This is a genomic window from Massilia luteola (genome assembly GCF_034420155.1).
Lineage (GTDB): Bacteria > Pseudomonadota > Gammaproteobacteria > Burkholderiales > Burkholderiaceae_D > Telluria > Telluria luteola.
The window spans coordinates 56,360-111,021 of the sequence record NZ_JAXOFN010000023.1 but is presented as its reverse complement, the minus strand read 5'-3'; the positions used below and the strand labels follow the sequence as shown (position 1 = coordinate 111,021).

The 54,662-nt window shown below is 69.1% G+C and carries 43 protein-coding genes and 2 pseudogenes (1 of these 45 cut by a window edge); 22 read left to right on the top strand and 23 right to left on the bottom strand.

Annotated features, from left to right (window positions below):
* The 3 genes and pseudogenes from U9J41_RS21390 to U9J41_RS21380 form a co-directional block, all read left to right on the top strand.
* Nucleotides 1-276: pseudogene (locus U9J41_RS21390) on the top strand (IS4 family transposase); the annotation flags it as partial.
* Between the two features lie 317 nt (nt 277-593).
* Nucleotides 594-2,936 (top strand): glycoside hydrolase family 31 protein, encoded by a 2,343-nt coding sequence (locus U9J41_RS21385; RefSeq protein WP_322404180.1) that lies wholly within the window; start codon nt 594-596, stop codon nt 2,934-2,936.
* An 814-nt stretch (nt 2,937-3,750) separates the two neighbouring features.
* Entirely contained in the window at nt 3,751-6,957 is a 3,207-nt protein-coding gene (locus U9J41_RS21380; protein ID WP_322404179.1) for a TonB-dependent receptor, read from the top strand.
* A 78-nt stretch (nt 6,958-7,035) separates the two neighbouring features.
* Here U9J41_RS21380 and U9J41_RS21375 read toward each other — a convergent pair whose 3' ends face one another.
* From U9J41_RS21375 to U9J41_RS21360, 4 genes and pseudogenes are all read right to left on the bottom strand, one after another.
* Entirely contained in the window at nt 7,036-9,120 is a 2,085-nt protein-coding gene (locus tag U9J41_RS21375) for a glycoside hydrolase family 43 protein (protein WP_322404178.1), read from the bottom strand.
* A 274-nt stretch (nt 9,121-9,394) separates the two neighbouring features.
* Nucleotides 9,395-9,526: pseudogene (locus U9J41_RS21370) on the bottom strand (carboxymuconolactone decarboxylase family protein); the annotation flags it as partial.
* Between the two features lie 146 nt (nt 9,527-9,672).
* Entirely contained in the window at nt 9,673-10,497 is an 825-nt protein-coding gene (locus tag U9J41_RS21365) for a DMT family transporter (RefSeq protein WP_322404177.1), read from the bottom strand.
* Nucleotides 10,494-10,868 (bottom strand): type 2 periplasmic-binding domain-containing protein, encoded by a 375-nt coding sequence (locus U9J41_RS21360; RefSeq protein WP_425260864.1) that lies wholly within the window; start codon nt 10,866-10,868, stop codon nt 10,494-10,496. Before U9J41_RS21360 ends, U9J41_RS21365 begins: the two co-directional genes overlap by 4 nt.
* Before the next feature lie 196 nt (nt 10,869-11,064).
* On the opposite strand from U9J41_RS21360, the gene U9J41_RS21355 reads away from it, so the two are divergent.
* Nucleotides 11,065-12,672, top strand: a complete 1,608-nt coding sequence (locus U9J41_RS21355) for an MFS transporter (protein ID WP_322404176.1) — start codon at nt 11,065-11,067, stop codon at nt 12,670-12,672.
* Nucleotides 12,673-12,862: 190 nt separating this feature from the next.
* On the top strand, nt 12,863-14,860 hold the full coding sequence (locus U9J41_RS21350) for a methyl-accepting chemotaxis protein (RefSeq protein WP_322404175.1): 1,998 nt from the start codon (nt 12,863-12,865) through the stop codon (nt 14,858-14,860).
* 44 nt (nt 14,861-14,904) lie between these two features.
* Here the strand turns inward: U9J41_RS21350 and U9J41_RS21345 are convergent, their stop codons facing one another.
* The 3 genes from U9J41_RS21345 to U9J41_RS21335 are packed head-to-tail and all read right to left on the bottom strand — an operon-like array spanning nt 14,905 to nt 18,688.
* Nucleotides 14,905-16,272, bottom strand: coding sequence for an MFS transporter (locus tag U9J41_RS21345; protein ID WP_322404174.1), 1,368 nt, complete (start codon nt 16,270-16,272; stop codon nt 14,905-14,907).
* Nucleotides 16,259-17,299, bottom strand: coding sequence for a glucokinase (locus U9J41_RS21340; RefSeq protein ID WP_322404173.1), 1,041 nt, complete (start codon nt 17,297-17,299; stop codon nt 16,259-16,261). Before U9J41_RS21340 ends, U9J41_RS21345 begins: the two co-directional genes overlap by 14 nt.
* A gap of 51 nt (nt 17,300-17,350) precedes the next feature.
* Nucleotides 17,351-18,688, bottom strand: coding sequence for a GH1 family beta-glucosidase (locus tag U9J41_RS21335; RefSeq protein ID WP_322404172.1), 1,338 nt, complete (start codon nt 18,686-18,688; stop codon nt 17,351-17,353).
* 186 nt (nt 18,689-18,874) lie between these two features.
* On the opposite strand from U9J41_RS21335, the gene U9J41_RS21330 reads away from it, so the two are divergent.
* Nucleotides 18,875-19,894 carry a LacI family DNA-binding transcriptional regulator gene (locus U9J41_RS21330; RefSeq protein ID WP_322404171.1) on the top strand — a complete coding sequence of 340 codons (1,020 nt, stop codon included), beginning with the start codon at nt 18,875-18,877 and terminating at the stop codon, nt 19,892-19,894.
* Between the two features lie 28 nt (nt 19,895-19,922).
* Here the strand turns inward: U9J41_RS21330 and U9J41_RS21325 are convergent, their stop codons facing one another.
* Nucleotides 19,923-20,669: an SDR family oxidoreductase gene (locus U9J41_RS21325; RefSeq protein ID WP_322404170.1), complete on the bottom strand. Its 747-nt coding sequence runs from the start codon at nt 20,667-20,669 to the stop codon at nt 19,923-19,925.
* Between the two features lie 112 nt (nt 20,670-20,781).
* Between U9J41_RS21325 and U9J41_RS21320 the strand changes: the two genes are divergently transcribed.
* The 5 genes from U9J41_RS21320 (at nt 20,782) to U9J41_RS21300 (ending at nt 26,613) form a co-directional block, all read left to right on the top strand.
* Nucleotides 20,782-21,705, top strand: coding sequence for a LysR family transcriptional regulator (locus U9J41_RS21320; RefSeq protein WP_322404169.1), 924 nt, complete (start codon nt 20,782-20,784; stop codon nt 21,703-21,705).
* A gap of 269 nt (nt 21,706-21,974) precedes the next feature.
* Nucleotides 21,975-23,654 (top strand): alkaline phosphatase family protein, encoded by a 1,680-nt coding sequence (locus U9J41_RS21315; protein ID WP_322404168.1) that lies wholly within the window; start codon nt 21,975-21,977, stop codon nt 23,652-23,654.
* A gap of 74 nt (nt 23,655-23,728) precedes the next feature.
* Nucleotides 23,729-25,180 carry a Ppx/GppA phosphatase family protein gene (locus U9J41_RS21310; RefSeq protein WP_322404167.1) on the top strand — a complete coding sequence of 484 codons (1,452 nt, stop codon included), beginning with the start codon at nt 23,729-23,731 and terminating at the stop codon, nt 25,178-25,180.
* A 268-nt stretch (nt 25,181-25,448) separates the two neighbouring features.
* Nucleotides 25,449-25,907 carry a nuclear transport factor 2 family protein gene (locus tag U9J41_RS21305; protein ID WP_322404166.1) on the top strand — a complete coding sequence of 153 codons (459 nt, stop codon included), beginning with the start codon at nt 25,449-25,451 and terminating at the stop codon, nt 25,905-25,907.
* A 97-nt stretch (nt 25,908-26,004) separates the two neighbouring features.
* On the top strand, nt 26,005-26,613 hold the full coding sequence (locus U9J41_RS21300; protein ID WP_322404165.1) for a GNAT family N-acetyltransferase: 609 nt from the start codon (nt 26,005-26,007) through the stop codon (nt 26,611-26,613).
* 1 nt (nt 26,614) lies between these two features.
* Here the strand turns inward: U9J41_RS21300 and U9J41_RS21295 are convergent, their stop codons facing one another.
* On the bottom strand, nt 26,615-27,406 hold the full coding sequence (locus U9J41_RS21295; protein ID WP_322404164.1) for a helix-turn-helix transcriptional regulator: 792 nt from the start codon (nt 27,404-27,406) through the stop codon (nt 26,615-26,617).
* A gap of 89 nt (nt 27,407-27,495) precedes the next feature.
* Here U9J41_RS21295 and U9J41_RS21290 point away from each other — a divergent pair, with 89 nt between their 5' ends.
* From U9J41_RS21290 to U9J41_RS21280, 3 genes are read left to right on the top strand one after another with little or no spacing between them, the layout of a single operon-like run.
* Complete coding sequence (locus U9J41_RS21290) at nt 27,496-28,731, top strand: MFS transporter (protein ID WP_322404163.1); 1,236 nt, start codon at nt 27,496-27,498, stop codon at nt 28,729-28,731.
* A 44-nt stretch (nt 28,732-28,775) separates the two neighbouring features.
* Complete coding sequence (locus U9J41_RS21285; protein WP_322404162.1) at nt 28,776-29,267, top strand: MarR family winged helix-turn-helix transcriptional regulator; 492 nt, start codon at nt 28,776-28,778, stop codon at nt 29,265-29,267.
* Nucleotides 29,257-30,015 (top strand): class I SAM-dependent methyltransferase, encoded by a 759-nt coding sequence (locus U9J41_RS21280; RefSeq protein ID WP_322404161.1) that lies wholly within the window; start codon nt 29,257-29,259, stop codon nt 30,013-30,015. The genes U9J41_RS21285 and U9J41_RS21280 overlap by 11 nt, the downstream gene beginning before the upstream one ends.
* A gap of 202 nt (nt 30,016-30,217) precedes the next feature.
* On the opposite strand, the gene U9J41_RS21275 is transcribed toward U9J41_RS21280, so the two are convergent.
* The 4 genes from U9J41_RS21275 to U9J41_RS21260 all read right to left on the bottom strand — a co-directional run bounded on the left by U9J41_RS21275 (nt 30,218) and on the right by U9J41_RS21260 (nt 36,997).
* Entirely contained in the window at nt 30,218-30,691 is a 474-nt protein-coding gene (locus U9J41_RS21275) for a SixA phosphatase family protein (protein WP_322404160.1), read from the bottom strand.
* Nucleotides 30,657-32,816, bottom strand: coding sequence for a polyphosphate kinase 1 (ppk1, locus tag U9J41_RS21270; RefSeq protein WP_322404159.1), 2,160 nt, complete (start codon nt 32,814-32,816; stop codon nt 30,657-30,659). Before ppk1 ends, U9J41_RS21275 begins: the two co-directional genes overlap by 35 nt.
* A 182-nt stretch (nt 32,817-32,998) precedes the next feature.
* The gene (locus U9J41_RS21265) at nt 32,999-33,871 is read right to left on the bottom strand and encodes an AraC family transcriptional regulator (protein ID WP_322404158.1); all 873 of its coding nucleotides are present in this window, start codon (nt 33,869-33,871) and stop codon (nt 32,999-33,001) included.
* 87 nt (nt 33,872-33,958) lie between these two features.
* Nucleotides 33,959-36,997: a sensor histidine kinase gene (locus U9J41_RS21260; RefSeq protein WP_322404157.1), complete on the bottom strand. Its 3,039-nt coding sequence runs from the start codon at nt 36,995-36,997 to the stop codon at nt 33,959-33,961.
* A 148-nt stretch (nt 36,998-37,145) separates the two neighbouring features.
* On the opposite strand from U9J41_RS21260, the gene U9J41_RS21255 reads away from it, so the two are divergent.
* From U9J41_RS21255 to U9J41_RS21235, 5 genes are all read left to right on the top strand, one after another.
* A complete protein-coding gene (locus U9J41_RS21255; protein WP_322404156.1) occupies nt 37,146-37,832 on the top strand; it encodes a hydrolase in 687 nt (228 codons plus the stop codon).
* Nucleotides 37,833-37,921: 89 nt separating this feature from the next.
* The gene (locus tag U9J41_RS21250) at nt 37,922-38,206 is read left to right on the top strand and encodes a XapX domain-containing protein (protein WP_322404155.1); all 285 of its coding nucleotides are present in this window, start codon (nt 37,922-37,924) and stop codon (nt 38,204-38,206) included.
* A complete protein-coding gene (locus U9J41_RS21245; protein ID WP_322404154.1) occupies nt 38,196-38,585 on the top strand; it encodes a response regulator in 390 nt (129 codons plus the stop codon). Before U9J41_RS21250 ends, U9J41_RS21245 begins: the two co-directional genes overlap by 11 nt.
* 68 nt (nt 38,586-38,653) lie before the next feature.
* Nucleotides 38,654-39,277 carry a response regulator transcription factor gene (locus U9J41_RS21240; protein ID WP_322404153.1) on the top strand — a complete coding sequence of 208 codons (624 nt, stop codon included), beginning with the start codon at nt 38,654-38,656 and terminating at the stop codon, nt 39,275-39,277.
* A gap of 44 nt (nt 39,278-39,321) precedes the next feature.
* On the top strand, nt 39,322-41,610 hold the full coding sequence (locus U9J41_RS21235; RefSeq protein ID WP_322404152.1) for an FdhF/YdeP family oxidoreductase: 2,289 nt from the start codon (nt 39,322-39,324) through the stop codon (nt 41,608-41,610).
* Here the strand turns inward: U9J41_RS21235 and U9J41_RS21230 are convergent.
* From U9J41_RS21230 to U9J41_RS21195, 8 genes are all read right to left on the bottom strand, one after another.
* A complete protein-coding gene (locus U9J41_RS21230) occupies nt 41,600-42,430 on the bottom strand; it encodes an alpha/beta fold hydrolase (RefSeq protein ID WP_322404183.1) in 831 nt (276 codons plus the stop codon). The genes U9J41_RS21235 and U9J41_RS21230 overlap by 11 nt on opposite strands.
* Before the next feature lie 246 nt (nt 42,431-42,676).
* Nucleotides 42,677-43,378: a YoaK family protein gene (locus U9J41_RS21225; protein ID WP_322404151.1), complete on the bottom strand. Its 702-nt coding sequence runs from the start codon at nt 43,376-43,378 to the stop codon at nt 42,677-42,679.
* A gap of 10 nt (nt 43,379-43,388) precedes the next feature.
* A complete protein-coding gene (locus tag U9J41_RS21220) occupies nt 43,389-45,251 on the bottom strand; it encodes an amidohydrolase (protein ID WP_322404150.1) in 1,863 nt (620 codons plus the stop codon).
* Nucleotides 45,252-45,314: 63 nt separating this feature from the next.
* On the bottom strand, nt 45,315-47,327 hold the full coding sequence (locus U9J41_RS21215; RefSeq protein ID WP_322404149.1) for a sensor histidine kinase: 2,013 nt from the start codon (nt 47,325-47,327) through the stop codon (nt 45,315-45,317).
* 411 nt (nt 47,328-47,738) lie between these two features.
* Nucleotides 47,739-48,578 (bottom strand): alpha/beta fold hydrolase, encoded by an 840-nt coding sequence (locus tag U9J41_RS21210; RefSeq protein ID WP_322404148.1) that lies wholly within the window; start codon nt 48,576-48,578, stop codon nt 47,739-47,741.
* 119 nt (nt 48,579-48,697) lie between these two features.
* Nucleotides 48,698-49,645, bottom strand: coding sequence for a LysR substrate-binding domain-containing protein (locus U9J41_RS21205; protein ID WP_322404147.1), 948 nt, complete (start codon nt 49,643-49,645; stop codon nt 48,698-48,700).
* Nucleotides 49,646-49,693: 48 nt separating this feature from the next.
* A complete protein-coding gene (locus U9J41_RS21200; protein ID WP_322404146.1) occupies nt 49,694-50,287 on the bottom strand; it encodes an NAD(P)H-dependent oxidoreductase in 594 nt (197 codons plus the stop codon).
* Nucleotides 50,284-51,978 carry an AMP-binding protein gene (locus U9J41_RS21195; protein ID WP_322404145.1) on the bottom strand — a complete coding sequence of 565 codons (1,695 nt, stop codon included), beginning with the start codon at nt 51,976-51,978 and terminating at the stop codon, nt 50,284-50,286. The genes U9J41_RS21200 and U9J41_RS21195 overlap by 4 nt, the downstream gene beginning before the upstream one ends.
* Nucleotides 51,979-52,211: 233 nt before the next feature.
* Between U9J41_RS21195 and U9J41_RS21190 the strand changes: the two genes are divergently transcribed.
* The 3 genes from U9J41_RS21190 (at nt 52,212) to U9J41_RS21180 (ending at nt 54,310) form a co-directional block, all read left to right on the top strand.
* Nucleotides 52,212-52,913, top strand: a complete 702-nt coding sequence (locus tag U9J41_RS21190; RefSeq protein ID WP_322404144.1) for a pirin family protein — start codon at nt 52,212-52,214, stop codon at nt 52,911-52,913.
* A 79-nt stretch (nt 52,914-52,992) separates the two neighbouring features.
* Nucleotides 52,993-53,376 carry an OsmC family protein gene (locus tag U9J41_RS21185; protein WP_322404143.1) on the top strand — a complete coding sequence of 128 codons (384 nt, stop codon included), beginning with the start codon at nt 52,993-52,995 and terminating at the stop codon, nt 53,374-53,376.
* A gap of 1 nt (nt 53,377) precedes the next feature.
* Nucleotides 53,378-54,310 carry a pirin family protein gene (locus tag U9J41_RS21180; protein ID WP_322404142.1) on the top strand — a complete coding sequence of 311 codons (933 nt, stop codon included), beginning with the start codon at nt 53,378-53,380 and terminating at the stop codon, nt 54,308-54,310.
* 36 nt (nt 54,311-54,346) lie between these two features.
* Here the strand turns inward: U9J41_RS21180 and U9J41_RS21175 are convergent, their stop codons facing one another.
* Nucleotides 54,347-54,544 carry a hypothetical protein gene (locus tag U9J41_RS21175; RefSeq protein ID WP_322404141.1) on the bottom strand — a complete coding sequence of 66 codons (198 nt, stop codon included), beginning with the start codon at nt 54,542-54,544 and terminating at the stop codon, nt 54,347-54,349.
* Between the two features lie 9 nt (nt 54,545-54,553).
* Nucleotides 54,554-54,662, bottom strand: partial view of a LysR family transcriptional regulator gene (locus U9J41_RS21170; protein ID WP_322404140.1) — the 3' portion only. 833 nt of this gene lie beyond the right edge of the window; the window shows 109 of its 942 coding nt (coding positions 834-942); its start codon lies beyond the right edge, outside the window; it ends in the stop codon at nt 54,554-54,556.

The window sequence follows — 54,662 nt, the reverse complement described above, 5'->3', positions numbered from 1 at the left end:
AACCTGGTACGCCTGGAAATGGCGCGCACCGCTGAACAAGCCAAGTGCGCCCCTAGTGATATCAGCTTTGTGTTCGCCTTGTCAGCATTTCAATTCGAGATGCAGCATGTCGCGGCCTTGCAGGCCCAAGGAAACATACCTGGCGTCTTGAAACGTATGCGTGAAAGGATGCTACTCGAACTGAATGTCTACCGACCCGGCCGAAAGTTCGACCGGGTCACTAAAGCCAAGCCCCAGCGTTATCCCGAGCGCCGCCTTCGAAGAACCTTAACTTAACGGCATTAGGCTCTGACCCCGAATTCACGGTGTGGCCTGTCTTTTTTGTCGATGCGGCGATGGTAGCGTGTAGCAACGCATTATTATTCCCGGATCGGCGGTTTTAGCGATTGCGTATGTGACCGCTAACAGCGACAATGACGTTTCAACTATAATGCGCACGCCGCCGCCATCGGCCGGCACCGTGCCGCGGAGACGATCCTACTTGTCCGCCATGCGCGGCCGCGGGCCATACGGCCCGTCATGACAGTCTTCCCGGCCCTTTGCCGCCTTCGCTTCCGGCCTCGCCCGATTCACCCCCTGCGATAGAGGACTGAATGAGACTTACCCTGCACCGCACGCTGATTGCGCTAACATCCGCGCTCGCCATCGTACCCTCGGCCTTCGCCGCCCCGCTGACCACCCTGGACCGGAACGGCGCCTGGGTGACGGTGGAAGCGTATGGCCCGAACGTCGTCCACGTGACGATCGCCGTCGACAAGGACGAAGTCCTCAAGGGGCCGGGCTACGGCATCCTGGCCAAGCACGCCGACAACGGCGCCTTCCGCCACGCGGCGGGCAATGACGGCGACACCTTCACGTCGAACGGCATGACCCTGCATGTGAACGCCGCCCCGCCGGCGCGCACGCCGAGCCAGCCGGAGAAATACTTCGCGCCGTCGCTGGCCCCGGTCGGCCTGCAGGTGAAGAACGCCCAGGGCGAGCAGATCCTCGACATGCAGGGCTGGGAGATGTCGCCGCAGACCGTCTCCGGCGAAAAGACCTACCAGGTCGGTGCCACGTTCGCGGCCGCCCGCGACGAGCATTACTACGGCATGGGCCAGAACCAGGAATCCACGGGCGCCCTCGACCTGCGCGGCCGCACGCTCGACTGCAAGCACTGGTACGACGCGCCGGCCGGCGAGACCGTGTGCGTGCCGTTCATGGTGTCCTCGAAGGGCTACGGCATCGTCTGGGACAACCCGTCGGCCACGCGCTTTTCCGCCGGCATCCACGGCCGCACGACGTTCCAGTCGAACGTGGGCGAGCGCGTGTCGTTCTTCGTCATCACGGGCAAGACGGCGGACGAGATCTACTCGGGCTACGCGCGCCTGACCGGCAAGACGCCGATCCCGCCGAAGGCCGCGTTCGGCCTGATCCAGTCGAAGGCGCGCTACGACAGCCAGCAGGAAGTGCTGCGCGTCGCGAACACCTACCGCCAGAAAAAATACCCGCTCGACGTGATGGTCGTCGACTGGTTCTACTGGACCCGCATGGGCCAGATGGACATCAACCCGGCCGAGTTCCCCGATCCGGACGGCATGAACAAGCAACTGCACGACATGGGGATGCAGTCGATCGTCTCGATCTGGCCGCGCTTCGAAACGGCGGGCCGCTACTTCAACGAGCTGGACGCGAAGGGCTATCTGCTGAAGGACAAGGACGGCAAGACCGTCGACGGCCTGCCGTTCCGCTCCGACCGCACCGGCGGCCTGATCGACGCGACGAATCCGAAGGCGAGACAGTGGTTCTGGGAGAAGGCGCGCGACAACGTCCTGTCGCACGGCTTCGACTACCCGTGGCTGGACGAGACCGAACCGGACCTGGTGCCGGACGGCTTCTTCTACTCGATCGGTTCGGGCGACCGCTACCATAACCTGTTCCCGCTGCTGCACGTTGAAGGCTTTGCCGACAATATGCGCGCGTGGAAGCCGAACAAGCGCGTGCTGATCCTGTCGCGCGCCGCCTACCTCGGCTCGCAGCGCACGGGCGCGCTGTTCTGGTCCTCGGACGTCAACGCGACGTGGGAAGCGCTGCAGCGCCAGATCCCGACGGGCCTGAACATGACGGCGTCGGGCATCGCCATGTGGGGCAACGACATCGGCGGCTGGCAGTCGATCCCGGCCACCAGCGGCGGCACCAAACCGCCGCTGCTCGATCCGTCCGACGCGCGCGACGTCGTCGGCCAGAACAACGACTATCCCGAACTCCTGACGCGCTGGTTCGAGTACGGCACCTTCCTGCCGACCTTGCGCTTGCACGGGCAGCACAAGCACACCGACATCTGGTCGTTCGGCAAGCAGGCGGAAGCCGTCCTGTCGCACTACGACGCGCTGCGCTACCAGTTGATCCCGTACATCTACAGCCAGGCCAAGTTCACGCACGACACCGGCGCGCCGTTCATGCGCGGCCTGTGGATGGACTTCCCGAACGATCCGAACGTCGCGAACATCGGCACCGAATACATGTTCGGCCCGGCGTTCCTCGTGGCGCCGGTGACGGAGCAGGGCCAGACGGAAAAGAACGTCTACCTGCCGGCGGGCAGCGACTGGTACAACTTCTGGACCGACGAGAAGCTGGCCGGCGGCCAGTGGGTCAAGGTCGCGGCGCCGATCGACCGCATCCCGGTGTTCGTGAAGGCCGGCTCGATCGTCCCGCTCGGCACGGCGATCCAGTCGACGGCGACGAAGCAGGGCATCGCCCAGGTCAAGGTCTACCCGGGCCGCGACGGCACCTTCGACCTGTACGACGACGACGGCGTGTCGTACGACTACGAAAAAGGCAAGGGCACGACGACGCGCCTGCACTGGAATGACGGCGCGGGCAAGCTCACGGCCAGCGGCGGCGACGCCAACGTGGCGAAGAACCTGCCTGGCCTCGTGAAGGTCGCCGGCAAATAATCGCGGCACATCGTGAACGCCGTTCCCGTCCTCGCGGGAACGGCTTTTTTTTATGGCTGTGTTCGCGTGCCGCAGGCAAGCGGGCATTGCCTTCCTCCCTTGGCTACCGGCGGCAACGACAGCGCCGCCCGGCTCGGAAGCGCCGGCCACGCGTCCGGACACACGACATCCCGACCGCGGCGTTCATGCCCGGCATTCCCTGCGCGCACGCGCGCGCGCGGCGGTCCCGTTCCGGCAGCGCGGCATCCGCGACAGCGATGCGGCTGGACGGATTCCTGAACAGCGCCGCGCGGCGCGATTCCCCTTCCGAAGACACAAATGGCCGGCCGGCGCGAACGTGGCGCAAGCCCGGCATGCGCCATGAATAACGTCAGACATCATATCTGTTGTTATCGTATAACACCCCTAACACGGATTTTGTGGTAGCGGATAGCAAGCCTCCGAGTGAGCAGGCCTCCCTATGATGCCTGTGATACGAATTCCGGTATCGATCGCGAAAAAAAAATTATTGGTTACGTGGTATTTACTCAAGTATTTTACTGACATGTCAGACGTCGTACTTGGAAAGCCCTCCGCAGAGGCGATTTCATCCGTCTCGGGTAAGCGCCTGCCGACAGTGTGGCAAAGGTTGTCCCGCGCCGAAAAATGTTAGCGTTTAACATTTTGTGTTAGTGCGATCCGGGACGAATGTCCGATGTACCCGTGTCAGGAGACCCGTTCCCGAGAAAAACAAGCGCATCAAGCAGTTCCACCTCGATACACAAGACGAAAAAGGCCGCCGAGGCCATCCGATAAGAAGATAAAGAGGAGACATATGAAGCAACACTGGAAAGGCGCCGCCCGGCGCAGGGCACCCTATTGCCGCGAGATTTACGCGTTGACGATCCTGGCCGGCCTCGTGTCGAGCGCCTGGGCGCAGGACGCCGCGCAACCGGCCACTACGCAACCGGCCGCCGCGCAACCGGCAGCCGCGCAACCGGCAGCCACGGCGCCCACGGCGGCGCAGGCCGGCGCGGATGCCAAGAAACCGGCAGCCGCCGCGACCGTCACCGTCACCGGCTACCGCAGCTCGCTGGCGCTGTCGGCCAACGAAAAGCGCGAGAACAACGGCCTGACCGACACCGTGTTCTCGGAGGATATCGGCAAATTCCCCGACCCGAACATCGCCGACGCCCTGTCGCGCGTGCCGGGCGTGACGGTGACCCGCGCGGCCATCGACGGCGAGGGCATGAACATCTCGATCCGCGGCATGGGCCCGGCGTTCACGCGGGTGCTGCTGAACGGCGCGCCGATGGCGTCGGCGTCGGCCGGCAGCTGGGGCGGCAACATCAGCGCCAACCGCGAAGTGGACATGGACTTCCTGCCGTCCGAACTGTTCCGCAGCGCCACCGTGTACAAGAGCCAGCGCGCCGACATCATCGAAGGCGGCGTGGCCGGTACGGTCGACACGCGCAGCGTGCGTCCGTTCGACAAGGCCGGCTTCCGCTCGGCCTTCACGGCCAGCGGCAATTACCGCGACAAGGACGGCAAGTGGGGCAATACCGGCTCCGGCCTCGTCAGCAATACCTGGAATACGCGCTTCGGCAAGGTCGGCGCGCTCGCCGGCTTCGCGTGGGGCAACACGAAATACCACACGGACGTGTTCCAGACCGTGGACATGCGCACCGTCCGCCTGAATGCGAACCAGCGCAACGCCTCCGATCCGGCCGCGCTCCCGGGCGACTATTTCAACAGCCCGGCCACGGTGCCGTCCGGGATTCCGCTCTCCGTGCTGCCGGCCTATGCGCAATCGCTGCTCAAGCCGGGCGCGCCGATCGACCGCGCGATGCTGCTGGCGTTGAATCCGGGCGCCACGATCCAGCAGATCGACAACGGCCTGATGGGCCGCCTGCCGCGCTACCTGGTCTATGACGGCGAGCGCCGCCGCCGCGGCGAGGTGCTGAGCTTCCAGTGGCAGCCGAACGACCAGTGGGACTTCTATCTCGACACCCTGTTCGCCCAGAAGGGCAACAAGATGACGCAGGAAGACATGAACGTGGGCATGCGGTCGAATACGCCGATCCCCATCGGCATGACGTTCGACCGCAGCGATTGCTCGGCCTATTGCACGATCACGGGGGCGACGCTGGCCGACACGTTCTGGTCGCTCGAATTCCGTCCGATGAAGGAGAACACGCACTTCCGCAGCGTCAATCCGGGCTTCGAGTACCGCCCGACCGACAGGCTGACGATCGACGGCCACGTCAACTACACGGACAGCGAGTTCTATCGCGACATGCCGACCGTGCTGGTGGCGACCACGTCGCCGTCGTCGGTGGTCAATTACAGCAACACGGCGCCGGGCAAGATCCCGGTCATGACCAGCAATATCGACATCAACGATCCCAGCGCCTTCGGCTGGTACCAGGCGGGGCAGGGCCTGTCCGGCCTGCGCACCGACCTCTACCAGCGCCGCAACACCACCAAGGGCACGCGCCTGAACCTGAACTGGGGCGACGACACGTTCGCCATCAAGGTGGGCGGTTCGTTCGACGACATCGCGCGCCGCTTCACGGACTACAACAACGCCGACGCGTGGATGAACCTCACCTGCGGCAACAACGTCAGCTACCCGTTCTATGCGCCCAACACGGCCCTGCAGGGAAGCTGCGACGGACGCTCCACGCCGGGCGCCGCCGTCGCCGCGACGGCCTATCCGGGTTACGGCACCGGCTCGACCGCGGGCCTCACGAACCAGCTGGTGTATCTCGGTTCGGCCGTCACGAATGCCGACCTGGCCAAGTACGTGCACGCGAGCGATCACGGTTTCGTCACGGTCGACTGGGACAAGTTTGCGAAGGACACGAATTACCAGTACTTCCGCGACCGCATCATGGACGTGCCCACGACGGGCGGCGGCTACCTGCGCGAGAAAGTGAAGGCGTTCTACCTCGAGACGAACGGCAAAGTGCCGCTGTTCGGCCGCACGTTCCGCTACAACGCCGGCGTGCGCTATGCGCAGACGGAGCAGACGATCGGCGCGCCGCAGAGCGTGGCCGATCCGCGCAACGCGGCGCAGAACCTCGCCAACGGCGGCCGCTACCCGAACCAGCAGACCTGGGCATACGAGACGATCAAGTACCACAACGTGCTGCCGTCGTTCACCGTCTCGTACAACATCCTGCACGACCTGATCGCGCGGGTGTCCGGCTCCAAGTCGATGACCCGTGCGAACCCGGCCGACCTGCACCAGACCCAGTTGTCGATCGGCGACCAGGGCGTGAACCAGGGCAGCGTGTCCAATCCGAACCTCAAGCCCTTCAAGGCGAACAACCTCGACCTGGGCCTCGAGTATTACTTCAGCCGGGAAGGCTATGTGGCGCTGGCTGGCTTCGCCAAGGACATCGTCAGCCGGCCGGGCACGCGCTACATCGACTACACGCTGGCGCAGCTGGACCAGATCTACGGCACGGTGGGCCTGACGGGTGCGCAGCAGGCGGCGGTGGACGCGGCCGGGGGACGCGACCAGAAGCACGTGATCATCAGCGAGCCGTACAACATCGACACCAAGCTCAAGGTGCGCGGCTTCGAATTCACGTGGCAGCAGCCGCTGGACATGTTGCCGGTCAAGGGTTTCGGCTTCACGGGCAACTTCACGTACACGAAGCAGACCGACGAAGTGGTGGGCTCGCCGCCCGTCGCGGGCGTGCCGCCGCGGACCAACAACCTGACGCTGTATTACGAGCGCAACGGCCTGAACCTGCGCGTCGCGCGCCAGTACACGTCCAGCCTGATCAGCAATACCGGCACGGGCCTGGCGACGTGGGCGTATGCGTACTCGACGTCGCGCTCGCAGGTGGACCTGTCCGCCGGCCTGAACCTGCAAAAGCTGTTCGGCTTCCGCTACAACACGGAGGTGACGCTCAGCGTCTGGAACGTGAACAACGCGAAGAGCCAGAACTACACGCAGTTCACCAACGCGATCTTCGACGAGAACGCGCCCGGCCGCAGCTACACCATGTCGCTGCGCACGGCGTTCTAAGCTTGCGTCTCCCCGGGCCGTCCGCGGATGGCCCGGTGTTCATAGAGCGGCCACGCGGCCGCTCTTTTTTTTTCGACGTCAATCCGCAGCGGCATCCGCCCACGTGAAACGCACGCCGTCGCTGCCGTCCGGCAGCGGCCCCGGGCTGTCCGCGCGGACGGCGTGCGTGGCCGGATCGATGCGCAGGAAGCGGTTCGTCGCCAGCGACATCAGCACGAGTTCACCCGTCGGCGTCTCGATCCACTGGAAGCTTTGCGCCTGTCCCGGCGCGCCCTTGCGCAGGCCCACGCCGCCTTGCGCGTCGACGCTGACCCACGCGGCACCGGACTGCAGCGCGACGCGGCCCAGGCCCATGTCCTTGACGGCGAGCGGCGCGGCCCCGCCGTGCCCGGGCATGAACGCGTCGCCCGTCTTCCACCCGGCGAGCCGGATCCGGCGGCCGTAGGGAATCGCGCGCATCAGGCCGTGCGGGTCTGGCTGGTAGACGTCGATGCTGTCGAAGTCCGCATGGCCGCCCGCTTTGCCGGTCTGGTTGTAGTCGAACAGGGCGTAGCGCACGCCCTGGAACGTCTTCAGCTGGAACACCATCGTGAACGGCTCGCCGATCGGCGCGAACGTCTTCCCGTCCGTCGACCAGCTGAAGCGCGCCTGCTCCGTGAGGAAGTCGCAGTCGGCGCGCAGCATCACGCGCGTCGCGCCGGCCGGCAGCGGCACGCGCACGGTGCGGTCGCGCGCCTGGTCGTACAGCGCCACCTGCAGGCCGGCGGCCGTTTTTTCCACTCCCAGCGTCGCGTACGGGAGGTTCAGCAGCGCCAGCCCGGCGACGTCGCCCGCGGCCAATCCGGACGCATCCAGCGTCACCGTGGGCGACGAGCGCGGGCCGATGGCGCGCTGCGTCAGGCTGTTGCGCGCGTGCCAGAACGACGTGGCGGGCAGCGCGTGCAGGCGCAGGAAACCGGGCCGCTCCGCCAGCGACCACTTGCCGTCGACGGGGACGTGATTCCACTGCCAGACGGGTTGCAGGGCCGAACCCGAAAAATCGTCGCTGCGCGCATACGGGACGGCGATGGGCGAGGGCGCGGCCGTCTTCGGCTTGACCCACGTGCGCGGATTGCGTCCCAGGTTGCCGGGCAGGCCGAAGTAAGGCCAGCCGTCCTTCCAGGTGATCGGCGCGAGGCTCAGCAAGCGGCCGACCGAGTTAAAGTCCTGCATCGAGAAGCCCCACCATTCGCCGGCCGGCGTCAGCACGATCCCGCCCTGGTGCAGCGAATCGGCATTGCGGGCCGACGGGTCGGGCGGCACGATCGCGGTCGGCGTGTTGTTGTCCTTGAGGCGGTAGCCCCGGGCCATGCCGTAGTCCTCGTCCTTGCTGATCGCCCGGTTCACTTCGTACGGGCCGTCGATCTTGTCCGCGCGCGCGGCCGGCATGCGGAAGCCGCCGGCGTAGTTGGCGCTCAGGATGTAGTACTTGCCGTTGATCTTGTAGAAGTGCGCGCCTTCGCCCATGCCGGCGTCCTGCGTGAACAGGACCTTTTCCGTGCCGGGCACGATATCCGTCAGGTCGTCCGTCAGCTTGGCGAGGTGCATGCGCTGGTGGTCCCACACGACCCACGCCGTGCCGTCGTCGTCGAACAGCACGGAGAGATCGTGCAGGCCGCGCTTCATTTCGCGGCGCGTCCACGGCCCGCGTGGATCGGTCGCGGAAAAGATTTGCGTGGCGCGGCCGTTCACGTTGCTGAAGATGTAGAACGTGCCGTTCCGGTAGCGCAGGCTGGGCGCCCAGATGCCCTGGCCGTAGATGTTCTTGCCGTCTTCCAGGCGATAGGCGGGGCCGAAGTCCAGCTTGTCGACGGCATAGCCCAGGAATTCCCAGTTCACGAGGTCGCGCGAGCGCAGGATGGGCAGGCCGGGCATCGCGTGCATCGTCGTGCCGGTCAGATAAAACCAGTCGCCCACGCGGATCAGGTCGGGGTCGGAGAACTCGTCGTAGAACAGCGGATTCGTGAAGGTGCCGTTGCCGTTGTCGGCCGTCCAGGTGGCGGTCGACAGGCCGGCGGCGGGGCGAGGCTCTTCCTGTGCGCGCACGTGCATGCAGGCGACGGCGGCGCAGGCGGCGAGGGCCGCCGCGACGAGGCGCGGCGGGCGGGGGCGAAGTGGGGTCATGGGAGGTCCGGTGGCGTGCAGGTCATCCGGCAATGTAGGGCATGCCGGCAAGGGTTGTCAAAACCACAGCGGTGCGCCGGCGGTCGCCGGGGACGATGCCCGTCGTCGCGCGCAAGTCATTGTTATTGCGGGGCTTTTCCTTTCGTCCCGCGGTGGATGGCGTGGATCCGGCAAGCGATCGTCCATATTTTGCAACTAACCGACGGATGCGATACCGAATCCGACATCGGTCGCCAGGAAAAAGTCATCGCACGGCGCCGTCATACGACGATTTTCATGCCAGGTTGGCCTTGGCGAGGCCGAAGTCCTTGTCGTACGAACCGGGCACCGTCCTGAACGCGACGTCGATGCGGTTCCAGGCGTTGATCGCCATGATTTCGTAAGTCGGCTCCGTGAGTTCCAGTTCCGTGAGGTCGTTGATACGCTGGGTTATCGGTTTCTCCTGGCTGGTGGTCGATGCCGCGACGGTGCGGCATGCGAGGCGTGCAGGCGGCGCGGCGCGCGGCCGGCAGCGCTCGCTGCGGCCGCGCGGTGGTGACCGGAACGCACCAATCAGCGCGCCAGGCGGACCCCGGCGACGACCAGCAGCAGCGCCGGCGCGAGACGCCACCATGCGCCAGCGGCCACGGCGCCTGTGACGGCCAGCGCGAGCGTGGACAGCACGGGCGTCAGGTAGGACAGCGACCCGATCGTCGCCGCGCGGCCCGTGCGCATCGCGCGGTCCCACAGGACGAACGCCAGCCCGAGCGGCCCCGCGCCGATGGCCGCCATCGCGGCCAGCTCCGCGCCCGTCGGCCGGTACGGCGTTTCGAACAGGCCGTGCGCGCCGGGCGCGAGGATGCCGGCGCCGAGGCAGAAGCCGCCCGTGGCCCAGGACGAATACGCGGGCAGGCGCGCCGGCAGCAGCGAATACACGGCCCAGGTGAACGCGGCGAACACGGCGAGCGCATACCCCGCGAGGTGCACGGCGGACAGCGTCGACGCGGACGGCGCGATGACGAGCGCCGCGCCCGCGAACGCGATGGCGCAGCCGGCGAGCTGGCGCGGCCGCGGCCCCGTCCCGCCGGCGCGCGGGGCCAGCACGACGATCAGCAGCGGCCACAGGTAGTTCAACAGGTTCGCCTCGGCGATGGGCGCGAGCCGGAACGCGGCCACGAGGCTGGCGTGATACAGGAACAGGCTGGCCACGCCGAAGCCGAGGACGGCCGCCGGCACCCGCCATTCGCGCCACCGGTGCGCGGACGCGAGGCTGCCGCAGCACAGCGCGATCCCGGTCAGCAGCAGCGGCGGCGTGTTCCCCGCGAACCGCACGAGGGTCGCGAACGCCGCCCACAGCAGGATGGCGCCGAGCGCGCAGGCCCAGGCGGTGCGCGTCATGGCAGTCCCGCGCAGGCCTGCGCCGCCGGGGCGCGCTCGTCCAGGCCGAGGGCGCCGGTCCGCTGCGTCATGTCGTCGACGAAGCCGCGCACGCTCGGCGGCATGTGGTGCCGGCTCAGGTGGCAGAGGAAGTGGCCGCGGTCGTCCGGCGCGCAGTTCACGCAGGCGTGGCCGGCCAGGTCGTCGGGCGCGCGCGGCAGGCCGTGCTGCTGCGCGTACGCGGGCGCCGCGCACACGAGCATCCGCATGGGCACCAGCCGCTTGGCGACGATCCGGCTGTCGTCCATGCGGCCTGCCAGCGCATCGTTGCCGTCATGGCTGTACCCATGGCCGGACCGCGGGGTCGAAACGTGTGTGAGGCTGTCGCGCACGGCTTTCCTGTCAGAGCGATAAGATGCCGATGGTAGCCGTGCCGATGCCGCGCAGGCAATGACAAAATCCCGGACTTACCGCCAGCGGCCATCCGTGGCCGCCCGCCCTTCCGCGCTTGTGTTTTACATGGGGCGCGGGCATACTCGATGGCTCTTCCGTACCGGGCGGCGATGCCGCCCTTTCCGACAGCACAGCATGAAATCGAACGGCCTGTCCCTGCATCACCCCTTCGCGTTCTGGGCCGGCACGGCCGCCATCGTCGCCGGCGTGCTGGCGCACATCCCGATGTTCGTGTGCGCGTCGCACATGGGGTACCGGATGGCCGGCATGGAGATGGACGCCCTGATGCTGACGGGGATGGCCCTGATCCCGCTCGGACTGTTGTTGGCGGCCTACGGCGTGATGCCCCGCATGGCGCGGCTGCGCGCGGGCACCCGCGCGCGCGGCGGCCTGCATTTCCACATCGCCGACGGCATCCCGCTGAACCGCCACCACTGGTATCTCGTCGCCGTGCTCGTGGTCGCGCTGACGATCGACGTGATGAAGCCGGCCACGCTCGGTTTCGTCATGCCGGGCATGACCCGCGAATACGATCTCGCCAAGCAGTCGGCGGGCATGCTCGCCTTCGTCGCGCTGACCGGAACGACGGTCGGTTCCGTCGTCTGGGGTCTCGTCGCCGACCGCTTCGGCCGGCGCGCGACGATCCTCCTGTCGGCCCTGATGTTCATCGGCACGGCCATCTGCGGCGCGATGCCGTCGTTTAACTGGAACCTTGCCATGTGCTTCCTGATGGGCGCGTCGGCCGGCGGCCTGCTCCCGATCACGTTCACGCTGATGGCCGAGATGATCCCGGCCGCGCACCGCGGCTGGCTGCTCGTCGCGCTGGGCGGGCTCGGGAACTCGGCCGGCTACCTCGTCGCCGCCTGGTCCGCCAGCCTGCTGGAACCGGTCTACGGCTGGCGCGTGCTGTGGCTATTGGGCCTGCCGACGGGCGCCATCATCATCCTGCTCAGCCGCCTGCTGCCGGAATCGCCGCGCTTCCTCGCGACCAACGGCCTGCCCGACCAGGCGCGCGCCGTGCTGGCGAAATTCGCCGGCGTCGTCGACGCCGACGCGGCGTGCGGGGCGGCCGACGCGGCCGAGGCCGACCGCCCGTCGTCCGGCATGCGCGCGCTGCTGCAGGGCGGCTACGGCCCGCTGACGATCGGCATGGGCGTGGCCGGCATCGCCTGGGGCCTGGCCAACTTCGGCTTTCTCCTGTGGCTGCCGACGAACCTGCGCGCGATGGGCATGGACGCCGCCACGGCCACGAGCCTCCTCGCCAAGTCGGCATTCCTCGCGCTGCCCGGCACGCTCGTCGTGATCTGGCTGTACCACCGCTGGAGCACGATCAACACGCTCGTGACCTTCATCGGCCTGTCGTGCGCGAGCCTGCTGGGCTTCTTCCTGCTCGGCCATTTCGGCGTGGCGTCGACGGCCGCCATGGTCGTCGCGACGGTCGCGCTGCTGGTCTCGGCCAGCGGCGTGATCGCCACCCTGATCCCGTACGCGTCCGAAATCTACCCGGTGCACCTGCGCGCCACCGGGTCCGGCGTCATCGCGGCCGGCTCCAAGCTGGGCGGCATCCTCGGCGCCGGCTTCGGCGTCGTGGGCCTGTTCGGCAACGTGGCACTGGCCGCCCTCGTGATCGCGGCCCCGATGGCCGTCGCGGCGCTGCTGCTGGCCAGGAACGGCATCGATACGCGCGGCCGCCGGCTGGAAGAGATCCAGGGGCTGATCGCTGAGCCTGCCGCGCTGGGCTGAACGCCGCGGCCGCGTAAGCCGGCAATTCATTACCATTCGATTACATTTGCCTGGCGATTTGTCGTATCGCGATCGAATCGCGTCAATTGGCGTTGCATTTGTTGCCGCATGTATTTATTGTTTCCATACGGATACAATAAATACATGCGGCCATCGCGGCGGCACCACCTCACTTACGATAGAGAACATCATGGGCTTACAACGTCGCCTCGAGCATCTGCTGCTCTGGCATAAATTCGCGATCCTGAGCGTCGTCGGCGTCATCGTCGCCGCCATCCCGGCCACGCTCTACCTGCAAGAGACCGGCAAGGCGCTCGACGCGCTGGAGCTCGAAGCCCACGCGCGCGCGCCGGTGGCGACGATCCTCGCTACGATCCAGACCACCCAGCAGCATCGCGGCCTGGCGGCACTGGTGGTCGGCGGCGTCGCGGAATCGGTTCCGAAACGGGAAGCGAAGCAGCGCGAGGTGGACGGCAACTACGCGGCCATGGCGGCGATCGTCGCCGGCATCCGCGATCCGCGCCTCGACCAGGCGTGGACGGACGCGAAGAACGACTGGGAAACGTTGCGCGGACGCGTGGTCGCGCGCACGATCACGGTGCCCGAGAGCTACGAGGCGCATACTGCCCTCGTGCCCAGGCTGCTCGAGGTCGAGGACCAGGTGGCCGACCACTACGGCCTGAACCTGGACCCGGACGTCGATTCCTACCAGCTGATCCAGGCGATCTATTATCAGTTGCCCTACCTGTCGGAGGAACTCGGCAAGATGCGGGCCAAGGGCGCCGGCATGCTGGCGACGAAGAGCGCCAGCCCGGAAGACCGGCTGGCCCTGTCCGCGATCGTGGCGCGGGTCGCCGACCGGCTGCACCAGACCACCAGCCAGTTCGACAAGGCGGCGCGCGCCAATCCGGGCCTGACCGCGCCGCTGGCAGGTCCGATGCGGGACGTGCGCGAACAGGCGCAGCAGACCATGAAGCTGGCCACGGAGCAGATCGTGAAGGCGGACCCGCTCACGTTCTCCGGACCGGAGTACGTCAGGCTGACCACGGCCGCCATCGATGCCCAGTATGCGTTCGCGGACAAGGCCACGGAACAGTTCAACGGCCTGCTCGACGCCAGGATTTCCACGCTCCGGCATACCCGGCTGGGCATGCTGGCCGCGGTCGCCGCCCTGTTCGCGTTCGGCGGCCTGATGCTCTACGTGATCGCCCGCTCGGTAACGCAGCCGCTGAACAATGCCGTCGAGATCGCGGAACGGGTCGCCTCCGGCGATCTCACGGCGGCCATCGCCACCGAAGGCCGCAACGAAACCGCGCGGCTGCTGTCCTCCCTGGGACGCATGAACGACAACCTGCGCAAGATCGTGCGTGAAGTGCGGGTCAGCGTCGACACCATCGGCGCCACCACCGGCGACATCGCCAACGGCAATGCGGACCTGTCGGCGCGCACCGAATCGCAGGCGTCCAACCTGGAAGAGACGGCGGCGTCGATGGAAGAGATCACGGCGACCGTGCGCCAGAATGCCGAGAATGCCGCCCAGGCCAACCAGGTGGCGCGCCAGGCCTCCGCCGTGGCCGAGCGCGGCGGCCGCGTGGTCAGCGACGTGGTGGCGACGATGGAAGCGATCAACGCCAGCGCGCGCAAGATCGTCGACATCATCGGCGTCATCGACGGCATCGCCTTCCAGACCAACATCCTCGCGCTGAATGCAGCCGTCGAGGCGGCGCGGGCGGGAGACCAGGGCCGCGGATTCGCGGTGGTCGCCGGCGAAGTGCGCAGCCTGGCCCAGCGCAGCGCGGCGGCGGCCAAGGAGATCAAGCAGCTCATCGACGAAAGCGTCGAGCGCGTCGAGACGGGCAACCGCCTGGTGACAGAGGCCGGCGCGTCGATGGAGGATATCCTGTCCAGCGTGCAGCGTGTGTCCGGCATCGTGTCGGAGATCGTCGTGGCGTCGCGCGAGCAGGCGGCCGGCATCCACCAGGTCAACGACGCCATCTCGAACCTGGACGACACCACGCAGCAGAACGCCGCGCTGGTGGAGCAAGCGGCGGCGGCGGCCGCGAGTCTCGATGACCAGGCGCGCAACCTGGCCCATACCGTGAGCGTCTTCCACATCGGCGACGACCGGCCGGCGCAAGGCGCGGCGGCGTTGCCGCGGCCGGCGCCTGTCGTCAGGCTGGCGGCGTAAAAAAGGCCGGGCATCGGCCCGGCCAGGAAATGACGGCCCGGGTCTCAGGCCGCGTGGTGACTGGCGCTCGCGTCGTTCGCAGCCGGCGCGCCCTTGACGCTGCCGCTGCCCGCGTCCATGCCGTCGTCGTGGTGGAACGGCGCGAACCACGTCGCGAGGAACGACGGGATCGTCGCGATCATGACGGCGACGAAGTAGCTGACATACCCCAGGTACTCCTGCAGCACGCCGCTGATCGTGCCGGTGACCAGCATGCACAAGCCCATCAGGCCCGTGCCGAAGGCGTAGTGCGTCGTCGTGTACTTGCCCGGCGCGAGCTGCTGCATCAGGTAGATCATGTAGCCCACGGAGCCGAAGCCGAAGAAGAACTTCTCGACGATGACGCCGGCCGCGATCGTCCACGCGTCGGAGGGCAGGGCGATGCTCATCGCCAGGAACGTCAGGTTGGGAATGTTGACGGCGCAGCACAGGATGAACAGCGTGCGTTTCAGGCCGCGCTTCGCGACGAACATCCCGCCCAGCAGGGAGCCGACGAGCACCGCGATCAGGCCCCAGGTGCCGTAGATGATGCCCAGGCTCTCGTTGGACAGGCCGAGTCCTCCCTTCGCGGGTGAATCGACCATGAAGAAGGGCCCGATCTTTTCCAGCATGCCGATGCTGAAGCGGAACAGGAACGCGAAGGCGATCATCTTCCACACGTCGCGTTTCTGGAAGAAGGTGACGAACGAATCCCACAGGATGCCGGCGGCGCCGCGCACGCTGGTCGGCGTGTTTTCCGCGCGCGCGCCGTCGGGCATCACGCGCGCATGCCAGGCGGCCATCACGAGGATGATGGCGGCGACGATGAAGAAGATCACGCGCCACGCGTCCATCCAGTCCGGCCCGAATACCTTCGGGTCATGGTGGAACACCTCCGTGTGCAGGCGTCCGCTCAGGTAGACGAGGAAGCCGGACGCCACGATCGGCCCGACGTTCCACGACAGGCTTTGCACGCCGCAGTACAGCGCCTGCGTGCGCGTGTCGAGCGACGTGACGTAGACGCCGTCGCTGGCGATGTCCTGCGTCGCGCCGATGAACGACATGACGACGAACATGGACAGCATCAGCACCATCCAGTTCGGCATGCTCATCGCCAGCCCAACGCCGGCGAAGCCGAGCGCGATGAGCACCTGCATCAGCAGCACGAAGAATTTCTTCGTCCGGTACATCTCGACGAACGGCGCGAACAGCGGTTTCGCCGTGTAGGCGAAGATCAGGACGCTCGAATACGCGGCGGCGCGCGCATTGTCCATGCCGATGTTCTTGAACATGATGGCGGTCACGCTCGTCAGCATGACGTAGCCCATCGCCATCGTGAAGTACCCGGTGGGTACCCACAGCAGCGGGTGGCGGATGCGGTCAGGCGTGCGCATGATGGGCCGTCGCGACGGAGTCGATCGGGGCGCGCTGCGCCGCGGCGCGGGCGTCGACGAGCTGCTGGTCCAGCATCGCGGCCGCGCCGGCCAGTGCGGGGTAGGGCGCGTGAATCACGTACACCGGGATCTGCCTGCAGAAGTCGGTGAAGCGGCCCTTGTTCTCGAAGCGGGCGCGGAACGACGACTTGGCGAAGAACCCGGCCAGGCGCGGCACGACGCCGCCGCCGATGTAGATGCCGCCGCGCGCGCACAAGGTCACGGCCACGTTCGCGGCCATCGTGCCGAGCGCGCCGCAGAAGATGTCCAGCACTTCCGCGCACAGCGCATCGCCCGCCAGGCCGCGCTCGACGACCTGCGCCGGTTCGAGGGCATCGCCTTCGATGCCGTCGATGGCGCACAGCGCCTCGTGGATGGTGGCGAGACCCGGACCCGAGATCAGGCGCTCGGCCGACACGTGGTCCCATTTCGTCCAGCAGTACGCGAGGATCGCCTGCTCGCGCGCATTCGACGGCGAGAACGCGACGTGGCCGCCTTCGCTGGGCAGCACCTTCCAGCGGCCGGCGTCGGGAATCACGCCGCCGACACCGAGGCCGGTACCCGCGCCCACGAGGCCGATCACGGCGTCCGGGCTCACGCGGGTGCCGCCGACCTGTTCGAGGTCCGCATCCGCGAGGCTGGGCACCGACATCGACAGCGCGGCGAAGTCGTTCACGACGAGCAGCGTGTCGAGGCCGAGGTCGCGGCGTGCGGCGTCGATGGAGAACTGCCAGTGGTGGTTGGTCATCTTGACGAAATCGCCTTCGACCGGATTCGCGATCGCGATCACGGCGTGGCGCACTTCGCGCGCGGCGCCGGGGTGGCGCGCCAGGTAGGCGCGCACGGCGTCGGTGAACGTCGGGTGGGCGGCGCAGGCCAGCGTCGCGATTTCCTCGATGCGGCCGGGGCCGCGCTGCAATGCGAAGCGGGCGTTGGTGCCGCCGATGTCGGCCAGCAGGCGGGCGCCGCCGAAAAGCACATCATCCATGGTGTCCCTCATGTCTTGCTCGGTCTCCTGTTGTTCTTGGCCGCGGCGGCGTCAGGCCGCGCGCAGCGCGGCGCGCTGGCCGGCGATGAAATCGCGGTACCAGAGCGCGCTCGCCTTGGGCGTCCGCTGCTGCGTGGCGTAGTCGACGTAGACGATGCCGAACCGCTTGTCATAGCCGGAGTTCCATTCGAAATTATCCATCAGGCTCCACAGGAAGTAACCGCGCACGTCGACGCCCTGGTCCATCGCGGCCTTGAGGGCCTCGAGGTGGGTGCGGACGTACTCCAGGCGCTGGGTGTCGTTGACCTGGCCGCCCTCGATCGCATCGACCGAGGCCATGCCGTTTTCCGTAATGTACACCGGCGGCAGGTCGGGGTACTCCTGTTTCAGCTGCACGAGCAGATCGGTCAGGCCCTGCGGGTAGATTTCCCAACCCATGTCGGTGAAACCCATGCCGCCTTCCGGCTTCTTCGGCGGGACTTCCGCGCTCATCACTTCGCGGCGGTAGTAGTTCACGCCGAGGAAGTCGAGCGGCTGGGCGATGATGTCGAAGTCGCCCGCGTGCACGACCGGCGCGTCGGCGCCGTGCGCTTCCAGCGACAGCGCCGGATAGCGGCGCTTGAAGATCGGGTCCATGAACCACTCGATGGAATTGGCCCATTCGAGTGCGGCCAGGCGGCGGTCCGCGGCGGTGTCGGTGGCCGGTTCGGCCGTCCATTGGTTCAGCACGATGCCCAGTTGCGCGGTCGGATTCACGGCGCGCATCGCCCGCATGGCCAGGCCGTGCGACAGCAGCAGGTGGTGCGACACCTGGATCGCCTGTTTCTTGTCCGCGACGCCGGGCGCGAACTGGCCGTTGCCGTAGCCGAGGTTCGCCGTGCACCACGGTTCGTTGTGCGTGGCGATGGCGGCCACGCGGTTGCCGTAGCGGCGCGCCACCTCGGCCGCGTAGTCGGCGAAGCGGTGCGCCGTGTCGCGCGACATCCAGCCGCCGTCGTCCTGCAGGCCCTGCGGCAGGTCCCAGTGGTACAGGGTGATGTGCGCGACGATGCCCTTTTCGTCCAGCGCGTCCAGCAGGCGCGTGTAGAAATCGAAACCGGCCTCGTTCCACGCGCCCTTGCCGGTCGGCTGCACGCGGCTCCACGCGATCGAGAAGCGGTAGGCGCCCACGCCCAGCGACGCCATCAGGGCGACGTCTTCGCGGTAGCGGTGGTAGTGGTCGCAGGCCACGTCGCCGTTGCTGCCGTCGATGATGTTGGCGGCATCGTGCGAGAACGTATCCCAGATCGAAGGGCCCTTGCCGTCGGCGTCAAAGGCGCCTTCGATCTGGAAGGCGCTGGTGGCGACGCCCCACGTGAAGTTGGAAGGAAAGCGGATGGAGTCGGTCATGATGCTTCGGTTGGTCGTTGTAGGTTGAAACTTTTGAAATCGATTTCATCGTACATGCGCCATTGCCCGGGTGTCAAATAGATTTTTTCCCTGCAAGCCGCCCGCCGACATGTCAAACCGGCATGTCCTGGTGTATATTCACGAGCTTCGCGGCAACTGCCGTGTCGAAGAACCAGGCCGAAACGCATGAAAAAGGATTCCAGCAGCCCGCAGATGGTCACCGTCCACGAGGTCGCCCGTGTGGCGGGCGTGTCGGCGGCGACGGTGTCGCGCTTCCTGAACGGCACCGCCAAGGTGTCCGAGGAAAAGCGCCAGGCCATCGAAAGCGTCATCGAAAGGCTCAATTACAAGCCGAACGTGCTGGCGCAGAACCTCAAGACGGGCAGCTCGCGCACCATCGGCGTGCTGACGCAGTCGCTCGTGTCGGGGTATTTCGCCGACGCGATGGCGGGCATCGACGAAGCGCTGCAGGGCACGGGCTACGCGCCGCTGATCGTCTCGGGCCACTGGCATGCGGACGAGGAGGCCGAGCGCATCGAGCTGCTGATCGCGCGGCGCGTGGACGGCCTCGTGATCCTGAGCGGCAAATTGAAGGATGCGCAGATCCTGAAGCTGTCGCAGCGCGTGCCCATCGTCGCCTTCGGCCGCGACCTGAGCGCGCCGCGCGCCTACGGCTTCTGCCTCGACAACTACTGGGGCGCCTGCGAAGCGGTGGGCCACCTGATCGCGCAGGGGCACCGCAACATCGCGTTCATCACCGGTCCGTCCGACCACCAGGATGCGCTGGCCCGCCTGGCCGGCTACCGCGACACGCTCGCCAAGCACGCCATCAAGGAACAGCAGCAGCTGATCGTGGGCGGCGACTTCCAGGAATCGGGCGGCCTGCTCGCGGTCGAGCGCCTGCTGGAATCGAAGCAGCGCTTTTCCGCGATCTTCTGCGCCAACGACCTGACGGCGTACGGCGCGCGCCTGGCGCTGTACCGGCGCGGCATCCGCGTCCCGGAAGACATCTCCGTGATCGGCTTCGACGACCTGCACAGCTCCATGTACACGACGCCGCCGCTGACCACCGTGCGCCAGCCGCTGTTCGACGTCGGCAAATGCCTCGGCCGCGCCATCGTCAAGATGATCGGCCACGAGACGCTCGACATCGAGGTGCCGCAGCTGAACCTCGTGGTGCGCGAGTCCGTCAAACCGGTCGACTGATCGACAATTCGGGCTCTGACCCCGGTGTTCAGGCTGCGAAGCCGCCGTCCACGGCGAGGTCGGCGCCCGTCACGAAGCCCGCTTCCGGGCTGGCCAGCCACGCCACCATCGACGCGATCTCCTGCGGCCGGCCGTGGCGCGGCAATGCCATGAAGGCGTGCAGCGACTTGCCGAAATCGGTGTCGGCCGGGTTCATGTCCGTGTCGACGGGGCCCGGCAGCACGTTGTTGACGGTGATGCCGCGCGGGCCCAGGTCGCGCGCGAGGCCCTTCACGAGGCCCGTCAGCGCCGATTTGCTCATCGCATAGACCGCGGCGCCGGCGAACGGCACGCGCAGCGCGTTCGTGCTGCCGATGTTGATGACGCGCCCGCCGTCGCCGAGGTGGCGCACGGCCGCTTGTGTCGCGGCGAACACGGCGCGCAGGTTGACCGCGACCGTCTTGTCGAAATCCGCGAGCGAAAATTCCGTCACGTGCCCGCCGAGGAACACGCCCGCATTGTTGACGAGGATGTCCAGCCGGCCGAACTTGGCGACGGCCGCGTCGATGGCCGCCGTCAGCGCCTGCGCGTCGGCGACGTCGGCGCGCAGGGCCAGCGCGCGGCCGCCGGCGGCCTCGATGCGGCCGGCGAGCGCCTGCGCGGCGGCGTCCGACGATTGGTACGTGAACGCGACGGCCGCGCCGTCCCGTGCCAGGCGCTCGACGATGGCGGCGCCGATGCCGCGCGAACCGCCGGTGACGAAAGCGACTTTGTGTTCGAAATGCGTGGTTGCCATGCTGTTCTCCATTCGGTTGGGGTGGTTGATGGATGCAGTATCATTCCAACTCCCGGTTCAAACTAGCCGGACAAAACGCGTAAGACTTTCAACTGCGGGTTAAAGATCAGCCATGAACGACGCTTTCGTCCACCTCGATTCCTTCATCCACAGCGCCGAGGACGGCGGCTTTTCCGCCGCCGCGCGCCGCCTCGGCCTCACGCCGGCCGGCGTCAGCAAGAACGTCGGCCGGCTGGAAGCGAGCCTCGGCGTGCGCCTGTTCCGGCGCAGCACGCGCAAGCTGAGCCTGACGGAAGAGGGCGAGCAATTGCTGCGCGAGGTGGCCGAGCCGTGGCACCGCATCCAGGACGCGATGGCCGTCGTGCGCCAGGGCGCCAACCACGCCGCCGGACCGTTGAAGGTGGCGCTGGCGCCGGCCGTCGGGCGCATGCATTTCGTGCCGATGCTGGCGGAATTCCGCCGCCGCTATCCCGAGGTGCTGCCCGACCTGCATTTCGATAACCGCCAGGTCGACCTGATCGCGGAAGGGTTCGACGTGGCCATCGGCGGCGGCGTCGAGCTGCCGCAGGGCGTCGTCGCGCGCGAGCTGGCGCGGGTGCGCATCGTGCTCGCGGCGTCGCCCGATTACCTGGCGCGGTGCGGCACGCCGCGGCATCCCGACGACCTGCCCGCGCACGACGGCATCGCGCGCCGCTCGATCCGCTTCGGCCGGCTGCAGGCGCTCACCCTGCGCGACGACGCCGGCGGCGTGGCGCCGTACGAATGCCGGCCCGTGGCCGTGCTGGACGATCCGGAAGCGATGGCGCACGCGGCTGCGGCGGGACTCGGCATCGCGCTGCTGCCGGCGCCGCACGCGGGGCCGCTGCTGGCCGATGGACGGCTCGTGCGCATCCTGCCGGACTGGTATGCGGAGACGGGGCCGCTGTTCCTCTACTATTCGAGCCGGCGCCTGCTGCCGGCCAAGACCCGGGTGTTCGTCGACTTCGTCGTCGAGCGGTTCCGCGAACTGGGCCTGGCCGCGCACTTCACCGGCTGACGCCGGCCGCGCGGCGGCGCTACCACTCGCAGCCGCTGCCGTCACCGCATCCTTCAACAAGGGCAGGACGGCCAGCAGGCCCAGGCCCAGGCCGGCGTTAGGCCGTGCGGCAATCGTTGCGGCCGCCGCGTGCGATGCCGCGCCGGCCCGGGCGGCAAGCGGCGATGAGCATCCGGAGCAAAGCTCACGCACTGTCACGCCACTGACATTTACCCTTCATACAATGTACGATTGCCAATAACCAGCAACCCGACCGAAAGACCGACCGCATGCGACCCTCCCGGCTGAAGACTTCGCTCACCCTGATCACGTGCGCCGCGCTGTGGCTGCCCGGCCCCGCATCCGCCGCGCCGGCCGCCAAACCGGCCCAGGTCGCCGCGTCGGTGAAGCCGCCGAAGCTGGTGGTCGTGATGGTCATCGACGGCCTGCCGTCCGAGCAGGTGCAGCGCTACCGCGGCCAGTTCGGCCCCGGCGGCCTGCGCCGCCTGCTGGAGCAGGGCGCGTCGTTCACGGACGCGCACCAGGCCCACGGCATCACGGTGACGGCCGTCGGCCACTCGGCCGTGCTGACGGGCGCCTATCCCTACCGCCACGGCATCATCGGCAACAACTGGATCGCGCCGGATGGCCGGCAGGTCTACTGCACCGAGGACACCCGCTACCACTACATCGACGAAGAGACGGACCCGCACGACGGCACGTCGCCCGCGAACCTGCGCGTGGACACCCTCGGCGACCAGCTGCGCTACGCGAGCGGCAACCGCAGCAAGGTCGTGACCGTGTCGGGCAAGGACCGCGGCGCCATCCTGCTCGCCGGCAAGACCGGTACGGCCTACATGTACATGGACAAGACGGGCGATTTTGCCAGCAGCACGTATTACTTGGACCGGTATCCCGCCTGGGCCGAGCGCTTCCGCGCCGCGAAGCCGCAGGACCGCTACTACGCCAAGTCGTGGACGCCGCTGCTGGACGACAGGGCCTATGCCGACGACGCGCCGTACCCGGAGCCGACGACGTCCGGCACGAACCGCTTCCCGTTCACGTTCTACAGCGACAGCGGCAAGCCGGCGGCCGATTATTACGTCCGGCTGAAGAAGAGCCCGGCCGTGGACGCGCTGACGCTGGAATTCGCCGAGGCCGCCGTCGACGGCGAACGGCTGGGCAGCAATCCGACCGGCGCCACCGACCTGCTGGGCGTGAGCCTGTCCGGCCACGATTACGTGAACCATGCCTACGGCCCGGAAAGCCGCATGTCGCACGACCACCTGCAACAGGTCGACCGCCAGATCGCGCAGTTCTTCGCGTTCCTCGACAAGCGCGTCGGCATGGACAATGTGCTCGTCGTGCTGACGGCCGACCACGGCTTCGCCAACACGGCCGAGTTCTCCCGCGCGCAGCACGCGGACGCGCTGCGCGTGAACCCGCGGGCGCTGCTGGACAAGCTGGACGCTCATCTGGCCGAGCGTTTCGGCGTCGCGAAACTGGTCAAGACGTCGCTGTTGCCGGAGATTCACCTCGACTACGCCGCCATCGAACGCCGCGGCCTCGCCCGTGCCGACGTGGAAAATGCCGCCGCCCGCTTCCTGCTCGCGCAGCCGGGCATTGCGGAGGTCTTCACGCGCACGCAGCTGGAGCAGGGCGTCGCCTCGACGTCGCGCCTGGGCACGCTGATGCAGCGGGCCTGGAACCGCGCGCTGTCCGGCGACCTGCTCGTGGTGACGACGCCGTACACGATCTTCAGCAGCGGCACGTCGGGCGCCAGCCACGGCACGCCCTGGCAGTACGACACGTCTGTGCCGCTGCTGATCATGGGCAAGCGCTGGATCCGTCCGGGCGAGCAGGCCGGCTATGCCGAGGTCGTGGACATCGCGCCGACGCTCGCGCAGATCCTGCACGTGCGCCGTCCGGCGGGTTCGGAGGGGCGCGCGCTGACCGAGGCGCTGCGTTGACGGCGGCGCCGGGCGACGCGGCGGACTCGCCGGCCGCTATACTGCGGTCAACGCCATTTCATCCGGGCCCATCCATGTACGCAGCAGTCGACCTCGGCTCCAATTCCTTCCGCCTCCACATCGGCGAGCCGATCGCGGGCCAGATCCACATCGTGCGCACGGCGCGCGACCCGATCCGCCTCGCGGCCGGCCTCGGTCCGGACAACGAACTGGGCGACGCCGCCGTGGAGACGGCCCTGCGCACCTTGCGCGACTTCAGCGGCATCCTGCGCCAGTTCCGCCTCGACGCCGTGCGCGTCGTCGCGACCAACACGATGCGCGTGGCCAGCAATGCCGCGGCCGTGCTGCCGCGCATGGAAGAGGCGATCGGCCATCCCATCGAGATCATCTCCGGCGAGGAAGAAGGGCGCCTGATCTATATGGGGGTCGCGCGCGCGCTGGGCCGGCGCGCCGAGCGGCGGCTCGTGATCGACATCGGCGGCGGCTCCACCGAAGTCATCGCGGCGCACGGCGACGACATCCACATCGTCGAATCGTTCAGCATCGGCACGCATCCGCAGAGCGCGACGTATTTCCACGGCGGCCACATCAGCGCGGACGCCTTCGAGACGGCCGTCAACGCGGCCCGCGCCCAGTTCGAAGACGCGGCCGGCCAATACCGCGAGCACGGCTGGGAGGCCGTCTACGGTTCCTCGGGCACCATGCGCGCGATCCACGAAGTGATTTCGCGCAACCGGCTCGGCGACGGTACGATGTCGCTGGCGAGCCTGCTGGCATTGCGCGCCAGGCTGATCGAACTCGGCCATGTCGACGCCTTCGACCTGCCGGGCGTGAAACGCGAACGCGTGATCGTGATGACGGCCGGCCTGTCCATCCTGATCGGCGTGATGCAGGAACTGGGCGTGCCCGGCATGACGGCGATTAACGCCGGCCTGCGCCTCGGGGTGCTGTCCGACCTGGAACTGCGCGCCAACCGCCACGACCGCCGCGACCTGGCCATCCAGGACTGCATGCGCCGCTTCGGCGTCGACGTCCAGCGCGCCGCGCGCACGGCCGCCATCGCGAAGAAGCTGTTCGACAAGCTGTCGCCGCAGGACGAGGGCGTCGTCCACCACCTGCTGCGCAGCGCCATGCTGCACGAGGTGGGGCAAGCCGTCTCGCACACGGGGGCGCACAAGCATGCCGCGTACATCGTCGAGCACGCCGACCTGCCGGGCTTCACGGCCCGCGAGCAACGCCTGATGAGCCTGATCGTGCTGGGCCAGAAGGGCAATCTGCGCAAGGTGCGCGAGGTGCTGGGCGTGCCCGACCTGGCCAAGGCCGTGCTGGCGCTGCGCCTGGCGGCCGTGTTCATGCATGCGCGCGTGGACGACGACGTCGACGCCGTCCGCCTGCGCATGAAGGGCCGCATCGACATCGAGACGCCGCGCGGCTGGCTGCGCCAGCATCCGACCGTGGCCGCGTGGTTCGAAAAGGAAGCGTCCGCGTGGGATGACGTCGGGGTGCCGTTCAGCGTGACGACGTAGGGCTCTCTGACCGACTTGTTGTGCCAGCAGTCAGACCGTCGTCCCTGCGCAGGCAGGGACCCAAGGTCGTTGCGTCTCGCAGCATGCAAACTTGGCAGGACGACGTTCCCGGGGGGCGGACGAGATTTTGCCCCATACCCGCGGACGGCCAGGCGCACCTGGTCCGCGCCTGCTTCGCGCCAGTTTGCACGCTTTCTCTCCGACCATTGCAATCCGCCGACCGGCGACGATACTGGAAGTCCGATCAGCGGATTCCAGGGAGAGGATCATGAACGAGCAAGCAAACATCGGCCTGCTCAAACAGGCGTACGACGCTTACGACAAAGGCGACATCCAGCGCCTCATCGGCCTGCTTGCGCAGGACATCGAGTGGGAACTGCCCGAGGTGGAGGGCATCCCGTTCACGGGCAAACGCCGCGGCGTGGACCAGGTCGCCGACTTCTTCCGCGTCATGGCCGAATGCCAGGAACCGCGCGAATTCAGGCCAGACCAGTTCATCGGCCAGGGTGACCAGGTCATCGTGCTCGGGCACGGCACGTTCACCGTCAAGGCGACGGGTGCCGAGTTCAGCAGCGACTGGTGCCACGTCTTCCGTGTCGCCGGCGGCAAGATCGCCAGCTTCAAGGAATACGACGATACCTACAGGGCCGCGCAGGCCTACCGGCCGCAGGGCGCCGGCGCCGGCGCGACTGCAGGCAAGGGCGCAACGCGTCCGGCCGTCCATTAACCGCCATTCTTCCAGGCACGCGGCCGCGCCCCCGGGCGTGGCCGTTTCAATTTGTCATTCTGTTATCATGCGGCACTTCGACTGCGTTCGCCTGCCCATGACGACCGATCCGCTTACCCTGAACAACACCGCCCTCGCGGGCCGGCACGTGCGGCTGGAACCGTTCGACGAGTCGCTGCGCGAACCGGTCCGGGCCGCGCTCGATTGCGATCCCGACGCGTGGCGCCTGTTCGCGATCAACGGGCAGGGCGCGGACTTCGACGCCTTCTGGCGCGCCCTCAACGGCCAGGTCGCGCAGGGCGGCTGGATCGCCTATGCCATCCGCCATGCCGCGACCGGCGCCATCGTGGGCACGACGAGCTTCCTGAACATCAAGCCCACGCGCCAGACCGTCGAGATCGGCGGCACTTTCATCCATCCGGACGCGCGCGCCACCCTCGTCAACGCGGAAGCGAAATACCTGATGCTGGCCCACGCCTTCGCCGCCGGCATGCGCCGCGTCGAGCTGCTGACGGACGCCCGCAACGCGCGCAGCCAGGCCGCCATCGCCAAACTGGGCGCCGTGCGCGAAGGCGTGCTGCGGCGCGAGCGCGTGACGTGGACGGGGCATGTGCGCGACAGCGTGCTGTTCGCCGTGACCGACCTCGACTGGCCGGACGTGCGGGCGCGCCTGGAGCGGCGGCTGGGCGCGGCCGGGCCGGCCTGACTCAGCGCTGCGCGAAAAACGCCGACGGCGAACAGCCGAACGTCTTGCGGAACATGTGCGAAAAGGCCGACTGGCTCGTATAGCCCAGTTGTTCCGCCACGCGCGCGAGCGGCATGCCGCGGGCGATCAGCGGCGCCGCGTGCGCCAGGCGCGCCTGCTGGCGCCACTGGCTGAACGGCATCCCCAGCTCCTTTTCGAACAGCCGCGCCAGCGTGCGTTCGGACGCGCCGACCTGGCGCGCCCAGTCCGCCAGCGTGTGCGCGGCGCCCGGTTCGTCGAGCAGGCGCGCGCACAGGCTCTGCAGGCGCTTGTCGCGCGGCAGCGGCACGCGGATCGGCAGCGCGGGGGCGCGCGCCAGCTCGTCCAGCATCAGCTCCGACAGCAGGCTCGCGCGCGCCGACGGCGCCAGCGGCGGCAGCTGTTCCAGCGCGAGGATCAGCTCGCGCAGCAAGGTCGACACGTCCAGCACGCGGCAATCCTCGCCCGGGAACGGTGTGCGCGCGGCGTGGATGCGCACGGGCCGCAGCCGCACGGGTTCGAGCACCGTGACCTCGTGCACGACGCCGGGCGCCGTCCAGATGGCGCGCGACGGCGGCACGATCCAGCTGCTGCCGGCCGCCGTCAGGCGGATCACGCCCTCGCGCGCATACGTCAGCTGGCCGAACGGATGCGTATGCGGCGCCACGTTGTCGGCCGCTTCCAGGTCGCGCGCCGTCAGGGTGACGGGGCGCTCGGGTGTCGGGTCGAAGCAGTCCGGCAAGGGCTGCGTGTGGTGCACGACGGGGATGCGCATGGATGTCCGGTTCTCGACAAATTTTGTCCTGCTATCGTAATTCAGACGTGGTCGGTTTGCCTACACTGGTCTTTTCTTCCGGAGTGAATATGTCCCGAGACACCAACCTGCGCACCGACGCGCGCGTGATCGGCCTGGTCGGCCTGGCCCACGGCACCTCGCATTTTTATCACCTGATCCTGGCCGCGCTGTTTCCCTGGCTGAAGCCCGCGTTCGGCCTCAGCTATGCCGAGCTGGGCCTGCTGCTGACGGCGTTCTTCGTCGTGTCCGGCGTCGGCCAGGCGCTGGCCGGCTTCGTCGTCGACCGCGTCGGCGCGCGCCGCGTGCTGTTCTTCGGCATGACGATGCTGGGCGTGTCGGCGCTGGTGCTGTCGGCGGCCGGCAGCTATGCGGCGCTGATGGCGGGCGCGCTGCTGGCCGGCATCGGCAACAGCATCTTCCACCCGGCCGACTACACGCTGCTGAACCAGCGCGTCTCGCGCGCCCGCCTGGCGCACGGCTTTTCCGTGCACGGGATCAGCGGCAATATCGGCTGGGCGGCGGCGCCGCTGTTCATGACGACGGTCGCGACGCTGTCCAGCTGGCGCATGGCGCTCGCGTACGCCGCGATCCTGCCGTTCGCCGTGCTGGGCATCCTGTTCCTGAACCGCGCGCACCTGCGTCCGGAACCGAAACCGGCCGCGGCCTCCATCGACGCCGCCGGGGAAGCCGCCGGTACGCTGTCCTTCCTGCGCCTGCGCGCCGTGTGGATGTGCTTCGCGTTCTTCTTCCTGACGGCGGTGTCGCTGGGCGGGATCCAGGCGTTCGCGTCGATCGGCCTGATCCAGCTGTACGGCGTCTCGCGTGAGCTGGCGACGGGCGCGTACACCGCGTACATGCTGGCGTCCGCCGTCGGCATGCTGCTGGGCGGCTTCGTGGGCGTACGGGCGACCGGCGCGGGCCGCCAGGACCACGACCGCACGGTCGCCATCGCCTTCGCCGTGGCGGCCGCGCTGGCGCTGCTGCTGGGCGCGGCCGTCCTGCCGGGCTGGCTGGCGCTGCCGCTGATGGCGCTCATCGGCTTCTTCTCGGGCGTGGCCGGACCGTCGCGCGACCTGATGATCCGCGCGGCCGCGCCGCAGAACGCCACCGGGCGCGTGTACGGCGTCGTCTATTCGGGCCTCGACAGCGGCCTGTCCGTGGGGCCGGCCATGTTCGGGCTCGTGATGGATGCGGGGCATCCGGGCTGGCTGTTCGCCGGGATCGCGCTGTTCCAGGCGCTGGCGATCGTGACGGCGGTGGGCGTCGGCGGCGGGACGCGCGGCGCGCGCCTGCAGAACGCCTGAGCGGCGCCATTGAATTTACATTAGCGCTAATGTATTATGCGGACATGGACACCAGATCGAATCCCGGCCTCGGGGAACTGCTCCGCTACGTGGGCGAACTCGTGGAGCACGGGGCCGAGGAGCATTACCGCGCGATGCGCCTCGATTACCGCGCCCGCTACACGCCCGTGCTGCGCGCGCTGCACGCCGGCGCGTGCACCGTCACCGACATCACGGCGCGCACGCACCTGACGCAGGGTGCGATCAGCCAGACCGTGGCGCTGCTGGAGGGCGACGGCCTGGTCGCACGCCACGCCGTCGACGACGGGCGCAAGAGCGGCATCCGCCTGACCGCGGCCGGCCGGGCGCTGGTCGCGAAGCTCGAGCGCCACTGGACCGCGACGTTCGCGGCCATCGCCGGCCTCGAGGACGAAATCGGCCATCCGTTGCGGCGCGCGCTCGAAGCCGCGGCCGAAGCGCTGGAGCGCGAAGGATTCGCGGCCCGCGTCACGGCCGCGAAGACCAGACTGAAAAAGGAGCATGCGCATGCCGACTGACCGTTCACTGTCACGCAACTGGTTCGACGAGGGCGGCCGCGCGTACGCCCGGTTCCGTCCCGAGTATCCGCCCCGGCTCGCGGACTTCCTCGCATCGGCGGCGCCCGCGCGCGGACTCGCGGTCGACGTCGGCTGCGGCAACGGCCAGCTGACCCGGTTGCTGGCAGCGCATTTCGACAAGGTCGTCGGCCTCGACCCCAGCGCCGACCAGATCGCGAACGCCACGCCGGGCGACAGGATCGAGTATCGCTGCGCCCCCGCCGAGCGGCTGCCGCTGCCTGACGCGAGCGCGAGCCTGATCACGGCGGCCCAGGCGGCGCACTGGTTCGACCTGCCGGCGTTTTACCGCGAGGTGCGCCGGGTCGGCACGCCGGGCGCGGTCGTCGCGCTCATCAGCTACGGCGTGCTGACGCTCGAACCGCGCCTCGACGCGCGCTTCCAGACGTTCTACCGTGACGAGATCGGGCCGTACTGGCCGCCGGAGCGCAAGCTGGTCGACACGGGTTACGCGACCATCGATTTTCCGTTCGCGGAGCGCGCGGCGCCGGCGCTCGACATCCGCCTCGACTGGCACCTGAACGAATTCATCGGCTATCTGCTGACGTGGTCCGCGGTGCGCAGCGCGCGCGAGGCCGGCAGGGAAGGGCTGCTGATCGACTTCGCCAACGACATCGCGGATGCGTGGGGCGACCCGAACATCAGGCGGACCGTTCGCTGGCCCATCAATATGCGCATCGGGACGCTGTGACGGGACGCCAGCGTCGATCTGCCTGATATGAGGCGAGAAGCACAATTTCCGAGATCATTGGCGCGGTGTCCCGGGCCAGGCGCTGCCCTTGGCGGGGCCCCGATGTCGTGCAGGCCGCCGCTCGAACTTGGGTTCCCGCCTGCGCGGGAACGACGTAAACAGTGATGCCGCCGGCCTGTCGTCAGTCGGATCGACCCGGGCTTCAGCGCAGCTTGCCCACGATATCCGGGCCGACCGCCAGCCGCACGAACGGCGCCGGATCGTCGTCGCCCTTGCTGGCGATCCAGAACACGCTCGCCTTGCGGATCTTCCAGTCCTGCGCCGTCCCGGAAAAGATCAGCGACGCCACCTGGCCGAGCACAGGTTGGTGCCCGACGACGACGACCGTGTGGCGGTTGGCCGGCCAGCCCGCCGCTTCCAGGAGGCGTTCCGCCGTCGAATCCGTATTCAGCGCTTCCACTGTGGTGAATTTGCGGCCCAGCGCCTGCGCCGTCTGCACGCAGCGTGCGGCCGGGCTGGAGAGGATGCGGCAGTGCGAGGGAAGCTGGCGGTCGAGCCACGCACCCATGCGCGAGGCGTGGCGCGCGCCCTTGGCCGTCAGTTCGCGCAACTGGTCGCCCTCGCGGTCGGCCGCGTGCGGCTCAGCCTCGGCGTGGCGCCACAGGATCAGTTCCATGGTCGTTCTCCTTGTCGTGCGCGTTGACGGTGCCCTGCGCGCCCAGCGTATCCATCAGGAACTGCTGGGCGCCGAAGGCCGGCTGGCTGCCGCGCGCCTTGCGGCGCCGCGAGCGGCCGTCGCTGCCCAGTTCCCAGGCATTCACGTTGTCCTTCAAATAGACCTGCAGGCCCTCGCGCAGCACGCGCTTTTTCAGCGCGGGCGAGCGGATGGGGAAGGCGACTTCGACGCGGCGGAACAGGTTGCGGTTCATCCAGTCGGCGCTGCCGAGGTAGACGTCGTTCCTGAGATTGTTGCGGAAGTAGTAGATGCGCGTGTGCTCGAGGAAGCGGCCGACGATGGACCGCACGCGGATGTTGTCCGACAGTCCCGGCACGCCGGGCCGCAGCGAGCACGCGCCGCGTACGATCAGGTCGATGCGCACGCCGTCGCCGGACGCTTCGTACAGCGCGCGGATCACGGATTCGTCGGTCAGTGAATTCATCTTGGCGATGATGCGCGCCGGCTTGCCGTCGCGCGCGATCGCGGCTTCCTGGCGGATCGCCTTGACGATTTCCTTCTGCAGCGTGAACGGCGCCAGCCACATCGCCGCCAGCTGCGTCGGCCGCGTCAGGCTCGTGAGGTGGATGAACACTTCGTTGACGTCGGCGGTGATCTCGTCGTCCGCCGTGAGCAGGCCGAAGTCGGTGTAGAAGCGCGCCGTCGTCGGGTTGTAGTTGCCGGTGCCGAGGTGGGCGTAGCGGCGCAGGCCGTCCGGCTCGCGGCGCAGCACGAGCGCCATCTTCGCGTGCGTCTTGAGGCCCACGACGCCGTACACGACCTGGGCGCCGGCTTCCTCCAGCCGTTCGGCCCAGTTGATGTTCGCCTCTTCGTCGAAGCGCGCCATCAGCTCGACGATGACGGTGACTTCCTTGCCGCGCAGGGCCGCGTTGATCAGGGAATCCATCAGTTCGGAGTTCGAGCCCGCGCGGTAGATCGTCTGCTTGATCGCGACGACGTTCGGATCGGTGGCGGCGCAGCGCACGAAGTCGATCACCGGCTGGAATGACTGGTACGGATGGTGCAGCAGCACGTCCTGCTTGCGCAGCACGGCGAACGTGTCGTGCGCGTTCACGAGCTTGGCCGGGAAGCCCGGCACGTAGGGCGCGAATTTCAGGTCCGGCCGCGCATTGCTGTTGACGATCTCCAGCAGGCGCCCCATGTTGACGGGGCCGTCGACGGTGAACAGGCGCGAGCGGTCGATCGAGAACTGGTCGAGCAGGAAGTCGGCGAGATGCTTGGGGCAGCCGCGCGCCACTTCGAGGCGCACCGCGAAGCCGTAGTTGCGGCTATGGAGTTCGCTTTGCAGCGCCTGGCGCAGGTTCTTGACTTCTTCCTCGTCCACCCAGAGGTCGCTGTTGCGGGTGACGCGGAACTGCGAGTACGACACGATCTCGCGCCCCGTGAACAGGTCCGCCATGTGCGCCTGGATCACGGACGTCAGCAGGCAGTAGGACGCGCCCGGCTTGTCCGACAGGTCGTCCGGCAGGCGGATGAGCCGCGGCAGCACGCGCGGCGCCTTCATGATCGCGATGCCCGAGCCGCGCCCGAACGCATCCTTCCCGGCCAGCTCGATGATGAAGTTCAGGCTCTTGTTGATCACGCGCGGGAACGGGTGCGCCGGATCGAGGCCGACCGGCGTGAGCAGCGGCCGCACCTCCTTGTCGAAGTACTGCTTGACCCAGGCCTTCTGCGCCGCGTTGCGGTCCGAGCGGCGCAGCAGGTGGATGCCGTTGGCGGACAGCTGCGGCAGGATCTGGGCGTTGAGCAGCGCATACTGGCGCCCGATGATCTGGCGGCATTCCTCGCTGGCGCCTGCCAGGTCGGCCTGGCCGGGATCGGGCCCGCCATGCGCCTGGTGCTGCGCCAGCAGGCTCGCGACGCGCACCTCGAAGAATTCGTCGAGGTTGCTCGAGACGATGGTGAGGAAGCGCAGGCGTTCGAGCAGGGGCACCGAAGCATCCTCGGCCTGTTCGAGCACGCGGCGGTTGAACTCGAGCAGGGACAGTTCCCGGTTGAGGAACAGGTGCGGGCTATCGGCCGGAAGCGCGGCAAGGGCCTCGTCCGTCTTCAACTTCATATCCATTTTTCGGAAAGATTTCACTCGTGACAACGGAGTGTAGAAGCCGATTATGACGAGATTGTGACAGAGAGCGGGTTTTCGGGGCGCGCAATGTTACCGAAATGAATTTTGGATAACGTCCTGTCATGCACCGGGGCGAGCGCGCCCCGCGGGAGACGCATCGCCCGCACAGCTGTCCGGAATAATCACACGACCGGCTCCCTGACCCGCCTCAGATCATCCCTCGGCGGCCTGCCGAACATGCGGCTGTACTCGCGCGTAAACTGCGACGGGCTTTCGTAGCCGACCTGGTACGCCACCGCCGCCACGTCGCGGCTGCTCGCCGCCAGCCGCGCACGCGCCTCGTGCAGGCGGATCTGCTTCTGGTATTGCAGGGGGCTCAGCGACGTGAATTCCTTGAAGTGGCGGAACAGCGTCGACGCGCTCATGCCGCTCACGGCTTCCAGCTGCTGGGTCGACACCGGTTCCGCGTAGTGCTGCTGCAGCCAGCGGATTGCGCGGCCGATGCGCGACGCGCGGCTGTCGGCCAGGCCGACTTCGCGCAGCATCGGGCCGTGCGGGCCGGAGAGCAGGCGCCACAGGATTTCCTTTTCCAGCAGCGGACGCAGGATGCGCACGTCGTCCGGGTGGTCGAGCAGGGTGACGAGGCGGCCGACGGCGTCCAGCAGCTGGATTGACGCCGCGTGCACGGCCATCGGCACGGCGTCCGGCGCCGCATCGGCTTCCGCCTCGACGATCAGGCCCGCGATCTCGGCCGGCCGCAACGTGAGCGCGACGCCCAGGTACGGTTCGTCCTCGCTGGCGTCGATCACCTGGCCCGTCGACGGCATCGACAGCGACACGATCACGCAGTCGCCCGGGCCGTATTCGTAGGTGCGGCCGGCTATCGTCGAGCGCTTGCGGCCCTGCAGGATCAGGGCGAACATCGGCTCCTCGATGCCGCTCATCGGGGCGGTCGGCGCCGTGACGGCGCGCACCCGCAGCCCGGGCACGGCGCAGTCCGGGCCGGTGCCGGCGTGGCGCATGGCGAGGTGGCGGAGGTCGTGGAGAGTCATCATGGTGTCGGTCGCTGGTAATGGGGCGTGCGTCTTCGCGCAATGACGATCGTAACATGATCGTCGCCGCCAAAGACACATATGTATGGGCTACGGCTGGCCCGCCGGGACGCCGCGCCCCAGGCGGCGCCACCACGATTGCCGCGCCGGACGTTCGTACGCCTGGCCGGCCGGCACCGCGAGCGCGACGAGCGTGCCGCCGTCCGGCGCGGCGCCGATGTCGAGCCGCGCGCCGATGGCCGCCGCGCGCTCGCGCATGCCCGCGAGGCCCCAGTGGCCGGGACGCGCGGCCTCGCCGATGCCGCGGCCGTCGTCGCGCACCATGAGCTCGAACGCCTGTGCGCCGAACGTCACCGCCAGCGTCACCTGCGCCGCGCGCGCATGGCGGAAGGCGTTCTGCAGCGCTTCGCGCGCGATGAAGCAGGCCTCCTGCGCGACGTCGCGGCACAGGGGGCGGCGCTGGCCGTCCACCCGCACGGCAAAGGTGACGCCGAACTGCTCGCCGAGGATGTGGCCCAGCGGGACGAGCGCGCCGACCAGGTCCTGCGCGGGCGCCGCCGCGCCGCGCAGCGCCGTCAGTTCGTCGCGGCCTTCGCGCAAGGCGCTCCTCGCCTGGTCCAGCGTGCGGTCAATCAGCGGCAGGTCGGGGCTCTCCTGCGGCAGGCGGCCGCGCGCGTGCTCGAACAGCATCAGCAGCGCCTGCACCGATTGCATCAGCGTGTCGTGCAGGGTGCGCGCGATCCGTTCGCGCTCGCCCGCGCGCTCCTGCAGCAGGCGGCGCAGCTGCAGGGTCGCGCGGCGCAGGCGCAGGCGGTACAGCAGCCAGGCCGCCAGCACGAGGGCCGCGCCGCACAGCGCCTTGAACGGCGCGCCCTGCACGAAGGTCGGCGCGATCGCGATGTCGAGCGCGGCCCCCGCCGGATTCCACACGCCGTCCTCGTTGGCGGCGCTCACCAGAAAGCGATAGTGGCCGGGCGCGAGGCGCGTGTAATACGCCGTGCGGCGCGTGCCGGCGTCGCGCCACTCGTCGTCCACGCCGTCCAGCCGGTAGCGGAAGCGGACCCGCTCCGGCATCGTGAAGCTGGGCGCCGTGTAGGCGATCTGCAGGTCCTGCGTGCCGGCCGCGAGGTCGACGGGCTTGCCCACGCCCACGCTGCGGCCGTTCGCGGCGACGCTCATGATGTGCACGGGCGGTGCCAGCCGGTTGCGCGGCAGCCGGGCCGGATCGCTCCAGGCGGCGCCGTCGCTGCCGTGCAGCCACAGGCGGCCGTCGGGCGTGGCCAGCAGGCTGGATTGGCCGGGGCGCAGCTGGACGACGCCGGGATAGCCGTCGAGGGCGTCGAACAGGTCGTAGCCGGCGATGGTGCCGTCCGGCGCGGCGAGGAAGGCGCGCCAGCGCGCGGACGGGATGCGCACGAGGCCCAGGTTCGCGTTCAGCCACAGGTCGCCGCTCGCATCCAGCAGCATGCCGGTGACGCCGGCGGCCGCTTGCGGGTCGGCCAGGCGCACGGGCCGGAAGCGGCCGCCGGCCAGCATGAACAGCCCTTTGTCGCCGCCGGCCAGCACCACGCCGCCGGCGTCGACCACGTTGCCGACGACGCCGGCGTCGAGGCCCTGCGCGAGGCCGTAGCGGCTGACCTTCCCGTCGCGCAGGGCCAGTACCGCGCTGTCGCGGTAGCCGAACCACGCCGTGCCGTCCGCCCCGCGCGCCATGCAGACGGGCGGCGTGTCGGGCAGGCCGTATTCGTGCGCGGGATGCCAGCGGCCGCCGGTCCAGCGGTACAGCCGGCTGTAGGCGAAGCCGGTCCACAGGCCGGTGCCGTCGTCCAGCATCGTGCGCACGCCGGGGTTCATGGCGGTCTGCGGGACGTCGTCCGGAAACGGGATGCGGGTGCGGACGCCGCCCTTGCGCCGCTCGATGTAGCCGGTGTGGCCGAGCAGCAGGGCGCCGTCGGCCGCGGTCGCGAGCGCATTGACGTCGGTCTCGGGCTGTGCCACCGGGCCGTCCGGGCCCTGGGTCCACAGGCCCATCCCGCGCGGGTGCTGGGCGCGCGTCCACAGGCGGCCCGTCTCGTCCAGCGCGAACGAGACGCCGTAGCTGCCGACCGGGAGCCCCATCGAGACGACGCGGTTCCGGCGGAACCGGTCGACGCCGCGCTGGGTGCCGACCCAGATATTGCCTTCGCGGTCTTCGAACACCGAGATCGGTTTGCCGGTCGTGGCGCCGGGCGGCGGCCGGTCGGCCGGATCGGTGGCGTGGTGCCAGGCGTCGAGGTGGGCGAGGGCCTGCGGCGCCAGGCGGCATACCTGGTCGCAGTCGGCGGACCACAGGTTGCCGTCGCGGTCGAAGACGGCATCCATCGAATACGACGTCGTCCACCAGTCGCGCGGACGCGGCGGTGTGGCCAGCCGCGCCGGCAGGCGCTCGATATGGTCCATGTACCACAGCCACAGGTGGCCGCCTGGTGCCGCCATGACGTCGAAGCGCTGGCCCTCGAGGTCCGCGGGCACGAAGCGGTCGGCGCCGGGATCGCGATAATACAGCGCGGTTTCCGTGTGCACCCACAGGCGCCCGGCCGGATCGCGCCGCAGGCCTTCCGGCATGCCGGGCAGGCCCTGGTCCGCGCCTATCCTGTGCCAGCGCGCACCGTCCAGCACGAACAGGCCCTTGGTCGTCGAGGCCCAGGTGCGTCCGCGCTCGTCCGCGACGATGGAACCCACGCCCTCCGGATCGATGCCGTCCGCCGCGGTGTAATGGCGCAGGCGGCCGTCGCGGTACACGGAAATGCCGGCGAAGCGGTAGCCGATCCACAGCGCGCCGTCGGGGAACGCGCGCACCGTCGCCACCGCGTTCGACAGCAGCGGCGTGCCGCCCAGCGCGTGGATGCGCTCGAAGCGCACGCCGTCGAAGCGGTACAGCCCGGACGGCGTGGCGAACCACATGAAGCCGCCCGTGTCCTGCGTCATCTCCCACACGTCGCCCGGCATGCCGTCCTTGCTCGTCCAGGCGTCATGGTGCAGCTGGGCGATGGACAGCGCCGGATCGAGGGCCTGCGCGCTGCCACAGGCGAGGGCGCCGGCGAGGGCGAGCGCACGGGGGAACACAAAGCGGAACGGGAAGCGGAACATTGGCCGGATTGTAAAGCAGGACGCCCCGCGCTGCAGGCGGCACCCGCGCGCCTATACGAACGGATACTGGCGACGCGGGGGCGACGGGACTACCATGGCTTGCCGGTGCACCACCGTCCACCCACCATTCCCCGCAGAGGATCATCCCATGAGCAATCCAAAACTCGAAGTGCTGACGCCGCAGAACAGCCAGGTCATCTTCATCGATCACCAGCCGCAGATGGCCTTCGGCGTGCAGTCGATCGACCGCCAGGTCCTGAAGAACAACACCGTGGGGCTGGCCAAGGCCGCCGCCGCGTTCAACATCCCGGCGACCATCACCACCGTGGAAACGCAAGGCTTCTCGGGCTACACCTACCCGGAACTGCTGGACGTCTTCCCGAACCAGCCCATCCTCGAGCGCACGTCGATGAACTCGTGGGACGACCAGAAGGTGCGCGACGCGCTGGCCGCCAACGGCCGCAAGAAGGTCGTCGTCGCCGGCCTGTGGACGGAAGTCTGCAACACCACGTTCGCCCTGTGCGCGATGCTGGAAGGCGGCTACGAGATCTACATGGTCGCCGACGCGTCGGGCGGCACGTCGAAGGAAGCCCACGACTACGCCATGCAGCGCATGATCCAGGCCGGCGTCGTGCCGGTGACGTGGCAGCAGGTGCTGCTCGAGTGGCAGCGCGACTGGGCGCACAAGGACACCTACGACGCCGTCGTCGGCATCGCCAAGGAGCACTCGGGCGCGTACGGCATGGGCATCGACTACGCCTACACGATGGTGCACAAGGCGCCGCAGCGCGGCACCACCAGTCACGAGACGCTCGCGCCGGTACCGGCACGCTGATCACGCGCGCCGGGGCGATCCCCCGTGCGCGCATCCGCGGCCCCGCGCGATCCGCGCGGGGCCGCTCCCTTCCATCGACAGGGGAAAGCATGAAGTTCTACCTGGTGTCCCTGGCGGCCGGCCTGCTGGTCGGCTGCATCTACGCATTGCTGCAGGTACGCTCGCCGGCGCCGCCGGCCATCGCCCTGATCGGCCTGTTCGGCATGCTCGTCGGCGAGCAGGCCGTGCCCATCGCCAAGCGCCTGCTCTCCGGCGAACCCGTGACCGTGTCCTGGTTCCGCGCCGAGTGCGTGACACGGATCAGCGGCATCCAGCCGCCGCCGGCACTGCAGGCACAGGCGGACGGCACGGCCGGGAACGACCGTGCCGCCTGAAGCCGGACAGACCGTGCTCGTGGTCGACGACGACGCCACCGTCCGCGCCGGCATGGTCGCGCTGCTGCATGCGGCGGGCTACGCGGCGCGCGGCTATCCCGGCGCGGCCGCCGTGCTGGACGGCTTCGACCCCGTGCACGTCCGTTGCGCCGTCCTGGACATCCACATCGGCGAGCCGGACGGCTTCGCGGTGCGCGATTGCCTGCGTGCGCTGGCGCCGCGCCTGCCCGTCATCTTCATCACCGGCGACATCGACCCCGCGCTCGCGGCACGTGCCGACGCCGCGGGCGCGCTGGCGCTGCTGCACAAGCCCGTCGACGCCGACTGCCTGCTGGCGCTGATCGACGCGATTCCAGCGCCGCCGGACGCCATCCCATGACGCCCGCGCTTCGGCACGCAGCGGCGATTTCCGCTATGCTGGCGCCTGCGTACGAGATGGAGGCGGGCATGAGCGAGCGGATGGTGATGGTGGTGGACGACGACGCGAGCGTGCGCCTGGGCCTCGCCCACCTGCTCGAGGCGGAAGGCTATGCCGTGCGCGCGTTCGCCGACGCGGCCGACTTTCTCGCGCAGCCCGCGCCCTCGGCGCCGTCCTGCCTGATCCTCGACATGCAGATGCCGCGGCTGGACGGCATGAGCGTGCTGCAGCACATGGCCGAACGCCACCTGGCGCTGCCGGTGATCTTCCTGACCGGCCATGGCACCATTCCGCTCTCCGTCGCCGCCATGAAGGCCGGCGCCGACGAATTCCTCACCAAGCCCGTCGACCCGGACGCGCTGCTGGCCGCCGTCGGACAAGCGCTGGACAGCGACGCGGGCCGCATCGCGCAGCGGCGCGAGGCCGACGAGCTGGCGCGGCGCCATGCCCGGCTCACGCCGCGCGAGCGCGAAGTGTTCGGGCTCGCCATCGGCGGCCTGCTGAACAAGCAGATCGCCGACGCGATGGGCATCAGCGAGATCATGGCCAAGGTCCACAAGCGCAACCTGATGCAGAAGATGGAGACGCGCACCCTGGCCGAACTGGTGCGCATGGCCGAGAAGCTCGGCATCGAGAGTTCGCGCAGCCGCTGAGACCCCGTACAATGCGCTTCCACGTGTTACGTTCGGAGGATTGCATGGGAAAGAAGGACGTGCCGGGCATCGGCGAATACGGCGGCCCGGCCGGCGGCTGGGGCGCGCTGCAGGCCGTGGCGAAGGCGATCCGCGGCGAGATGACCGCGAAGGACACGACGATCCTGCTGCAGGTAAACCAGCCCGAGGGTTTCGATTGCCCCGGCTGCGCGTGGCCCGATCCGCGCCAGGGTTCGTCGTTCGAATTCTGCGAGAACGGCGCCAAGGCCGTGTCGTGGGAAGCGACGCACAAGCGCGTCACGCCCGCGTTCTTCGCGCAGCACACGGTGACCGAATTGTTCGGCCGGGAAGACTTCGCCCTCGAATGGGAAGGGCGCCTCACGCACCCGATGAAGTACGATGCGGCGTCGGACCGCTACCTGCCCATCGCGTGGGACCAGGCGTTCGCCGAGATCGGCGCGCACCTGCGCGGCCTTCCCGATCCGGACATGGCCGAGTTCTATGCGTCCGGGCGCACGTCCAACGAGGCGGCGTTCCTGTACCAGCTGTTCGTGCGCGAGTTCGGCACGAACAACTTCCCCGACTGTTCGAACATGTGCCACGAGGCGACCAGCGTCGGCCTGCCGGAATCGATCGGCGTCGGCAAGGGCACCGTCACGCTGGAGGATTTCGACCACTGCGACGCCATCTTCTCGTTCGGCCACAACCCCGGCACGAACCATCCGCGCATGCTGGCGACCTTGCGCGAGGCGCGCCTGCGCGACGTGCCCATCGTCGTGTTCAATCCCCTCAAGGAACGCAGCCTGGAGCGCTTCAAGTCGCCCCAGAGTCCCGTCGAGATGACGGTCGGGAAGGCGGTCTCCATCGCGACCTCGTACTACCAGGTCAAGGTCGGCGGCGACGCGGCCGTGGTGCAGGGCATGATGAAGGCGCTGCTCGCGCGCGATGCAGTGGACCGCGACTTCATCCGCGACCACACGGCCGGCTTCGACGCCCTCGCGGCCGGCCTGGCCGTGCTGTCCTGGGACGAGATCGAGGACGTGGCGGGCCTGTCGCGCGCCGACATCGAGGCCGCGGCGGACGTGTATGCCCAGGCCGAGCGGGTCATCCTGTGCTACGGCATGGGCATCACGCAGCACCGCCACGGGACGTCGAACGTGCAGCAACTCGCGAATCTGCTGCTGTTGCGTGGGAATATCGGCCGCGAAGGCGCGGGCATCTGTCCGCTGCGCGGCCACTCGAACGTGCAGGGCGACCGCACGGTCGGCATCACGGAAATCCCGAGCGAAAAATTCCTCGCCAGCCTGCAGCGGGTGTTCGGCTTCGCGCCGCCGCGCGCCAAGGGCCATGCCGCCGTGGAGGCGCTGGAAGCGATGCGCGACGGGCGCTCGCGTGCGCTGGTCTGCCTGGGCGGCAACCTGCCCGTGGCGATGCCCGATCCGCAGGCCTGCTTCGAGGCGATGCGGAAGCTGGACCTGTCCGTGCACATCGCCACCAAGCTGAATCGCTCGCACCTCCTCGTCGGCAAGCACACCTACCTGCTGCCCTGCCTGGGCCGCACGGAGCTGGACGTGCAGGCCGGTGGGCCGCAATCCGTCACGGTCGAGGATTCGATGTCGATGGTGCACGCGTCGCGCGGCAGCCTGCCGCCCGCGTCGCCCGCGCTGAGATCGGAACCGGCCATCGTCGCCGGCATCGCCCGCGCCACGCTGCCGGAGTCGAAGGTCGACTGGGCGGGATTCGTGGCCGACTACGGGCGCATCCGCGATGCGATCGAGGCCGTGTTCCCGGATTTTAAAGACTACAACGAGCGGGTCGCGCAGCCGCGCGGCTTCCGCCTCGACGTGCCCGCGAGCCGGCGCGAGTGGCGCACGACGTCGGGCCGCGCGAACTTCATCGTCGCCGCGCGCGACCAGCGGCCGCTCGCGCGCCCGGACGCGCAAGGCGTCCTGGTGCTGGCCACGGTGCGTAGCCACGACCAGTACAACACGACGATCTACGGCAAGAACGACCGCTATCGGGGCGTGACGGGACGGCGCGACGTCGTCTTCGTCAACGCGGCCGACCTGGCCGAGCGGGGGCTGGAACACGGCGACATCGTGGACATCGAAGCCGTCGCGGCGCACGACGGGAGCACGGAAGCGCGCGTGCTGTGCGGCTTCGTGGCCGTGGCGCACGACATCGCGCGGGGCGCCGCCGCCGCGTATTATCCGGAGGCGAACGGCCTGATCGCGCTCGCCAACCGCGATGCGCGCAGCGGCACGCCGTCGTACAAGTCGGTGCCGGTCGTGATCCGGCGCGCGGCCGGATCACGGGAGCGCGTCAGCCCTTGATGAAGGCGAGGATGTCGGCGTTGATGACGTCGGCGTGCGTCGTCGGCATCCCGTGCGGGAAGCCTTTATAGGTCTTCAGCGTGCCGTGCGGGAGCAGCTTCGCGGACAGCACGCCGGCGTCGGCGTACGGCACGATCTGGTCGTCGTCGCCGTGCTGCACCAGGACGGGCAGGGTGATCTTCTTGAGGTCGTCCGTGAAGTCGGTCTGCGAGAACGCGACGACGCCGTCGTAATGGGCCTTGGCGCCGCCCATCATGCCCTGGCGCCACCAGTTCTGGATGATGCCTTCCTGCGGCTTGACGCCGGGCCGGTTGAAGCCGTAGAACGGACCGGCCGGCAGGTCGCGGTAGAACTGCGCGCGGTTCGTGGCGACCTGCTGCTGGATGCCGTCGAACACGTCCTTCGGCAGGCCGCCCGGGTTCGTGGCCGACTTCACCATCTGCGGCGGCACGGCCGCGATCAGCACGGCCTTCGCCGCGCGCGACTGGCCGTGGCGGGCCAGGTAGCGCACGACTTCGCCGCCGCCGGTCGAGTGGCCGACGTGGATCGCGCCCTTGAGGTCGAGGTGCCGGACGACGGCGGCCAGGTCGTCGGCGTAGTGGTCCATGTCGTGCCCGAAGCCCACCTGGGTGGAGCGGCCGTGGCCGCGGCGGTCGTGCGCGATGACGCGAAAGCCGCGCTGCACGAAGTACATCATCTGCGCATCCCAGTCGTCCGAGCTCAGGGGCCAGCCGTGCGAGAACACGATCGGCGTGCCGCTGCCCCAGTCCTTGTAGAAGATGTCGACGCCGTCGCTGGTGCGGACCGTGTCCGTCGTCATGCGCGCGACGCCGCCTTTCGGCGCCGCGGCGGCCCGCGCCGACCCGGCGGCCATCACGGCGAGCGGCAGCGCGGCCGCGCTGCCCAGCAGGTTGCGGCGCTTTCCGTTCATATCGTTCATATCGTTCATATCGTTTTCCCTGTTGTCTGGTTGTTGTGGTGAACCGATGTTCAGGCGCTACGATGCCTGATGCGCGTATAAAACACACGTGCCGGAAGGTAGGGCGGGCGGCCCTCCGCCCACGCGTTACGCGGCGGCGGCGGCCGGCTCGAGCGCCGGCCAGTCCAGCAGCACCAGAAACGCCAGCAGCGCCAGCGCCGGCAGCAGGCACCAGAAGCCGAACGCCATGTACGCGGCGCCGCCCGCGACGCAGCCCAGCGCGAACGCGACCACGGGCCAGAAGAACTTCACGAAGCGTGCCCTGACGGCCGGCGTGGCGCGGCCGCTGGCCAGGTCCGTCATGTCGATCAGCAGTTCCGTCACGTTGCCCGTCATGACCGTCGTCGGCGCGATGCGGCCGAACTGCAGCTTGCCGGCCGCGTTCTGCACGCCCATCGCCGCGGCGCCCAGCATGCCGCAGGCCAGGACCAGCGGCGCCTGCGGATTGGACAGCGGCGCCGCCGCGACGCCCGCGGCCATGAACAGCGTCAGCAGCGCCAGCTGCATGCCCAGCAGCGGACGCGCCGGGTTGTGGCCGAGGCGGGCGCAGCGCACGTCCATCTGGCGCGCGACGACGACGCCCGCGGCGAACGCGGGGATCGCGAGGAATTTCAGCATCAGCACGCCGGCGTGCGACGGCCGCGCGAGCTCGCTGCCGATGAGGACGAAGTTGCCCGTCACGTGCGCCGTGAACAGCCCGAACAGGGCGACGAACGCGGACGTGTCGATGTAGCCGGCCAGGAGGCCGAGCCCCACGCCGAGCGTCAGGTCGGTCGGTTTGATGGACATGACCGTCTCCTCAGAACGCGAAGCAGCTGCAGCCGAACGCGCCCCAGAACGCCGTGAAGTCCGACACCGGCACATCGGACTTGCGCGCGCGGTCGTGCGCATGCGCGTGCACGGAACACGCGCCGCGGCACTGGTGGGCCATGGCCGGCGCGGCCGGCTGCTGGACGGGGCGGTAGTGCCCCGGCACCTTCGCGACGGGCGACCATTCGGGCAGCACGGGCAGCGCCGGCGGCGCCAGCTTGTCGAACGGGCCCTGGCCGAACACGATCCGGCCGCCGACGACGGTCAGCACGGATTCGATCGCCTTGATCGCTTCCTCGTCCACGCGGAAGAAGTCGGCCGACAGCACGGCGAGGTCGGCCAGCATGCCTTCCTGGATGCGGCCCTTATGCCCTTGCTCGCTGGAGAACCAGGCGCTGCCCGCCGTCCACAGTTCCAGCGCCGTGTGGCGGTCGAGGCGCGCGCCCGCGTCGTACAGGCGCAGGCCGCCGACGGTGCGGCCCGAGACGAGCCAGTACAGCGCCGTCCACGGGTTGTAGCTGGCCACGCGGGTCGCGTCCGTGCCGGCGCCGACGGGCACGCCGGCGTCCAGCATGCGCTTGATCGGCGGCGTGGTCTCGGCCGCCTTGGCGCCGTAGCGCTCGACGAAGTACTCGCCCTGGAACGCCATGCGGTGCTGGATGGCGATGCCGCCACCGAGCGCCTTCACGCGCTCGATGTTGCGCGGGGTGATCGTCTCGGCGTGGTCGAACATCCAGCGCAGGCCGGCGAACGGGTTCTCGCGGTCGACCTTCTCGAATACGTCGAGCATGCGCGAGATCGATTCGTCATAGGTCGCGTGCAGGCGGAACGGCCAACGGTTGGCGACGAGGTGGCGCACGACCTGTTCCAGCTCCGCCTCCATCCCGGCCGGCAGGTCGGGGCGCGGCTCCAGGAAGTCCTCGAAGTCGGCGGCGGAAAAGACCAGCATCTCGCCGGCGCCGTTGTGGCGATACCAGTCGCTGCCCTGGCCCGGCGCGACCATCGCCGTCCACTTCTTGAAATCGTCGAGTTCGCGGCCCTTGTTCTGGGTGAACAGGTTGTAGGCGATGCGGATCGTCAGCTGGTCTTGCGCGGCCAGCTGTTCGACGACCTGGTAGTCCTCGGGATAATTCTGGAAACCGCCGCCCGCGTCGATCGCGCTCGTGAGGCCGAGGCGGTTCAGTTCGCGCATGAAGTGGCGGGTCGAATTGATCTGCTGGTCCAGCGGCAGCGTCGGGCCCTTGGCCAGCGTCGCGTACAGGATCATCGCGTTGGGGCGCGCGATCAGCATGCCGGTCGGGTTGCCGGCGGCGTCGCGCACGATCTCGCCGCCGGGCGGGTTCGGCGTCGTCTTGTCGTAGCCGACGGCGCGCAGGGCGGCGCGGTTGAGCAGGGCGCGGTCGTACAGGTGCAGCACGAACACGGGCGTGTCCGGCGCGGCCGCGTTGAGTTCCTCGATGGTCGGCATGCGTTTTTCGGCGAACTGGAATTCGTTCCAGCCTCCGACCACGCGCACCCACTGCGGGTTCGGGGTGCGGTCGGCCTGCGCCTTCAGCATGCGCAGCGCGTCGGCCAGCGACGGCACGCCTTCCCAGCGCAGCTCGAGGTTGTAATTCAGGCCGCCGCGGATCAGGTGCAGGTGCGAATCGTTCAGGCCCGGGATGACGGTATGGCCGTCGAGGTCGACGACGCGGGTGGCGGCGCCGGCATGGCGCATCACGTCGGCGGCCGCGCCCACGGCGAGGAAGCGGCCGGCGCCGATGGCGACCGCGTCGGCCTGCGGATTGGACCGGTCCAGCGTGTGGAAGCGGCCGTTGGTGAGGATCAGGTCGGCGATGACGGGTGTGTTCATGGGTTTCTCCGGAAGTGTGGACATGGTACTGCGGCGGCCCGCTGGCCGCCCGCACGCGGGATTTCAGGCATGGTCGTGGCTTGCGGATGGCGGCGCCGTCGCGGCCACGCTGCGCACGGGCAGCACGACGCGGAACAGGGCGCCGTGCGGCTCGGCGGGTACGCATTCGATGCGGCCGCCGTGGGCGCGGACGATGGCGCGGCTGATCGACAGGCCGACGCCGGTGCCGTGCGGCTTGGTCGAGTACAGCGCGTCGAAGATGCGCTCGCGGTCGGCGGGCGCGATGCCGGGACCGTTGTCGCGTACGCGCAGCTCGACGAGGCCAGGGCCGGCGGACGCCGATTCCAGCACGATGCGGCGCGGCCGGTCGCTGACCGTCGCCAGCGCCTCGATCGCGTTCAGCAGCAGGTTGATGAGCACCTGCTGGACCTGGGCGCGGCTGGCGTGGACCTGGCGCTCCGCCAGTTGCAGGCGGGTTTCCAGCTGCACGTTCTGCCGGACCATCAGCGCGCGCAGCAGTTGCGCGATGTCGCCGACGGCGCCGTCGAGCGCGAACGTGCTGGCTGCCTCGCCTTCGCGCCGGGCCAGGCCGCGCACGCTGCGCACGATGTCGCCGGCCTGGCGTCCGCAGGCACTGATCTGTTCCAGCGCGTCCAGCGCGCGCGCCGTGTCGGGCTGGCCGCGGCGCAGCCAGCGCCGCGCGGCGGCCGCGTGCAGCAGGATCGCGGCCAGCGGCTGGTTGACCTCGTGCGCGATGGCGATGCCGAGTTCGCCGACCGTGCCGGCACGGGCGGCGCGCGTCTGTTGGTCGGGGTCCAGCGTGGCCGGGACGGCGTCCCAGGCCTGTACCAGCTCGCGTACGCGGCCGTGCGCGCCCCAGTCGCGCCAGGTGTCCAGCGCCAGCCGGCGGTAACCCGGCAGCGCGCCCGCGAGACCGAGCCGGCCGCACAGATTGGCGGCGCCTTCCCAGGCCAGCGCGGCGATCCACGCCTGGCCGTTCGACTGCGCCAGCGCGGCCGCGCCTTCGTAGGCGCACAGGGCGCGGGCGCCGCCGGCATCCTGTTCGGCGGCGCGCGCCAGCAGCGCCATGGCGCCCGCCAGGTCCGGCGCCCGCCGCGCCCAGGCCTGCAGCGCGCGGCGATGGTCGCGCAGTTGCGCGCTCGAGCCGGGCATGCCGCGCAGGCGCGCCAGGGTCAGCACGCCGAACAGGTGATACGGCAGCAGTTCGCACGGCGGCGTGAGCGGCGTGACGAGCTGGCGCGCCGCCGCCAGCGCCGCGCGCGCGGCGCCCGTCCGGCCGCGCAGCCACGCGGCCTGCAGGCAGCCGAGCCAGCAGCCGAACTGCATGGCGTCCGGCGCGACCGTCGGCAAGTCCGGTTCGTGGCTGCTGCCCGCGAGGGCGCGGAACAGCGCGACGCGGCCGTCCAGCTGGCACGCGGCGGCGGACGCGCCGCCTGGCGGGATGGCCTGGCGCACGGCTTGCGCGTAGTGCAGGAGTTCGGTCAACGGCGCGCCGCACAGCAGGCGCACGCCGGTCCACAGGACGGCGTTGCGGGCCAGCGTGGCGGGACGGCCGGCGTCGATGCGGCAGGCTTCGGCCTGCAGCAGGGCGGCGTCGCGCAGCGGGGCGCGGCGCGCCAGGACGAGGGTGGCGTGGGCGCGCAGCACGGCGCCGCCGACGGCGCCGAGATCCGGCCGACGGGCGCGCGCCGCGCAGGCTCCGGCCAGCAGCAGGGCGCGCCGGCCGCCGCGGAAACGGTCGAGCGCGACGGCGGCCAGCAGCATGGCGGCCAGCAGGGTGGCGTCGCGCGGGCCATCCAGCAGTGCGCGGCCGATCTCCGCTTCGATCAGCGCGCCGGGCAGGCGGCCGGCATCGAAGGCATCCTGCAGCGCGTCGGTCAGCGCGGGATCGGCGCCGAGCAGCGGGGTGGCCGCCAGCGTCGTCACGCCGGCGCCGCACAGCAGCTGCCAGGCGCGCCGGCACGCGGCAATGGAAGGCTCCGGTGCCGCCGTGCCGCCGGCGGGCGGGGCGTGCGGGGCGGGAACGGGTCGGGTCGGTGGTAACGGTCGGGTCATCTGCGCGCTCGGGATTGCCGCCGGCGGGAGTTGGGCCGGCGCGGAACCAGTATCGCGGCATGGTCCGACAATTCCCTCATACGAAAGGATGAACGTCGTGCGTATTGACGGCGCCGGCCGGCGCCCGCGCGCGCGCGCGACCGGGCGGGCGCGCAGGCGCATGGCGGGCGCGTGTGCGAGTGCGGCGGCGGGGGCGGGGCGGATGTTCACGGCGTGGGTCTCGGTCGGGATTGCGGACGATTGTCGATGCCGGGCCCCGTCCAGCTATACGTTGGGATACGACAGCGCCGCGTGCCGGCGCGTGGGGCGCCCCGTGCGTCGACGTGGCGGGGGCCGGCCGGCGCGCGCCATGCCGCAAGGGGCGCCCGCGCAGGCGGCGGCGCTGCCGGCATGACCGGCCGCGCCGCGCGATCAGGCGCGCAGGAAGGCCAGCAGGTCGGCGTTCAGTCGGTCCTTGTGCGTGGCCGGCAGGCCGTGCGGCGCGCCTTCGTAGACGAGCAGGCGGCCTTGCGGCAGCAGCTCGGCGGCGCGGCGCGCGGTGGTGTCGATCGGTACGATCTGGTCGTCGTCGCCGTGGATCACGAGCGTCGGAATGGTCATCTTCCTGAGGTCCGCCGTGAAGTCGGTTTCCGAGAACTGCTTGATGCACTCGTAGGCGGCGCGGATGCTGCACTGCATGCCCTGCAGCCAGAACGTATCGCGCATGCCCTGCGAATCCTTGGCGCCCTCGCGGTTGAAGCCGTAGAACGGGCCGCTCAGGTCCTTGAAGAACTGCGCGCGGTCGGCCTGCACGCCCTGGCGGATGCCGTCGAAGACCGCCATCGGCACACCGTTCGGGTTCGCGTCCGACTGCGCCATCTGCGGCGTCACGGCGCCCACCAGCACGGCGCGCTTGACGCGGTCGGCGCCGTGGCGGCCGATGTAGCGCGCGACTTCGCCGCCGCCGGTCGAGTGGCCGACGAGGGTGACGTTGTGCAGGTCCAGCGCCTCGATCAGCTGGGCCAGGTCGTCCGCGTAGTCGTCCATGTGATTGCCGTGCCAGGGCTTGCTCGACAGGCCGTGGCCGCGGCGGTCGTGGGCGATGACGCGGTAGCCGTGGTCGGCCAGGAACATCATCTGGTCTTCCCACGCGTCGCCCTGCAGCGGCCAGCCGTGGCTGAACACGACGGCGGGACCATGGCCCCAGTCGGTGAAGCGGATGATGGTGCCGTCGCGGGTGGTGACGGTGTTGCTCGTGCGGGTGATGGTCATGGCGAATCCCTTCGGTTGGTGGCAGGAAGCCGGAAGGGACGGCGCGGGCCGCCGCATCCGGGCCCGGTCATTGTCGGGAGGGATGCGCGGGCGGTCTAGTCATACGAACGTATAGGTATTTACTTGCCGGTATCGGTCGTTGCCCGCTCGATCGGGCAGTTGAGGGCGAGCATGCGCGCCAGCGGCATCGACGCGCGCAGGCGCTCGCGCCACCACTTGAGCGCGGCGCCTTCCTCGCCCGTGCGCCACGCCATGTACAACGTCTCGTCCGGCTTGGGTTCCTCGACCTCTTTTTCGACCAGGCGGCCGGCGGCGATGTCGGCGCGGGCCCAGGCCTCGGGCAGGAAGCCGAAGCCGAGGCCCGCCAGCTGGAATTCGTATTTCGTCTGCATGTCGGGGACGGCCAGCGTGTCCTGGCCGAACAGCAGGCCCACGGTGCGCGCCTGCAGCACCCGGGCGGAGTCCGCGACGGACACCGCGCGGTGCGCCGTCAGCTCCGCCTTGCCCAGCCGGTAGCGGACCTGCGCCAGCGGATGCGAAGGCGCGACGGCGAACACGAACGACATCGTGCCCAGCGGCTCGGCCGTGTAGCCGCCGCCGGACGGCCCCTCGCCGGCCGCGCCCACGAGCAGGTCGACGCGGCGGTCGAGCAGGCTTTCCCAGGTGCCGGCCAGGGCCTCGCGCACGATGCGCAAGCGGGTCTGGTCGGCCACCTCATAGAACGCGCGGATGTCGTCCTGCAGGCCGAGCGGCGCGAGGGCGGAATCCATGCCGATGGCGAACTCGGTCTCCCAGCCGGAGGCGACGCGGCGCACGCGGCTTTCCAGGTCGCCCGCCGCCTTGAGCAGGTAGCGGCCTTCCTTCAGCAGCTCCTCGCCCGCGGGCGTGAGCACGACGCGCGGGCCGAAGCGCTCGAACAGCTGCACGCCCAGGTCGTCCTCCAGCTTGGAGACGGTGTACGAGATCGTCGACGGCACGCGGTACAGCTCCTTCGCGGCGGCCGCGAAGCTGCCGCGGCGGGCGATGGTGTCGACGGTGAGGAGGGCGTCCAGGCTGAGTTTGAGCATGTGGGGGCTTGAAGGATCGGGGAGCGCATCGTATCAAAATTGCGCCTGTCACGCCCACTTCGACAGGGTCCGTCCGATGCGCGCGCGGAATGCCTGCACCTGGTGCGGCGCGAGCGACTCGGCCCGGTACAGCGACAGCATCCCGAAGCGGCACCGCGGTGCGCAGGTCCCCAGCAGCGCCGTCTTCAGGACGCGCTTCACGGGTTGCCGGAGCACGAGGCGGTCGACCCACCACGGCGATCCCAGCGAGGTGATCGCCACGGCTTGCCGCAGTTTGCCGAGGCGCGGCGTGATCGGCCCCAGGTCGCTGGCGTGGTCGTACGCGATGCCCGGCGCCCAGACGCGGTCGAACCAGCCCTTGAGCATCGCCGGAAAGCCGAACCACCACGTCGGGAACACCAGCACGAGCGCCTCGGCGGCCAGCAGGTTCGCCACGTGCGGCGCCGTGGCTCCGCCGTCGAACGCAGGCCCGTAATACGACCCGCGTTCCGTCGCGGTCAACGCGGGAGAAAATCCCGCGCCGTACAGGTCTTCCACGATCACGTCGTGGCCGTGGGCGGTCAGCGTGGAGATGGCGTGCTGCGCCAGCGCGCGGCACAGGCTGTCGTGGACGGGATGGGTGACGACGACGAGACACTTCATGCGCCGTCTCCCAGCCCGAGGTCGTCCGCCGCCTGCCGGCGCAGCATGAACTTCTGGATCTTCCCCGTCACCGTCATCGGAAACCCGTCCACGAACCGCACGTAGCGCGGGATCTTGTAGTGCGCGATCTGGCCCTGGCAAAAGGCGCGGATCTCGTCCGCGTCAGCCTGCTCGCCCGGCCGCAGCACGATGCAGGCGCACAGCTCCTCGCCATACTTCGGATCGGGCACGCCGACGCACTGCACGTCCAGCACCTTCGGGTGGCGGTACAGGAACTCCTCGACCTCGCGCGGATAGACGTTTTCGCCGCCGCGGATCACCATGTCCTTCGCGCGGCCCACGATGCGGCAATAGCCGTCGGCGTCCAGCGTCGCCAGGTCGCCCGTGTGCATCCACCCGGCAGGGTCGATCGCTTCGCGCGTGCGCGCGTCGTCGCCCCAGTAGCCCAGCATGACCGAATAGCCGCGCGTGAGCAGCTCGCCCGTTTCGCCGCGCGGCACGATGCGCCCGTCGGCATCGACGATCTTGACTTCGAGGTGAGGATGGATGCGCCCGACCGTGCCCACGCGGCATGCGGGCGGGTCGTCGACGGCGGTCTGGAAGCTCACGGGCGACGTCTCGGTCATGCCGTAGGCGATCGTGATCCCGTCCATGTGCATCAGGCGCATCACGCGCTGCATCACTTCCGCCGGGCAGGGCGAGCCGGCCATGATCCCCGTGCGCAGGCTCGCCAGGTCGAACGACGCGAAGCCGGGATGGTCGAGCAGCGCGATGAACATCGTCGGCACGCCGTGCAGCGCCGTGCAGCGCTCGGCCTGCACGGTGGCCAGCACCGCGCCGGCATCGAAGCCTGCGCCCGGATAGACCATCGCCGCGCCGTGCGTCATGCACGCCAGGTTCCCCAGCACCATGCCGAAGCAGTGGTACAGCGGGACGGGGATGCACAGGCGGTCGTGTTCCGTCAGGCGCATGGCCTCGCCGATGAAGAAGCCGTTGTTGAGGATGTTGTGGTGCGTGAGCGTGGCGCCTTTCGGCGCGCCCGTCGTGCCGGACGTGAACTGGATGTTGACGGGATCGTCGAACTGCAGGGTGCGCGCGACGTCCGCCAGGCGCGCGAAGTCGGCCGGGGCGGCGCATTGCGCCACCGTGTCGAAGTCCAGCATGCCCGGGGTCGAGCCGGGCCCCAGGCGGATCACGTGGCGCAGCTCGGGCAGGCGCGCGGCGCGCAGGTCGCCGGGCGCAGGATGGGGCGCATGCGCGTCCAGTTCCGGCACGAGGTCGCGCAGCATGCCGAGATAGTCGCTGGACTTGAACCCGGGCGCCAGGATCAGTGCGCGGCAGCCGACCTTTGCCAGCGCGTATTCCAGCTCGGCGCGCCGGTAGGCCGGGTTGATGTTGACCATGACGAGGCCGGCCTTCGCGGTCGCGAACTGCGTGAGCACCCATTCCGCGCGGTTCTGCGACCAGATGCCGACGCGGTCGCCGGGATCGAGGCCCAGGCCCAGCAGGCCGGCGGCGAGGCGGTCGGCCCGCTCGCGCAGCTCGCGCCAGCACCAGCGCACGTCCTGGTGCGGCACGACGAGGGCGTCGCGCCCGGGGAAGCGTGCGGCGACGCGGTCCAGGTGGGCGCCGATCGTGTCGCCGATGAGGGGGAGCGGATGCGCTCCGTGCACATAGCTGGCCTGATGCATGTCTCTCTCCTGTTTCCCTGAAGTGTAGCGCCGGAACGAAGTTTTCTTCAAATGATCGAAAAAATCGATCGTAGTCCATGAAACAACTCGTTTTTCATCCCGCCCCGCAGCGACCATAATGCTTTCCATGGAAACGCGCTTTCGACGGCAAGCCGGCAAGACGGCCGAGCCCGCGAAGGGCGGTGTGTTCGAACGGTTCGAACGCAGGAATTCACAATCACAGGGAGAACATCATGCTGAAAGTACGTAAAAGCGCGGATCGCGGTGTCGCCAGTTTCGGCTGGCTGCGCTCGCAGCACACCTTCTCGTTCGGCCACTACCACGACCCGGCGCACATGAACGTCGGTCCGCTGCGGGTGATCAACGAGGACCGCGTGGCGCCCGGGCGCGGCTTCGACCCGCACAGCCACAAGAACATGGAGATCATCTCCTACGTGCTGGACGGCGCGCTGGAGCACAAGGACAGCATGGGCAACGGTTCCGTCCTGCGCTACGGCGACGTGCAGCGGATGAGCGCCGGCACGGGCGTCACCCACAGCGAATACAACCACTCGGCGACGGCGCCCGTGCACTTCCTGCAGATCTGGGTGATCCCGTCGGACGTGGACGGCGCGCCGGGCTACGAAGAAAAACACTTCGATGCGGATGCGAAGCGCGGCCGGCTGCGCCTGATCGCGTCGAACGATGGCCGCGACGGCTCCGTCTCGCTGCGCCAGGACGCCGCCATCTTCGCGACGATCCTGGACGGCGCCGACCGCGCCGACCATCCGCTGCTGCCGGGCCGCCAGGCATACGTCCAGGTGGCGCGGGGCAGCGTGACGGTGAACGGCTGCGTGCTGGGCGCCGGCGACGCCGTCGGGATCAGCGAGGAAGCGGCCGTTGCGCTGGCGGACGCGCAGGATGCCGAAGTACTGCTGTTCGATCTGCCGGCGTGAACCCGGTACAATCTGTCCGCAACCTGTGCACACGGGTGGCGGACATCCACGCAAACGCATGAGACGAGGAGAACTGGCCATGGAAGTGACGACGCATCGCGGTACGGGACCGCTGCAGCAGGTGGTCGAGATCGGACCGCACCGCATCCTGACGGACGTGAAGCCGGAATTCGGCGGCGAGGACAGCGGCCCGGAACCGCACGACATCCTGGCCGCCGCGCTGGCCGCGTGCACGACGCTCACCGTGAGCCTGTACGCGAAGCGCAAGGGCTATGCGCTGGACGAGGTCAAGGTCTCGATCCGGCATGGCCAGGAAGGCGCGGCCTACGGCCTGCACCGCACCATCGAATACATCGGCGCGCTGGACGACGACGCAAAGGCCCGGCTCACCGACATCGCCAACAAATGCCCGGTGCACAAGACCTTGTCGGGCACCATCCAGATCACCACGGAGGCCATCTGACATGAGCACGTTCGACCAAGGGAATCATGAGAGCGGCGTCGAAACCATCGTCGTCCCGCGCACGCACGACCTGGGCGGCGGTTTCGAAGTACGGCGCGCGCTGCCGCACAAGGACCGGCGCATGGTCGGCCCGTTCGTCTTCCTCGACCAGATGGGACCGCACGTGTTCCACGCCGGCGAAGGCATCGACGTGCGCCCGCATCCGCACATCGGCCTGGCCACCGTCACGTACCTGCTGGACGGCCAGATCCGCCACCGCGACAGCCTCGGCACCGTGCAGGACATCAAGCCGGGCGAGGTGAACTGGATGACGGCCGGGAAGGGCATCGTCCATTCCGAGCGCACCGGCCCGGACGTGCGCGCCGCCGGCTCGAACCTGTTCGGCCTGCAGTGCTGGGTGGCGCTGCCGCAGGCGCAGGAAGAATGCGACCCGGCGTTTTCGCACACGGGCGCGGGCGACCTGCCGATCCTCGACGGCGACGGCGCCACCGCGCGCATCATCGCCGGCAGCTATTTCGGCAAGACGTCGCCGGTGCCGGTGCAATCGCCGCTGTTTTACGTCGACCTGGCGCTGCAGCCGGGCGCGCGGCTGACGCTGCCGGCCGAATATCCGGAGCAGGCGCTGTACGTGGTCGACGGCACGCTCGACCTGGGCCGCGACGGCCGCTTCGAACAGGGCCAGCTGCTCGTGCTGAAGCCCGGCGCCGTCGTCACGCTGGCGGCGACGGCAAACCGGGGCGCGCGCGTCATGCTGCTGGGGGGCGAGCCGATGGACGGCCCGCGCTACCTGACGTGGAATTTCGTGTCCAGTTCGGTCGACCGCATCGAGCAGGCGAAGGAAGACTGGAAAGCCCAGCGTTTTCCGCACGTGCCGGGCGAGACGGAATTCATCCCGCTGCCGGATTTGCCGGGCCGGCCCGTGCGTTATCCCTGAACCGGGCCCCGAACTCGGCCCGCGCTAAGCCCGTGCTCAGCCCTGGGCTTCGCTGCTGCGGGGCGGCGGCACCGCATGGCGCCGCTCGTCCGGCCGCGTGAGCACGCGCATCGCGACCTCGAACGGCACGCCCAGCGCGGCCAGCGCGCGCGCGGGCGAGCGGTTCTGGTCCTGGGCCTCGTGGATCGTGGCCTCGATCATCAAGGCCGTTTTGTAGTCGCTTCGTCTTTCCATCGCCCGATGTTAACACGAAGCCCGCTCGTCCTGTGCCTGGCCGGCGCGCCGGCCGGACAGCGCCGCGTCCGCGCCGGCCACCGCCTCCGCGAGAAAATCGGCGACGGCGCGCACGCGG

Coding starts and splice junctions, on each gene's coding strand:
- U9J41_RS21345 (WP_322404174.1), bottom strand. CDS start 16,272: ATGCGCACGCCTGACCGCATCCGCCACCCGCTGCTGTGGGTACCCACC.
- U9J41_RS21315 (WP_322404168.1), top strand. CDS start 21,975: ATGCGACCCTCCCGGCTGAAGACTTCGCTCACCCTGATCACGTGCGCC.
- U9J41_RS21185 (WP_322404143.1), top strand. CDS start 52,993: ATGGAAGTGACGACGCATCGCGGTACGGGACCGCTGCAGCAGGTGGTC.
- U9J41_RS21300 (WP_322404165.1), top strand. CDS start 26,005: ATGACGACCGATCCGCTTACCCTGAACAACACCGCCCTCGCGGGCCGG.
- U9J41_RS21230 (WP_322404183.1), bottom strand. CDS start 42,430: ATGACGACGGACACGGTCCGCACCAGCGACGGCGTCGACATCTTCTAC.
- U9J41_RS21275 (WP_322404160.1), bottom strand. CDS start 30,691: ATGGAACTGATCCTGTGGCGCCACGCCGAGGCTGAGCCGCACGCGGCC.
- U9J41_RS21220 (WP_322404150.1), bottom strand. CDS start 45,251: ATGAACACACCCGTCATCGCCGACCTGATCCTCACCAACGGCCGCTTC.
- U9J41_RS21265 (WP_322404158.1), bottom strand. CDS start 33,871: ATGATGACTCTCCACGACCTCCGCCACCTCGCCATGCGCCACGCCGGC.
- U9J41_RS21365 (WP_322404177.1), bottom strand. CDS start 10,497: ATGACGCGCACCGCCTGGGCCTGCGCGCTCGGCGCCATCCTGCTGTGG.
- U9J41_RS21385 (WP_322404180.1), top strand. CDS start 594: ATGAGACTTACCCTGCACCGCACGCTGATTGCGCTAACATCCGCGCTC.
- U9J41_RS21225 (WP_322404151.1), bottom strand. CDS start 43,378: ATGTCCATCAAACCGACCGACCTGACGCTCGGCGTGGGGCTCGGCCTC.
- U9J41_RS21325 (WP_322404170.1), bottom strand. CDS start 20,669: ATGGCAACCACGCATTTCGAACACAAAGTCGCTTTCGTCACCGGCGGT.
- U9J41_RS21305 (WP_322404166.1), top strand. CDS start 25,449: ATGAACGAGCAAGCAAACATCGGCCTGCTCAAACAGGCGTACGACGCT.
- U9J41_RS21175 (WP_322404141.1), bottom strand. CDS start 54,544: ATGGAAAGACGAAGCGACTACAAAACGGCCTTGATGATCGAGGCCACG.
- U9J41_RS21350 (WP_322404175.1), top strand. CDS start 12,863: ATGGGCTTACAACGTCGCCTCGAGCATCTGCTGCTCTGGCATAAATTC.
- U9J41_RS21340 (WP_322404173.1), bottom strand. CDS start 17,299: ATGGATGATGTGCTTTTCGGCGGCGCCCGCCTGCTGGCCGACATCGGC.
- U9J41_RS21295 (WP_322404164.1), bottom strand. CDS start 27,406: ATGCGCATCCCCGTCGTGCACCACACGCAGCCCTTGCCGGACTGCTTC.
- U9J41_RS21290 (WP_322404163.1), top strand. CDS start 27,496: ATGTCCCGAGACACCAACCTGCGCACCGACGCGCGCGTGATCGGCCTG.
- U9J41_RS21210 (WP_322404148.1), bottom strand. CDS start 48,578: ATGACCATCACCCGCACGAGCAACACCGTCACCACCCGCGACGGCACC.
- U9J41_RS21250 (WP_322404155.1), top strand. CDS start 37,922: ATGAAGTTCTACCTGGTGTCCCTGGCGGCCGGCCTGCTGGTCGGCTGC.
- U9J41_RS21320 (WP_322404169.1), top strand. CDS start 20,782: ATGAACGACGCTTTCGTCCACCTCGATTCCTTCATCCACAGCGCCGAG.
- U9J41_RS21355 (WP_322404176.1), top strand. CDS start 11,065: ATGAAATCGAACGGCCTGTCCCTGCATCACCCCTTCGCGTTCTGGGCC.
- U9J41_RS21180 (WP_322404142.1), top strand. CDS start 53,378: ATGAGCACGTTCGACCAAGGGAATCATGAGAGCGGCGTCGAAACCATC.
- U9J41_RS21285 (WP_322404162.1), top strand. CDS start 28,776: ATGGACACCAGATCGAATCCCGGCCTCGGGGAACTGCTCCGCTACGTG.
- U9J41_RS21335 (WP_322404172.1), bottom strand. CDS start 18,688: ATGACCGACTCCATCCGCTTTCCTTCCAACTTCACGTGGGGCGTCGCC.
- U9J41_RS21190 (WP_322404144.1), top strand. CDS start 52,212: ATGCTGAAAGTACGTAAAAGCGCGGATCGCGGTGTCGCCAGTTTCGGC.
- U9J41_RS21215 (WP_322404149.1), bottom strand. CDS start 47,327: ATGACCCGACCGTTACCACCGACCCGACCCGTTCCCGCCCCGCACGCC.
- U9J41_RS21310 (WP_322404167.1), top strand. CDS start 23,729: ATGTACGCAGCAGTCGACCTCGGCTCCAATTCCTTCCGCCTCCACATC.
- U9J41_RS21375 (WP_322404178.1), bottom strand. CDS start 9,120: ATGACCCCACTTCGCCCCCGCCCGCCGCGCCTCGTCGCGGCGGCCCTC.
- U9J41_RS21380 (WP_322404179.1), top strand. CDS start 3,751: ATGAAGCAACACTGGAAAGGCGCCGCCCGGCGCAGGGCACCCTATTGC.
- U9J41_RS21200 (WP_322404146.1), bottom strand. CDS start 50,287: ATGAAGTGTCTCGTCGTCGTCACCCATCCCGTCCACGACAGCCTGTGC.
- U9J41_RS21235 (WP_322404152.1), top strand. CDS start 39,322: ATGGGAAAGAAGGACGTGCCGGGCATCGGCGAATACGGCGGCCCGGCC.
- U9J41_RS21240 (WP_322404153.1), top strand. CDS start 38,654: ATGAGCGAGCGGATGGTGATGGTGGTGGACGACGACGCGAGCGTGCGC.
- U9J41_RS21195 (WP_322404145.1), bottom strand. CDS start 51,978: ATGCATCAGGCCAGCTATGTGCACGGAGCGCATCCGCTCCCCCTCATC.
- U9J41_RS21280 (WP_322404161.1), top strand. CDS start 29,257: ATGCCGACTGACCGTTCACTGTCACGCAACTGGTTCGACGAGGGCGGC.
- U9J41_RS21205 (WP_322404147.1), bottom strand. CDS start 49,645: ATGCTCAAACTCAGCCTGGACGCCCTCCTCACCGTCGACACCATCGCC.
- U9J41_RS21255 (WP_322404156.1), top strand. CDS start 37,146: ATGAGCAATCCAAAACTCGAAGTGCTGACGCCGCAGAACAGCCAGGTC.
- ppk1 (WP_322404159.1), bottom strand. CDS start 32,816: ATGGATATGAAGTTGAAGACGGACGAGGCCCTTGCCGCGCTTCCGGCC.
- U9J41_RS21330 (WP_322404171.1), top strand. CDS start 18,875: ATGAAAAAGGATTCCAGCAGCCCGCAGATGGTCACCGTCCACGAGGTC.
- U9J41_RS21260 (WP_322404157.1), bottom strand. CDS start 36,997: ATGTTCCGCTTCCCGTTCCGCTTTGTGTTCCCCCGTGCGCTCGCCCTC.